The 57,671-nt window shown below is 48.1% G+C and carries 1 protein-coding gene (only partly in view); it reads right to left on the bottom strand.

The whole window is internal to a hypothetical protein gene (locus NTY76_05735) on the bottom strand: the coding sequence, 65,589 nt in all, runs 2,997 nt past the left edge and 4,921 nt past the right edge, and what appears here is coding positions 4,922–62,592 — codons 1,641 (partial) to 20,864 (complete); reading right to left, the first codon wholly in view occupies positions 57,667 to 57,669. Both codon boundaries (start and stop) fall beyond the window edges.

The raw sequence follows: 57,671 nt of genomic DNA, 5'->3' as shown, positions 1-57,671 counted from the left end.
ACCAGAGTCGGCCTCTGTCCGGCGCTCCTTGATCCTATCGCGTAAACGCGCGATTGCGCTCTTTATGTGTTCGATGTATTCGGGATTATTCTGGCCCATCTTCTCAAGATCTTGAATCTGTTTTTCTGATTCGGTTATCTGCCCAAGAGCAGGCTTTTCGTAAACTATCCTGGCAATTTCAAATGTCACCAGAGCCTCTTTGGCGTAAGCTTTCCTATCTTCAGGTAAGATTGGACTCGACAGATCTTTAGCCATATCCAGCCACCTATTAGCATCGTTGTAACAAACAATGGCCAAATACCCGCTCAAGGAGAAGGCCGACACCGGAATATCTTTCCTAAAAGGATCTGCAAGGAACGCTATGGTATTTATATCCCGTTCCAATTTATTCATATTAAGCTTTTTGACAAGGTCTGCGGACATGGGGCCCGCTACCTGCATACCTGCGGCAAGATCAACGAGCGGCCCTATATTCTGATCAGTGATATCGCCTCGACTGACCATAGCGAGGCTCGCGTTAATAAGATCATTAATGTTACCGTCTGTTTTGTCAGATATGTACTTACGAAATGCCGCGGCAGGATCATCCGATAACGCAATCTCCATCGCTTTATTAAATGAGATCTTTTCGGCAAGCGTCGTTTCGCAGCCTTTATCAACTTCATCGAACGCCTTTTTCAGAGATTCTATGGCGGCGAACTTCTCTTTCAGTTTTAATGCACTAATAGCGTTTTGCACCGGCGTGAGATTTCTGGCATCAGCGGAAAGCATCTTGCCCGTCTCTACTGCGGATTTTACTTCTAATGGAAGCTGGATACCAAGGAATATCGCAAGTTTTATCAACTCAGGAGGACCTCGTATACCGTTACTTTCGGCAAGCTGCATAAAGCGGCTTAAGCCCATATTTTCCGGAGCAACCCCGGAGAGAGAGCCCTGAATACTGATAAACGCTTCAATCTTCTCGATCGACATATCACCGGTACCAAAGGCCTTTGCGAATACATCTTCGGGTATACCGGTCTTCTCTGCGTAGAACTTAAATTTCCCTTTCCAGGCATTTTCAATTTTGTAAATATCGGATTCACTGTAGTTCGAATTGAGGGACCGGTATGCGATAAGTTTTGCTTGAGCCTTATCAATACCGAAGTCGATTACTAAGGTATCGGCAACTTGCTGAATGCTCGTGGCGTTCACCGATTTTATGCCTTTAAGGATGGATGGGACGATAAGGGATGCTGCCGCATCTCGGTCTGAAGCATAGGCTGCGAGCGACGCAAGTACTGCGGAAACGCTTATGCCATTCCTCACATCCTGTGCCTGGTCTACCGCGTTCGGAAGAATACTGTCAACAGCTGCCATGCGTTCGACATCCCTGGCAACCGCCGCTGGCGCCAGAAGGATAACTATCTGAAGTAAAAGTTCATTATCAACGCCCGCCTTGTCCATAATATTCTTCCAATCAAGCTTATCTGCCTTCTTTAGGTCACGCACAATATTCGACGCTTTTTGTGCCTTCGATGTCACTGCAGTCTTTGCCACCGGCTCTTTCACAAAGAGTGTATTGAGGATCGCATTGATGATAGGCGAAGAAGTAAGTTCGCCGAGCGACTGTTTCACGGACGAGAGAGCCGCGCTCACCAGGCTGTATCCACCGAACACCAAGCCGCCGAGCGAGTTGAAACCTGATCCGAGCATCAATACGTAAAGTGACGTTGATATAGCGCCTTGCATTACTTCCCGGATGAATATGCCGGCGGTCTTCATCATAATCGCGCCGCCCTCGGCAACTTTTAGGCTATAATGGTAATTAGCCGCTTCGGCCGCCGCGGTAATAATAGTTTTGAGGCTCATAATGATGATCGCGGGCATCACTATTCCACCGATCGCTAGTCCTGCGACTGCAACACTGATCACCGCGGTGACGCCCATGCCCGCGACACTCTTACCTGTAATAAGGTTATAGGCGCTTTCCAGGCTCATGGCGAACGTCTTCGATCCAAGCTTCGGAAGCATAACTGTTACGTACTTACGCGCATTAAGCTCCGGTATCACAGGAGCTTTCGCCTTAGACTTCTCGAGAGACTCGACCGTGCCGTTCGACTTCATCATATTGTAGAGGTCGATCATCGAGACCTGAGCAATGATTCCGGGGTTACGCGCCTCAAGGTTCTCGGCCATCTGCGTAAGCACCTTCATCTCCTCATCGGTAATGGAATTGCTAACGAAGAGCTTGATTGCCGAAAGACCGTATTGATCCTGATTCTTTAAGAACTCCCTGACCGAGATCGTGTACATGTTAAGGCTACTCTGGGCTTTTTCAACCTGGGTCTGCAAGCTCTTGACCTCGCGCGATTGCGGTCCGTAAATTTTGATAGCGGTCGCCAAATTTTCTTCAATAAAACGCAAATTTCTCTCTGCCTTTATATTATTCTTAAGGACATTAATCAATACTGTCTCTATACCGATCCGCCCACAATAATCCACAAAAGATTGCCTGATATCACTAGATTTTACCATCGAAGTTATCTCATCCTTCGTCATAGTATGCCCTGTGTTAGAAATAGCTTTGATACCGCCCCAGAAGTTTCCGATTGCAACCAGGTTATTTATCAGAACGCTGATGGGCATAATGCCGTCATAGATTCCATTTGTACGCAGTTCCTTTACAAGCCCTAACGTTGCATCTATATTAACACCAGTGGAACCGCCTTTTTCTACTTCTATATAATTACCCAAAGCTGTCGTAATACCATCTGTCATTACCCCCGCATCCTTTAGGGCAAATGCAATCGCTTGACGGGCATCCGCGGCGGCACTTAAGAGATTATTGGCGGCAATCACGTTCTTCACAAAGACCGCACCATCATAAGTAAGCCGCGTATTCGAATCAACCTTGCCGGTTACCGCATCGATGACAATATCATCGTAAGCGCCGTTTATGTTCCTGTTCCTGAAGACCAGATCTACACCTCCCGACTCTGTCATATCGACCATCATATTTGTCAATGCATTACTACCGCTTGGAGATATGCCCTGGATCATTCCTATACCGGCCACTGTGACCGGTATGCTCTTCGATACCACATCCTGCAATGTCAGCATTCCTTCCGAGCTCCTCCTGATATCAGCCATCTTCTCAGCTATATTTGCCCGCGAATTACCAGACTTCTCCATGAACTGCTGTAGCCTGCTCTCATCGATCTCCATGTTAATTTCCGACTGGATAGCTATAATGGCTAGCTTAAGGTATTCCTGGTCAACGGGGTCCTTGCTTTCGGCGAGATCGCTCAAAAGCGCTTTTTCGGAATCCTTAATATCTCTGTCAAACATATTCACTATCTGGATGAAATTCCCTCCTTGGGCACGCTTTCCGCCTTCATCGTTAATTCTACCGCTTATCTGGCGCAGGTTGTCGTAACTGGTAAGCCCAAGTTTTATAACGTCCGCTTTTCTCGAGACCCCTTCCCTCAGCCCGAATATGTTACTTCCTGTCGAGAGACCCTGAATAATAACGACCATCTTTTCGCCGTCATTAAATCTGGTCTTTATATCTTTAACGGCATCATTGAACGTCATATAACTACCATCCGCCATTCTGCAAGTAAGACCGCCATCTGTCTCTCCTCTGATCAGAATATAGACAGGCATATTTTTGTACGCGTCTTTCACGCGGCCATACATGTCATAGCAAACGTTCCTCGATTCACTTGTAATAGCTATTGCATCGGTACCTCGTTTAATGCTCTCACCTACCTGGACAGCTCCTTCATTTCTAGTCGCATCCTCACCATTTCTCAGTAAATGGTAATTATTGATGAGCGGCGTCTCTGTGGTGGCTTTGGCAAGATGGCCTGGCGCTTTATCATTGATATTCTCTATAGTCTTTCTTGTGCCTTCAGCAGTACCAGTGCCTCCCGTGGTATTCCATGCACCAAACGCCTTTATCACATCAGCGGTCGAAACATTCATGTAAGAGTGCTGTAACAATGAATCCGCTATCTTTTCAATCCCCCAGCCATGTTTAGCCGCCACGCAGGCAGCCCTAAGATTATCACCGAATATTGTATTAGGCATAGGCATTCCACTATCCCCATCAGTCATCACATAAGCCTGCCGCATATCGTCTTTATAATATTCTCTGTCATTCATGAGACAGGATGTCACCACTTCTCTGATAAAATCATGGAAACTTGAACTGAGCTCACCTTTTTCATTAATATATGCGCTGAATAGTGAGTCACTTTTTACCATATTCTCTAATTTCCCGGTCAAGGCCTCATTGAGTGTAAATGTCCTTCTGGCGGCACCCTTGACACTTTCAATAAGCCCTGCCTGTCTCAATACATCCGCGTCCCACGAGTCACCTTCTACATCGAGAACTCCTGCGACATATCTGACCATACTGTCAATGAGTTTCGAACGATACTCTATTTTGGCCGCAAGGTCAGGCGAAAGCACCTGCAACCTCTTATAGAGATCGTGTCCCGCGCTCTTAATGAGGTCATTTGCCGCAATCGTATTCTGGATCTCATCTATATGCAGACTATCGAGAAAACCTTCGGTCATGAGGCTTGACTGGCCATCTCTACTTCGCGCAATCTGTTCCTGGATATCCCTTGTCGTCGCGAAAAACATAGCCTGTTCAGAAATCTTGCTCTTATCAGTTATGCCATCCTCCGAAATAATTACCACATCTTTCCCGGCAGTATCCTTACCTAAGGTCGCCTGATGCGCCAGCACATTGCCGCCTGCGCCTTCATTGGAAGCCACCTTATATACTGCAAGATCTTCGTAGCTTCCCCTGCCAGCGAGTTTTAGGACAAGTTTCATGCTGTCAGCAACTGTAATATTCTGACTAACAAGATCCGTCCTGGATGCATCGACAATGATTACCATCTTCGCGCCCTTACCGGTCGCCTCTTTATACATGCCCAGAGCGATAAAACAACCAATGATATTTCCGTCCATCTTTCCTGCACCGACCCTTGCTACAAACGTCGGAAGGCCTATATTCTTCCCTTCCATCTGAGCTAATTTTGAACGAGCCATAAGATAGGTATATGCCAACTGAGATGGCTGTAAGGCAAATCCATCGCCCATAATTTCACTGCACTCAATCCACTCTTTGAGCGTTCTAGTCATGCAATTAAGGTCCTTATAGTTTTCTGACTTGGTGTCACCTGCGCTTCTCAGTATCTCCATCTGCTGTTGAAGCCTTCCAAGGGCATCCTTCATGATAATGCGCGCAGCATCACCTTTTATAGCATTCTTACCATTAACATCGGCATCTGATTTCCCGCCAACGATTTTTCCATTCACCAATTGCCCACCAGTAAGCTCTCTACCTTTTTGCTCGATGAAATCACCTGACAACTTGCCGCCAAAGACCTCGATAACATTAGCCTCGGTAAACTTCTTTTCCGTGAAATATTCCATCATCTTACCCCAACCACCCTTGAGTCCGTCCTTAATCAGAATAGTGAAATTCTCCCAATTTTTAGCAAAGCCTCTATTCGTCTCCGTCTCTTCCTTCTGCGGCTTCATGATATCATCCTGATTGAATCTGATAAGATTCTCGATAGCGCCTTCGAGGAGTATATAGTCCATATTGCCTTTACCGCTCGACGCTTCTTCGACGATCATATTCTTTTCTCTGAAATTGGCAATATTCTCCTTGCCAATGACAACGAAGGTTATATTCTCATATTCTCCTCTCATAACATCCAGCCTTGTCAGGAGATCTTTCATCTTCATAAGCTCAGCCCCATCAACTTTCTCTCCTCGCGCCTGAGCATCTTGGGCAAACTTTATTCTCTCCCTAAGGTTCTGCTCAACAGCTCTACCATCAAATTGCTCATTGGTAAATTCACCATCGCTCAGCTTTAACCCTGACTCACGCACCGCTTCATTATACTTAATTACATATTCCTCTCTGCGTTGCGCGTTTACCGCAAATGCGGTCTCGAGGCCCGCAAGTTTTGCTAATGCCATCTGGGCATCCATTCTCAGCGTAACGTCCTTGAGGGCTTCGGAAACAGCCGGCACGTCTTGCATCCTGTCCAATACAGTACCAAGCGTCTCCATCTTACCTGGATCGATCGATAGACATAGATCTCTCAGATTAATACCAGAATTCGCGATAGCTGTTATAAAGAGGGAGTCCCCTATCCCGGACATATACTTATCGATACTAATGTCAACACCTTCGATTTTGATATTCTGGTCAGGCTTAGTCACGTCACTCAAACAGAGATCTCTCAGGAATTCAAAATTCCTTTCACCATATCCCATCCTTATGAGCTCGTTCGTAGCAAGAGGAGTCATGCCTTCTTTAAGATAATATGAAACAAACCTGCCTGCATGATCCTTGAAAGTTGTCTCTCCGTATTTAGCAAGGCTTTCTAATATTTTCACCTGCTCCTTTCCCTGCAGTTCCCGTATACCGGCAACAAAGCTGTAGAACTCTGCCTTCTCTGCGGAAGAAACCTTCACGCTCCTGTCAAGGCTCCTGAGAGCGATATTTATTTGTGCCTCTACCGTATATTTAACCATCGGCAGTATAAATAGCGCGGCCCACGAGAGAATCTCTCTGGAGGCTAGCGAGAAACCGATGTGTCCCGTGGACTCAGGCTTGCCGGTGAGAGGATTGAGTCGTTGACCCGATACAAGATCCAGCGCGGCATCTATTCCCGTGACAAAACCGGATATCCACGCATACTGATCAAGCGCGACTATACCGGCACCTACACGCCCGCCCAGAGCAGCAATACCTCTCATCCATAGAGTATCTTCGGTAGCAGCAAATGCCTTTCCCCTCATCCATGATACCGCATATTCTCCTATCGCCATCGCCTTGCCTATAAGACCACTCTGCGTAAAGACTTGCCCAAAGCCTTCGGGACGGGTAAGCTCTATGGTAAATATACTGATCAGAGGCTGTAGATAGAACCCTGAGATCCATCCTTGCGGTATGCTTGCCGCAAACTGCTCCCAACTCCAGCCCGTCTTTTCACCCTTGATCAATGGATTCCACACAAGCGTATTAAAGGTATAGAACATTGGACTAATAAATGTGAATACCATGGCGCCTCTGATGCCTTCCGCAAGAAGACCTGCACCAGGGAAATTAATGGGTAGTGTCTTTCCAGGCCACCACGTGATATTTGCGCTGGTAGTATCTGTAATTTTGATGATCTTCTGGGCCACGCCATCTTTAACACCACCGATTTCCTTGCCTGCCAAATGGCCAATGCCGCGCGGACTTAAGATATATGAGATGAATAGGCCCGTAATAAGGCCATTCGCTGCCGCAAGCAGGAAGTTGGAGGAGTTGAAAACGTTATCTTCACCTACCCAAATCTTGTCACGGTAGTGGAAAATGCTTATCGCAATCGAGGATGTGGTCACCATAAGCGTCCTTGCGATAGCGCCATTCATGCTTCCCCAGAAACCGCCATTAACTCCGGCAAAATTTATAAATCTTGAAGCGCCTGCTGGCCCTGCACTGGCAAGCTTTAATCCAGCGGCGATACTCGCCCCAAAGCCAAAATCTAATAAGGTATTCCAGTTACCGAGGCCGCTCTTCCAGCCCTGGCTTCCGAAGTAAGCTCTATTGATAAGACCACCTATGGCACTTACAATGCCCATACTAACCACTGTAACCAACGTCTGGATAGTTGTATGGGCAGCCCCTCCTAAGTTCACGAAATTAACGCCCCAAGCTCCGAGGTATCCACCGATCGCGCCTAACCCGAATCCTATGGCAAAGTCTCGAGCCGCTTCCTTACTGAATATTGAGTAGTCATTTCCACTAGTAAGCCATTCTCTTCCGACGTTAATAACGCCACCCATCAAGCCGGAGGTAACTCCCTGCACAGCATATGCTTTCCATCCAGTTTCAGCAGCTGATGCGATTTTGCTGAAATTGCCCAGAAGCGCACCAGCGCCTTGGAACGCGAGAGCAAATGCAAATCCCTCGCCAAGACCACCAATGGCTCCGCCGATCGCGCCCCACGCTGAAGCCTGCTGTCCTGTATAAAGATCACGCCCCGTAATCATCCCGTATGCAGTATATGCGCCAAGGTTCAGTGCCATGGCCCCAGCGCCTACATAAGCCGCACCCAGCATGAAATTACCAAACGTCCCAAGCGCAACGCTAGCAGTACCGCCTGAAAGGACCAAAATGGTCGTAGCAGCAATTATAGCCAGGCTTCCTTTCGCCGCACCCTTCGCGATATCCCAGCTATCCGCTTTTTCATATTGCTTGCCCATCAGGGCGCTCGATGCCTGATACCACCACGTGGATCTCGACTCTGCCCAGAGCTCATTATTACTTCTTATCTCCTCCACCTTTGTTTTCGCGAGAAGGGCATTCTCTCCGCCTAACATGATCGCATTCGTAAGCTGATCTATCGTGGGCATCTTGGCACTCTTATCGTCCCCGAAAGCGATACGGCGCGCAGTATCCTGACCTATCTCATCACCCAATAGCGTTACCGCCTGCACTGCCGCATTGTATTTTTCGCTCGACAGGATGGCAAAAGCCCCAACAAGGTCACCACCGATCATAGCTCTTTCATAACTCCTTGCCATATCGAGAACTCCATCCGTACTCATACCCACTTTTGCGATACCAAGCTCATCTTCGACGCTTACCCGGCTTACTCCGCCGAATAGCGAAGAATGATAGACATAGCGCACTATATCCATCACTTCTGATAACGGCGCACCACTATCAAGTCTTGCAAGAGCGCCTCGATAAGTCGTCAGGGATCTTTCAGAATCATCGGTAGAGAGAGGTTTATACTTTTCTGCGGCCACGGCTTTTTCCGCCAAAGCGATTCCTTCAACAAGCATCTTTCTCATATCCGTTCTTAGGGTCTCCGCATTTTTTACCCCGAACATAGCCGATATATCGACGCATCTGGCATTAAATTCTTTGACAAGATCGTAGCTTGCGCCGCTATCCGTGACTAAACCCGCGAAGCCATCGGCGGCAGTACCAAATTCCGTTACCTTGAAGACCTTGCCCCATTCGGAAATCTTTTCCAATGCCTCCTTGTATCCGATATCATTATTCGCGATTCCTTTTGCGAGAGCTTCAATGGCTTTTGAATCTATGGGTGCATTATCTCCCAGGCCGCTACGTATAGCATCTGTGCCCATCCTTATCTCGAGAGCGCCAGCAAGGAGATTGTTTAGGAATTTTGCTATCTCCTGTTTAGCGGTCACACCATGAACCGCCCAGTCTAAACGCTGCAAATCGCCATTGACCATACAGATATCGACTTTATATTCTTTTGTGATGTCACCATTATGAACGGTAAGGGAAGCGCCGCTGTCTAACAGAAAGACCTGTTTCTCGGTTATCACCGCCCTGTCATCGGAAATAGTGATAGTGCCATTATATAGAATACCATCACCGGTAACATGGATCGTCTGCACTTCACCAGCCCCGCCTTTACCGGGGAGACCTTTCGCCACTGCAATACCACCCATTTCGACAGACGCATTTATATATGCGCTGCCTTCGAGGGTAAGCACGCCATTCGCGATATTCATGCCACCATCGGCATTGAGACGGATAACAGCATTTTTATTAAGGGTATATATGCCTGTCGATTTATCAGCCGAATTAAGCGCTTCATTAGTAACGGCGGCCATGCTATTGAGCGTCTGCCAGCTGCCGTTCCCAAGGAGCCGCAACGATAAGAATGGCGTAGAAGTCATCCCGTCAGGGCTCAGCATGCTCGAGAATAGGAGCTCTTTGCCGTTCACCATTGACGTAATCGGCTTCGCTGAACAATCGAGCACGGCTTTCAGGTAAGTACCGGTCGCATCCGTCACTATGCTCATCTCGGCGGATCTACCATAGAGCACTGCCTGAACTGCCTGGTCGGAAAACGCGGCGATGATCTTTTCATCAGACACCTCGGAACTTCGCATCACAGCAGCAATAGAGATCCCTGATACAATATTTTTGATGTCGGTCCCGAATTTCTGCACCAGGCATGTTTGGATCTCTGCTGAGAATTTGTATGCTACGGCGTCAAGCTGTATTACCTGGCCGACATATTTGAGCGAATCAACCAAAGCTCCAAAATCATCTCCTCCAAGATTAAATGACTTCCCGTCAGCCGCCGACCACTGAAGCGCCGCATCCGCTCTCGTACCTGGTAATAATGTTTGTGCCTTATTGGATTCGTTTGCCTGAAGGGCATATTCATCTAGCCTCATTGCTCGAAGAGTATATAACGCCTTTTCCACTCCGGGCTCAAGCGCGGGAGATTTTAACTCTTTGCTTAAGGTATCCGTCAGCGCAGCCACAAGCTGGGCCGTCGGATCCAACATCAATGAGGAACTAAGCGCCGTAGTTATGGCTGTTTCAAGCTTATCTTGATCAAGAAGTTTTTGGCCGATCATTTCTAAAGTGCCGTATTTTGAAAGTGCAGTGTCCCGCGGATTCTCTCCAGCCCTAATAGCGTATTGCATTGCCTGGGCCAGTGTAGCTTTTTTGCCAGTTACTTCAGTAAGAGCTTTCTGGTAGTTTTGTATCTTTTCCTGGTTATTCGTCAAGAACTCATATTTTTCCCTCATCCCAGCGAGATAACTCCCCACCGCAGATGGGCTCATCGACATCAGCATGAAGAAGGCCTGTTCTCTGGATATCCCCTTGCCCATAATCCCGCTCATCTTTACCACAAGGCCTATACTGCCGCTATTTATGGCTTTGTTGTCCAGGTTCGCGATGAAGTTATCGAGCTTCTTATCGTCCAGAGTCATCAGCATCATGAAGGCCTGCATCTTAGAAAGATCAACTCCTGCGGCGGATTGAGCTTTGTCAACCAAAGCATTTACATTTTCGGCGTTTATCCTCGCATCACCTATGTGCGATATGAAGTTATCGAGCTTTGTCTCGCTCATCCTCATCAGCATCATGAAGACCTGGGTACTGCTGAACTTTTCTCCTACCGCAGCATCGATCATTTTGATCGTGTCGGTTATATTCTTGGCGTTTATGTCCGGATTACCTATATTATTCCTGATATCCGCAAGCTCTTTATCATTCATCGTTATCAGCGCGATGTGTATCTCCTTATCCGTGAGCTTAATCTGATCTTTTTCAGATAACTTCTTGTTAATGGCTGCGGCGCCATTTTGTATTCCGTCTATATCTTGAGTGGTTACGTCGGCGCTCTCTATCCTGTTTTTGAGAGCATTAAAGACCTTCTTGTCGAGTCCTCCCGCTATGGTAAGGGCTTCGAGGATGGAATATTTGATCGGATTCTCTAGACCGGCACCCGAATTGATAATACCGTCTACGATAGCGCGGTTCATCTCGCCGCTTTCAATCCTGTCAATAAAGTCGTCGAAGGCATTGCCTTTCGCCGCGCTGTAGCGCCACATCAGGCTCAAGAGATCGGATTTCGAAACGGGGATATTCCTCTCTCCGTTAAGAGTATTATGGATATCTGTCAGGGTGACCTCGCGCCTCTCCATATTATCCACGAAATTCGCTGCGGCCGCTCTAAGCTCATCTATACTCTTAAAGCTGACTCTTGCCGTCCCCCCTTCCGTCTCGACCGTCGCCACATATCCGATAGACTCCCCCCTAAGAGTCATCTTATAGATATCCCTCATCTTCACGTCGCTACCGGCCAGATAATCCGCGAGGCCTGGTATTCCCCATGCTATCTGTCCATTATCATTCCTCACTATATCAATGCGCTGTCCAGTGAACTGCGTAACGCCGTCTGTGCCGCTAAGGATGCAGTTATTACCGGTCGCGGTGAGGATAGCTTTACCGAGAGCGAATGTGGTACCCGCGGGAGCGGACGTAAAGCTGCTGTCAATGACCATCTCCTGCCCTAATGAAAGCGCGAAATCACCGTTTACTACCGAGATGGATTTGAAGAGAATGTGCGTACCTTCCGCGTCGTGACCGAGCCTGACCGGTTCTGGAGCGGCTCCGCCCGACTCTCCGGCCTTCTGCTGGCCTGGGGCGACCTGCATACCATTAATATTTAAGCGTTCCACGCATCCCGAGACGATCGTGCCCTGCTGTATTACGAAGGACCCGTCCATGCCAATCGCCAACTGGGCGCCATTCTTCAGCACGCATTCGCGCAGCGTCGAGCCCTGTATCGCGACATCGTCAACAAGGTACGCGATCACCCTAGGGCCTCCCGCGGCGAGGCTCGCGGCATCGAAGATAAGCGATCGGGGTCCGATAGTAAGCTCTCCCACCCTGGTAGATGTCGAGGCGGATATCGCATTTGTATAATAGACCTTGATATTCTTAACACCGTTATCGTTTTCGACTACTTCTAAAGTCGCGCCCGGAATCGATATCTTCTGTCCGACAGCGTGATCGAGTTCGAAGCCGCCGGCCTTCACCGTTCTTCCGTTAATTTCAAATTCAAAATCACTGCCTGATATAAAGTTAAATTTATAGGTGCCTGGAACGCCGAAGAATGCACAGTCCCGGGTTATCCTTTGTCCGGCAAGGCAGAACTCTCCTGTCACCTTCTCGCCGGTCTCCGTCACTACCATGTCCTTAACGTACACATACTGCACCATCGTTCCGGCGACTTCCTTTTCATAGAAGCACTCCGACGCGTACATTCTGTTACCCTGGGCATCGATACCTGTTACAATCGCATCCGTACTATAAACCATGATCGTTTTGCCGTAAGCGTCCTTCTCCGTATATCCGGCTTTAATGGCTACATCCTGCGGGTTGGCAAACGGCATAAGCTGACCACCCACCACTACGAGAGCGCTCTGGGATGTCATCTCGATGTAATTCACACCGTCCGCGCCGGTGCTTACGGTCAGGCCAATGTTCTTAAGCTCTGGGGGAAGCGCCGGCATTCCAGAACCTGAGGCCGTCTTCACTGCATCCGCCGCGCTTCTCGCGCTGGACAGTATCTCCTGTACCCATGGTATAGTTATCGCTTCGGATGGGCTGAACCTGCCAAACGGAGTGTCACTAGCATCATAGCCCCATACTTCCATTTTGCCGGCCATTGAAACGGTATCACCGGCGGCATTCTTGACGTTCAGTTTGTAGTTGGAAATCGTCTCTATCGCTTTCCCGTCCACTGCCATGAGCCATCCGCTCAGGAACATCTTCACATCATGCGTAACACCGTCTTTGAGAAGCTGGCCGCTTAGCGTGCCGGTGGTCAGATCGAAGGAACAATTTATCATCCCGCGTTTCTCGCCGATCTCTTTGATCTCGGATGAGGTCTTATATGTGCCGCCATAGAAATAATTATCGCCGTAATGAGAGAGATACCACACACCCTCCCCGTTTCTCGATAGGGTAAAGGGCGAGTTACTGTCTCCCTCCTTATATGCAACATAGTCTGTCTTACCTCCCGATGTACGGGCAACAAAGTAAATATCCTCTGAGCCTGTGAGACCAGCGGCCTTCCTCATACCATCAGAAACGTAAGACATCAGTTCTCTGCTGGCATCCGCAGATAAACGATTTTCGGACAGGCCCAATGCGGCGGGGGCGTTATCTTTTGAAATGGCGGATGCCTTAGCAGCTTCGACAGCGGCGGCGGTAGCTGCAGGTGCCGCTCCAGTGGTAGGAGTAAGCGCGCCCAGCGTAAAATCGGTGCCATTCGTCGTTGTAAAGATTACGGGCCCAATATCCTTCCCAGCGAGGGAGCCGTTTAATGCCGACTTATCGACTGGGCTTAATTTAAGGAGGTCTGAGACCTGGTCGACCTTAAAGGTATCGATGATACCTCTCGCGTCACGGAAAGCGGCCGGCAGCACGCTTAAACTGGCGGTTACCATAAGCTCCATTCCATCACGGCCGCCAAGCGCGTAAGTCAGGGCTACCGTATAATTAGACTGGCCTATCATCATGTCGAGAGCGGTGGTCGTCTTGAGAAGCGGCGTCAGGATTTTGTTCATCTTCTCTAAGCCGTTCTTGAGTATGTCCAGATCTATAGTAGGCCCGAATACGGCATTCAGGAACGCGTCCGCTTCTTTGACCGCAGTGTCAGAGGCGCCGCCGACGGTCAGCATATAGCTCTTTAATATCTCCTTGAACGTCGCGGCAAACGCTTCGATCTTTGACCTGTCGAACGACTGTACGTTATTGATGGCTCCCTCGAGCATTAATGAGGCCGCCGCGACAACACGGCATTTACTTGAGTCATCGGTGAATTTCATCGACGCTTCCATCATATTTTCTACCGCGTCGAGACAGTGGTTCTCTTTAAGCATCGTCAGGGCATCGATACCTTTACCATTCAAGAGCGCGTTAGACAGTAAGGCGATATCTACCGCGGCTGTCGCTATCACAGCTTCGCCCTTCTTGACATCGCCGCCGGCCCTCGCTGAGTCAAGAATATTATTGATGGCCTCAAAAGACCCCAGCTTGACCAATGTGCCGAGCGCTTTCAGTACAAGCTTTAATGCCGCTTCCTTATTTTCACCGCCAAAGTTAGCTATGTTCTCTGCGAGCTTGGCAGTTATAGTAGTCAGTGATGCGAGTGCCGCGGTAATGACATTTACCGAATCTCCGCCTTTCTTAAGCATTTCGGTTATGACATCCGTCTGGAGAAGGTTCGAGACCGTAGTAACAGCAAGCTCTACCACATTCATGGCTTCTGCCGCGAAACCCTTACTGGCGAAGACACCGAAGTTCTCTATCATGGCTACGGCCATCATCGTGAGATTATTGACAGCCGCGATAAGGAATACCGCACCGCCGACCTTAGCCAGGATCTTCATCGCGTTATCCACGGCGAGAATTCCTATCTTCTGGTCACAGAGCGTATTAAACGAGGTTGTGATGATATCCATAGCTTCTTTGCCGAAACCATTCTTGGCAAATGTCGAGAAGTTCTCGATGAGCGCTTTGGTCATGCTGCCCAGAGCATTAACTGCTGTAGTGAGGAACATAGCGCCATCCCGCTTATCAAGGATATTCAGGACATTGTCGATCGCCAGGATGCCTGTCTTCTGGTCACAGAGCGTACTGAACGCACCTTTAATGATTCCCATGGCCTGCGCTTGTAGGGCCTTATCCTTTATATTACCAAAGTTAGCTATAAGGGCTGTGGTCATTTTGACCAGAGTTTCGACTGCGGCGCGAAGGACATCCACAAAACCCTTGTCGAGAAGAGAGACGACGTTATCGATCGTGAGGAATGCCTCTATGGTGTTAAACGCCTCAGCTATCTTGTTCATCGCCTTTTCGCCTAAACCATTCTTCTCAAGATTTGCAAAATTCTGAATAAGGTTGACGACCATATCGCCAAGCGCCTTGAATGCGGCAATTACGAAGTCCTTGCCGCCCTCGGCCAGCAGCTTATTGACGTTATCTACGGAAAGAAGGTTCATGACCACATCCAGAGACGCTTCTATCTGGCCCCAGGCAAAGAGATCGAAATCTTTGCTGAATCTTCCTATTTGAGCGACGAGATTGATATTGGCATTGACCAGCATCCCTAGCGCGAGGCCCGCAAACTCTTTATCGAACGGGATCGTGTCGGATGCGAGCAGTTCGCGCGCCTTATCGAGGCAGCCCTCAAGCAGATCCGCCATCTCTGATCTTTCAGGCATGGTCAGATTACCGTTCTTAAGGCCGTTCAGGATAGCGCTCGAGGCATCGCTCAGTTCTTTAATGGCGCCTATGGCGCTAGCGCGGTCTCCATAAAACGCATTCGTATCAACGGCCTCCCCGACTAACTCTTTTATCTTATCCATAGCGGCAGGCCTCTCGGTCTCCGGGACGGCAGCGTATGAATTGATAACCCTCGCGATCTCACTCACCGGCGCGGCCGCCATATTGACCTTGGTCTCAGCGGTAACTACGAAGAAGTCCTTGCCGTTCAGGGTCGCTATAGTCAGGCCATTCTCAATCGAGACCTTCGAGAGATCGACCTTGAACGCGATCTGGATATTCTTAATGTCTATCGTGGTAATAGAGCTGAATACGAAGCTGACAAGCGCCCTCACATCACCCGTCTTGTCGATGCCAAAGTCGGTCTTCACCACTATATTGTTCAGGTTGACAAGGTTCTGGTCCGATGCCTCTTTGAGTTTTGTGAGAGCTGGGGCCAGGACCTTCTGGAGATCCGGCATCTGGTTAAGCTTGAGAAGGATATCGTCAAGGTTTGCCGCGCCGAACGACAGAGAGTCAAGGGTCGGCCGCTGGGCGCCTTCCTCAACGGTCATCGTAGCGAGCACATTGCTTCCAAAGATACTCGCGAGATCGTTAAGGCCGGCCACGTCATTGCCCAGTGAGAATGAGGCCGTGCTCGACCCGGCGCGAATATTGATCTGGACCTTGCCGACAAAGTTGCCGTCCGCGTTCAGGCCTATCTGCCCACCGAGGATTTCACAGCCACCCAGGCCGCCAAGCTGCTGGGTGAATGTCTTGCATCCGTTATCATTGGCAAACGCGATAAGGCTATCTGCCTGGGTGGAAGTCAATTTTCCCATCGCAAGGAACATCTGTCCGGATCCGGCATCGATAACGACTTTGACGTTATTATTAGAGTCGACAATACCGAGAACGCCGGCGACAGTCTTCATTTCGTTGTTCAGATTATTGGCGTTCATATCAAAGGAGAAGCTGCCCTGGCCGTTTGCGGTAAGTCTAACGGTGACACTGCCTCCTGCGGCGGCTTTCTTGAAGTCGAGCTTGCCATCATCGCTAAATATATCTCCATTGCACATTTGCTCCGCGGAAGCTGTCATATTGGCGACCGCCACCTGGCTCAGGACATTGTTCTGGACCAGGTTAGCCAGGAGGACCGCCATACTGCCGGACTCGATCTTTGTCACGAATGAGACTTGTCCGGTAAGGATATCTATCTGTCCCTCGATCTTCGCGTTAGAGTCCGCCTTAAGGACGGATTCCATAAGGTTCTTTGCCTGGCCGGTCACGGTCTTGGCGTCCACGGCAAATGTTATAACGGTCTTACCGTTCTCGGTCGTCAGCTTTACATCGGTCACAACAGCGTTATCGCCAAGTGTCGCGCTTATCGTATCTTTAATCGTCTGGTCACCCGTGAGCTTGCCGAATGTCGCTGCGGTAACCCTATTACTCGCTGAATCACCAAATAATCCTAAAGACATCATGGCGTCTATCATGCTCATCTGCTGTACATTAAGTTGCGCGTTGCCCATTCCTGTGCCCTTAGCGTCCCAGACTCCCTTACCTTCCGACAACTGTTGCTGTTTTAGCGCTTCGCCTTTATACTGGTCTGCCGGCCCTACTCCCAACGACTCGAAATTAATGCCCCAGCTCTCAATCGTATCTGCGCCATAATTCTTTGCAGCAAACTGAATATATTGGTCGATATTACCCTGGAAGAGCTTTCCTGCCATCGCGGATGTCTTCATAGCTTCGAATGTCTTCGGTAATGCTATCCGTAGAAAATTTACCTGATCCAGGTTGCGGTCATATTTAACGGCTACATATATATTCTCGATCAACGGCATCAAATACTTAGAGGCGATAGCCCCGATAACTGCCGCAAACATATCTCCGATCGCGCCTATAGTGGTGCTTATACCCATCATTTCGACATTTTGCTGGTCTCCCAGGGCTTGCAGCTCCAGCCCGCGCGAATTTTCAAGGGCCTGGCTCTGCGAATCATACTGCCCTTGTGACATCGAGCCTTTACCGTCATTATATTCATTCTTCAGGCGGGCTAACAGCACATCATACTTCTTATTTATCGCCTCTCTCTTCTCCGTATAACGTTTCGCGATGTTCTCAGAAATTTTCTGTATGACATAAGTGCCAACCAGGCTAAAGAAGCTATTGGCCAAACTTGAAAGGACTGATTGGCTAGCGTTTATGAAATTACTTCCTATGGCACACGCCACGATGCCGCCAATAATGGCCCCTCCCACAGATGCAAGGAATTTAACGAATGGGCTCCAATTATTCCTCTCGCTTACCAACCCCATTATCTGCACGCCGGCCGATACTACAGCTGATGCTATGTTTGAGGCATTACTCGGACTGAACACTTTTGCCCATGAAAAGTCCGGTTTCTCAGTGGTCTGAGTACCAGCACTTCCAGTTGGCGTCTGATTAAAGGAACCCCAAATACCTCGCGCTAACTGCTGGATGCCGCTCATCGCGATGGAAAGGCCTGCACCTTGTAATAACGCGCCGAGCACCGGGCAAACATCTTTAAGGAGATAGCCGATTAAATACGCGGCCGCTCCGATACCCAGGCTGATGAGGCCGTTAAAAACTGCATTGATTCCGAGATTACCATTCTGAAGCCAGTCTATACCGTTGGGGAAATATATCGCTACAACGGCTCCCACGATCGCCATCGCGACCGCCATCCAGTTGCCCGTCGCAATGCCCTGAAAAGCGGAGAGAGCGGCGCTTGCCAGGATCAGATACCACTGCCCGCTTATGGCCGCCAAGACTGAGACGAATATCTTGAGTATCGAGAACCAGCCTGAGTTCATCCATCCGGTCTTCTCGATTGTTGTGTGTGTCCATGATCTGCTCTCGTCCTTTACAAATCCTGTTCCGGTTGCATTCGGAATGTATGTGGTAAAGGTCGTCTGCGTCTGCCTGGAGCCGCTGCAACCGTTACCGCTCCTGGTGACCGTCTGCGTCCAGACCGTGTAATACCCTGTAATGAAGCTGGACGTCGAGGTATCCTTATAGAGAGAGTTCTCCACAGTATTAAGTTCCGTCTTCGATAGCTCATTGCCATGGCCATCGCTTACCGTTCGCTGGGTCTGTGTCCATTGCGTTCCCTGACGCGTCGTAGAACTCCAGTGGATATCATAATTGTTATCTATAATGATATGAGTACGCCCCTGCCAATAGTCTTGCCTATCGTGGTGCCCTTCAACGCCTTCCTGTATCGCAACAATGTCGGTTCTGCCTTCTGTACGATAATCACTGGTGGTATTAACGGCATCGCCTGCGGCATTGTAGGTCGTAACGGAGATAATGTATATCCGGTACGTGGTATGCGATGTCATCGTGCCCTGGTCTATACTCTCAACCTTGTCCTCGGTATGTAGCGCGCTGACATAAGAACTGCTGGAGGAGAGGAGATGCCCGGTACTGCCATACAAATAGCTGGTATCGGATTTACCGCCGTCCGCGTAGTCGGTATGGGTATAGTATGTGTTACCGTAGCCGTTATAATAACTACGCGAAATATTGCCATCAGACGCGGAAAGCGAGCTTATCTTACTGCCCGAGGCGCTGTATTTTATCTCATAAGTCTCGTTTGTCGAGGTCCGCTTGCTCGGGTCATTTACATTGGCATCATAAACGGTGCTGGTGGAGTGTATCGTAAGGCCAAGGGCATTGGCGGTGCTCGTCGTATTAGTCCGAACGCCATTTTTGTTAGATACGCTGTCGGTGATCGTATTTGTGCCGTCCTTACGGCTGTTGATACTGATAGTCTCGATGGAGCCCGCGGTAACGGATGGGTCTATCAGCATATTGGTGTACGTAGCGCTCGTCATAAAATCGCCAGACCAGGTCATGTTGGACCAGACCTGGAGGCGGCTAAAATCATACGCTTGGCCAAAATCATGGATATTAAGCGTATAGCCTGCGATCTTGCCGAGAGTGTTGTATGAGACGTTCGAATATATCGTAAGCGTGGTTATGTTGGGCGTGGCAGACGACCAGGAGGTGTCGGTCCACCCCGTTATCTGGCCGTAGTTGTTATACTTGGCGTTAGTTACCGAGCTCTTTGAAGTTATCGTCGTTGTGCCATCCGTGCGTGAAGAGACGGTCGAATACCAGCCGGTATGGCCATTTTGATCGTAATCGCCGCCCTTCCATTTGGTACTGGTAATGACACCGTCTTTTTCGCTCACGGTAGAGCTTCCGGTAGCGTTACCATATTCGTCAACGTTCGTAATCAACGTCTGGCTGAAACTGGCGGATGAGACCGCAGACGACCCTTTAGTGACGTTATACGAGGTCTTGTCGGTCGCCGAGCCCACAAGCATGTTGCCGGCATATACGAAATAACCTTTCGATTCATCCAGTTTTCCGGTAAAATCACCGGCTCCAAAAAGGCTTGCGAACAGGCCGCCGTATGCCTGGAGAGCCGCTATCATAGAACTGGCCGCAGCTCCGCCAACGATTTTAGCTAAAAGCGCTTTGGAATCACCGTCATTGATATTATTCGAGATCTTTGTAAGAAGCGCCATAACGTCATTCTGATTCGCCGATCCGATACTCAAACGTAGGCTGGAGAAGAATTTGGAAAGGGTATCCAGTGATACATTGCCGTCAGTGTTTGAAAGGGATGAACCCAGCGTCCAGCTGGTCCCGGTGAACGAGACAAGCGTCCCGTTATAGAAAATCTCCTGCGACTGGCTGAAGACCGTCTTATTATCGCCTGTAGTGCTGAGCTCCATAATGTTGGCGGTAAGGATCTCGCCGGTCACCTCATCATAAACTATTTCGGCTTTATAGTCCGAATAACAGTTCTCGTTCTCGCCGACATCGGTACCCGTGAGAGCTATCAGAGTGCCGTGCGCATCATAATGAGCCTTGAATTTAAGCAATGAGGTATGGTGATCGCCGTCATATTTATCCCTGTATATATTGACGACAAGGTCGGGATCATATGAATAAGTTACGTGGGCGACTTTATCCGCAAGGAAAGAAGTATCCTTTGCATAAAGCGCTGACGGCCTCCCTTCGCTGTCAAACTCATACCTGTACCCTTTATGGTCGACTATATAGTCGATGCCTATTACCTTCCCACCCTCTTCCCCATTAACCGTCTCATACTTGATATTGTTATAGGCCATGTACGACGGTTTCTTGTCCCAGCCGCTTACCTCTCTCATGAAGTTAACGCTGTCCGCGCCCGCGTCCCTCTTCAGTTTTGACGGATCTGTGTCCGATGATCCCGTCTCAGCCCAGCTGTCGGAATACATCTTATTATTATTCCCATCCAGGACAGTAAAGGATGTGCTGTTACTGACCTCAATAATGGCGGCTTTATCAGTATCTATATATGTAAATTTGTAGAGCGAGCTCGCGCCGACGCCTCGAACGCGCTGAGAAAGAATAAGCCCGTTCTCATTGTACGACATGGCATCGACTTTGGTGGTCTGGTTGCTCAGATCGGTTATGCTTACGCTCGTATTCGATGGGGTGGAAGGCGTGATGCGCGAGTTATTGTTATAAGTATAGTCAGCGTCGGTCCTCCAGTCTTTAAATGACATGGCGCCGATAGATGCGTCCATGCTCCGGGCAGATACCCTCAGGATCGGAGCGCCGCAGTCCCAGTGCGAATCGGGATCTTTCAGCTCTATTACGGTATTGGTATATATCTCTTTAAACCTGACATAGCCTGACGATATCTCCACTCTGAATTTATAGAAACCGCCTTTTTTGAGCGGCTTGCAGCCATCCGCTTCCTTGCCGGTAACGCACAGGCCACTGTTAGTTTCACTCTGGCCCATAGTGTTTCCTTCCGCGTCCGTCTTGGCAAGCTGCCATGCCCAAGCGTCGGCTCCCAGGTCATCTGTCGCCCTTATAGTAAGTTGATAGCCAACCTTAGAGTCTCCGAAGTAGATAACAATATTATTATTCTTTTCGGTGTCGTCATACATATTTCCGATAAGCAGCGTGAACTCGGCTGTTCCTGATGTGACACCCCATGGATATACTGGTTCTGATGGCGAGGCGGTTACAGAGACAGTGGCATCCTTAGCGCCATTCATAGAGATGATCTTCGCGGTCGAACTGGAAGATTTGTCTTTATAAGACAGGAGCTGGCCTTGCGTATTGTACTTCATATCCCATTTCTGGGATGTTGTCACCTTGCCGGCGCTCGCAAGCGATATATCGCCCTTGGTCGCTTTCCACCGTTTTTTATCAAGGGCCACGCGCTGGACCTTGGTTTCTTTGCCCTGTATGTCAGTGTATTTAATGTTGCCGCAAGAGTCCGCTGTAGGACTTGCAGTGGTTAAAGCGGTAAATCTCAGGCTCCTGATCTGATACTTGCCGCCCCTGGTAACCATAGAGAGCGACCCTATCTTCTGCAGTCCGGTGCCGAACTGGTCGAGCAGGTCCTGATCGATATTTCTCACAACGGTCGTAAAACCATCCCCCACCTTTTCCGGAGTTGTTTCTGTTTTGGCTACATATTCGGTGTTGAATTTATTCTGGTAATCAACATCGCTCTTGCATGCTTCAGCCATGCCGAAATTTGCCCATCCGCCGCTTATGGTTTCATATTTTGAGACCGGAGAACCGATTTTATTAGTATAGTAATAGAGGGAGTAATTCTTGCCATTCTTGCCTGTAACATACAGGGCTATATAGAAGGTGTCGCGCGTATCCAGAACCTCTGTGTCATTTTTGTAATCAAATACCAGGTAGTTCTTGCCGGTGTAATTAAGGTTCTGGGTATTACCGGCCGCGTCAGTGGGGGAGATTGACGTATCCTGGCTCGAATCGGTGCTGATATCGAGTATGAGGGACTCCGGTGAAGAACCGCTTGCATCATCATTACTGATAATGGTGGCTTTGCTGGCATAGACCTGCCAGTCAGAGCTCGCCAGAGAGATCTTCTCCGCATTTGATTTGTACTTATCCGCCGCAACTACCATGTTGCGCAGCGTATAACTGCCGCCGCGTATGTAGAACCACTTAACGTGGTCGAAGACATATGGTGTGTTGTGGCTATCTGAAAGAATATTACCGGCACATATCGTTTCGAGATTGATACTTTCTATGCGGAACCATCTGTCTATGGCAAGGGTCCCATTTTCCTTGGCGAGAGCTATGCGCTTCACTTCATTGTTATCTTTGTCATTCTCTTTGGCATCAAAATCATAGATGCTGAGGCCGGTATCCTTTGCGTCGGTAATGACTCCATCGCTATTCACATGGTTTAAGAGATAATAGTCGTATACCTTTTTCACACCTATCGCTTCGTCTGTCTTCTCTTCGTTTAAAGGATCTCTCCACCCCTCTGTACCTTCGGTAATATGCACCGCTACAAGGACGTCTTCTGTCTTACCGTTTATTTCATCGACTTTTACCTTCGCCGCGACATAAATGACGAAATCCTCGGACGGGGCGTTGACATTAAAACTGTGGCTAGGATCGCGCAGGTCTTCCATCTTCTTGGCGTCTATCTCAAAAGAGAGGAACCCGAGCGGCACTCCCGCGGACATAGAATCCGCGTAATACTTCAGGTTCGCGTCTTTATATAAGATGTTGTCCTTCTTACTGACGATACCGTAAAGCGATGTGCCGGGAGAGCTCACCGTAAGCGAGTTCTGGCGCGTCTCGGTCTTCTCGTCAGAGCTTACGATCTGGCCGAGCCCATTATAGACGTTGGCGGAAATGGTCCTTACGGTCTCGATAGCCGGGTTATCGGAACTCCAGACCGTATCCTGGTAGCCGGTGGACTGCATCAGCTCATTATATTTGAAGTTTCTACGCTTGATATCCTTTATGGTAAGCTCGCTCTCGTAGGGCGCATTGAAGGTACCGAGATCAGTCTTAATAACATTATTCCATTGCGAGTTTTTGACTGAAACCGGTTTTATATCGGTGAGAAGGCTATCCGCCGAAAGCGATATATTTTTAAATTGGACATCTTCGCCTTTAAGCGTTATGGCTTTTACATGGTTAAGCTTATAGCGGGCGCCGGCAGGACTGCCATTTTTACTGGCTATCTGGTCAATTATCCTATAAAGGCTCAGATTTAAGGGAAGGGCCGAATGCCATTTACGGTCGCAGAGATCTGATTCGGCGCCGAGATTATAGGTAGCCTCGAATGGCGTATTGGAATCGTAGCTAATCTCGCCGGTATTTTCACCAAGAGCGAAATGGATAGTGTACTCTTCCTGAGTCAAGGATGTCCCTATATATTTATCAACTTCTATACTCACCCCCACTTCGAATGACTTTCCTGTGGCGGCGTTGAAATCAAAATTCAGGTACCCATTCCTTATATTGAGATCCGGCATAGTCCCATTCTCGGTCGTAATGGCATAATCGCTGTCTTTGCCGTTCAACTCGAGGAAGGTCGAACTATTATCCAGTTGATTATATCCTTCCATCTGGCCCTTCTCGTTATAATAGATGTCCGATACGATGCTCTCAGTCACCTGGTATGGGGTTGAAGGGGATGTAACAGTATCGCGGTATCCAAAGAGCCTGCCCGAAGTCTCATAGGTCACATGATCACGTTCCGTACGCGTCTCCGAATTAAGAGAATAGGTATCGAGATCAAAATGGTCTATTTTATGGTCGAGATTGATATCTGTAATTCCGGGATGAGTGGCAAGCAATACGCTATAAGCATCAGTGCTCACTTTCGGATCATCGACAAGCGCCGCGTTATTTATCATGTATTCGTTAAAACGAGCGACAAATCCGTGAGGAACAAATTCATCCAAAACAGCCTGTGTGGAACTGATGTTGTCCAGGAACTTCTGGCCGCCCCCTATTATACCGTTAAGGACCTGGTCCGCGGTCAGTGGCGTAAGCTGGTTACCATCCGATAATGTCTTGTTTGCTTCCACGATGTAGTTTTGAGACTTGGTTATATTCTCCTTCGTGACGAGATCTTTGATGTTATCGAGGAACTTCTGGCCGTCCATTATTATACCTTCACGAACCTGGTCCGCGGTCATGACCTGGTCTTCAGTAGCGCGTGTAAACTTGTTACCGTTCGGCAATGAATTGTTCACCTCATTGAGATGGGCCTGAGACGTGGTTATATTATCTACTGTGACGAGATTGATATTGGTGAAATACACCAGCCCGTTTGCTACTATCCCGCTAAGGATCTCGTCGGGGGTAAAGGACGTAAGTTGATTGCCTGAATCCAACCCATCGTTTATCGCCTTGGTCGAAGTCTGATAATCGACTATACGATCCTTTGTGACAAGCATAATATTGCTCAGGAACGTCTGGCCGTTCATTATTGTACCGTTAAGGACCTGATCCGCGGTCATGACCTGGCCCTCGGTGAGCGTAAACTTAACCCCCTTCAATTGACTGTTCACATCATTGAGATGCGCTTGAGAACTCTCTATACTATCCTTTGTGACAAGCAGGATATTGTCGAGGAATTTCTGGCCGCCTGATATTATCTGATCGAGGACCTGATTTGCGGTCATGACCTGGTTTTCAGTAGCGCGCGTAAACTTGCTACCATCCGCCAATAAATTGTTCACCTCATTGAGGTGGGCTTGAACCGTGGTGATATTAGCCGCCGTGACGAGCCTGACATTGGTGAAATAGCCCTGGCCATTCGCTTTTATGCCGTTAAGAACCTGGGACGTGGTCAGATCCGAAAGCTTGTTGTCGTCACTCAATGTCTTATTTGCTTCAGTGACAATATCCTGGGGCAGGGTTAGATTTCTTGCGAGTACTTCCAGGTCTGCTCCGCTTAATATGCCGTCATTATTGAGATCGTACCTAGAGTCCCATCCTGCATCGCCGGGCATTATGATATGCTCGTAATCTCCCTGGGGCACATCGCCGTTCAGCCATCCCTTCAAAATGTCGGACTTATTTTCCCGTGTCTCGTGGCCTTGGGCATCTTTCACAACGACCGTTATATCGGCATTATTTACAACACCGTTACCATCCATATCCGGAAGAATATGGCTGGAATAATAATCACTCTGCCAATAGAGAATACCCTGATCGCGCTTATTATTATTGGCAAGGTAATTTTTGATAGTCTTAGCCCATTCTTTTTTCGTCACACAGTCAACATCTTCTGTCGAAGTGTCTTTAAGTATATTAATATCCATCTGGTCGATATAATCAAACCCCTTATCCACAATGATCGTGCCGGGTATATGCATCGGCGTAAGGAGATAGCTGCGGATCATAGCGGCGTCCTTTTGAGCGGCCTCACTGGGAGCCGGATCCGCAATCCATAGTCTCTCATTGTCGTCAATTATACTGTTAACGTCGCTATTCTTATTGAGGATACCTAGAATAGCATTACCCCATGCTTTCAGGTTCTCATCACTAGATTGGATCAGATCGTTAACATCTGCCTGATCTATATAGCCGTCACTGTTCCGGTCAGCGTAGAATTTCGTAGGATTCGACCCTTGGGCCAGGGTGATATTGCATTGGTCGAGGAGACCGCTCAGCTTCGACGTCGTATCGGTCGTTGTCAGATATGGCGCGACCTCTATGAACCCGTCAGAATTCTTATCGAGATTTGCATTATACCCATTCTCAAGGTAAAAGATGCCTTGGCGCCACAGGCTCGACAATTTCAGCTCACCCGCAGGTTCGCCTGTGGGTACGAGAGGATCGTAGGAGCGGAGGAATCCATTCATAGCATATCTTGTCCTATTGGTATCGGTTGAAGTACGACTAATTGGTGTAGTAACGCGGGCATATGTTGCTACAATGACAGGATTACCTTCCAGGGATTTTGCCTTTAAGATCGCGGTGCCTGGTAAAGAATTGGTAAATACTATCAACGTCTTCCCGCCTTGCGCGGATGAGGCGGTATAGTCCGAGGCCTTTAGCTCTTTGCCGTCCTGATATATCACGTAGGTGTTGAGAGGATCATAAGCACAGTCTATAGTCGCGCTGCCTATAGTTCTGCCGAGCGTAAGTTGCTTGCCCAGGAACCCATACCACCAAGGATTATTACCGTCAGTGGTATACGTCGGAGTGATCGACCTGTCCATCATCTTTAAAACAACGGTCGTATACCCGGTCTTTGCGTCCCATGTGACCGTGTAGTTCTCGTATTTCGGGTCTGTCGTGGAAAAATGCGGGCGAACCACGCCGTCCACCTTTATCTCATATTCATTAGCAAGACCGGATAGAGGTATGAGCTGCCCGTCAAAAACGCATTTGGTCACCGGATCTACGCCGGATGTATCACTGTTTACATATGGAGACGCTTCGGTCTTTATCTCTTTTATCGTTACCAACTTGCCCTCGGGTACCGGTGAATTCAGGAATACAATAGTCTTGGCTCCTGTAGTTTCATCGGTATCAATTCTATATGTTTCGGGTTTTTGTTCTACATCGTCGATAAGTACTCTCTCGCCCTTACTATAATCGATGAGCACCCGGTCAGCTACGGACGAGATCTCTCTCACGTATGTCCATCCATCCGTTTCATCTATCATAAAGTCATTTACCGCGCCGTCTTTTGAGATATTAAATGTGATTGCGGGATCCGTCTCTTTTATAACGGGGCCGTTGATTATCTTAAAGTAGATCTTCTTATCTTTTGCGGTATCTTCGACTTTAAATACCGGCGCCGTAGAGCGGGAATATAAGAATTTACTGTCTCCAGCCAGGGCAGAATTTACCGTAGCGTCACTCAGCCTTACATCAGACTTTTCCCCGCGGGAAACAGAGCCTTTGGCGATAATATAGTCATTGAATATGCTATCAAGGACAGCTTGTCTTGCATAATCACCTGAGGAAGCATTACCATTTTTAATCCTCTTCACAATATCGTCATATTCGACAGTGTGCTTGTCCTGAAGGTTGACCTGACCGTTACCATCGACATCGTATTCATAGCCCTGCTCACCGCTCGCTATTATCCCGTCAAAGAGCTGGCTTACGGTCGGGGGTGTAAGGCCTAAATTAGCTTTGGTAATGGTGTTTTGCGCCGCTGTTATATTGTCCGCCGTTACGAGCGCAATGTTGCTCAGGAACCATTGGCCGCCCGATATTATCCTGCTATAAATCTGATCCGCTGTCAGGACCTGAATCTTGGCGGTTAATGTCAAATTAGCCGCCCTGATACAGTTTTGAGGCGTGGTTATATTGCCGGCTGTGACGAGACCTATATTATCGATGAACTTCTTACCGTACGATATTATACCGTTAAGGACATCATCCGGCTTAAGAGGCGTAAGCTGCTGGTCAGTCGCCGCCAATCCCTCATTTGCTTTGGCAATGCAAACTTGAGCTGCGGTTATTCGGGCTGCCGTAAAGAGTTTCTTACTCTCATCCGTGATATTGATATTGTCAATGAACTGCTTACCGCCGGTTAGTATATCGTTTAAGACCTGGTTCGCGCTCCGGGGGGTCGTAAGTTTATCTGTCCCTGTTGGCAATGCATTATTAATCGTGGTAATGAGGCCTTGAAACGCAGTTATATTAGTTGCTATGACAAGGTCTATGTTATCGAGGAACGGCTTGCCATCCGTCAATATCTTATTAAAGATATCTTTCACAGACATAACTAGATTAGCCTTGATTTGATTGGTCGCATCTAATACACCGTTTGCAGTGCCGATGCGGTCTTGGAGTTTATTTATATTAGCCGGCGTGGCAAGCGCGAGGTTCCCGAGGAACTTCCCGCCGTCCGTTAATATATTTTTAAGGACATCATCCGCGCTCATATTAAGTGTCGTAACGATGGTTTTGGCCGCGGAGATTGTACGCATAGATGTATCTATGCTATCCTTCGTGACGAGCGCAAGATTGTCGAGATAACTCTGGCCGCTCGCCATTATCCCGCTAAGGATATCGTTGGGTGTAAGGGGCGTAAGCCTGTTGATCGACCCGGCTGCCTCTAAATCTCTGTTTACTTGGGCGATGCGGTCTTGACACTTAGTTATATTGGCCGCCGTGACTAGATTAACATAGGAGAGGAATTTTCTCCCGGCATCTCCCTGCGAAACCGCCCCGTCCGCTTTCAAAAGGGCATCAATATAAGCATTGAACGCGGTATTAGCAGGATTCGAAGCAGGCTTTTTGTCCAGAATATCGATCTTGTTATCCCCATTAGTATCAAGGGCGTGATATGCCGCACTCAGCTCCGGGGTTAGCTTTGCCCCGGACCCGAAGAGGGTTTGGAAGGCAGCAACCATAGTGCCAATCTCCGCAAAACTGGTACCATCCGAGCCATTGATAACACCGTCTTTATTATAATCCAGGTCTTCGGGTTGCCATCCCAATCGAGGATTCGACCACGACTCTTCCCGCCACTGAACGATCATACTTTCCGGAACTGTGACATTTCCCCCTGTCCACCCGCTGATAAGATATGTCGAACCCGGCGTGACGGCATCGGCATGCGTCACGGTACCGTCTCTCGCAAGATTTATAGTTTCAGCCACTCCGACATCATTGATCAGGGCGTTCACCTGGGCCTCCGAAAGGCTGTTTATATTAAGGAAATTCTGTTTCGGGGCATTAAGGAACTCTTCGTAATATTTAAGATATTTCTGGTCCATATCCGTAAGGAGGGAATCATCGACAATATTATACTTGCTGTATTCGTCATAGTTATTTGCCACAACGATCGCCTGACGAGGAGAAGAATCAAGCAGCGACTGGGTGAGAGAATTCTTGAGTTTGATATAATCACTCATATCTATCTGCTTATCACCGTTAATATCGTATCCCTCCTGATACCCCGGATCATCCACCCCGATGACACCGCCATTGATGAGGGCTTTCTCTATGTCCGCCTTGTCGGGGTCACTGAGTTTGCAAATGGGCTTCTGGGATTTCGTCTCGATATAAGCAAGCATCCTTCCGGCTTCGTCATACATAATATGGTCCGTCTTCTTTATCGTGACTATGTTAGGAGTTGTCGAATCGGTGATCCAGTCGCTATAGCCGGAGATCTGGCCGAATTCATCATAGCTTATATTGGTCGCAGGCGAACCGTCCGGATATACCGAGCCGCCGCGCATAGTCGTGGTCTTTACATTATACGGCTCTGTATCTTCGACTGTGCCATTCGATGCGATAAAATCGTCGGACCGATTTACGCCGGTGTAGGTCATGGTAGAGGTTGCCTTGCTCGCTTTATCCGATTTCTTCCAGGCGATCTCATTCATGGTTGAGAAGAGCGATACGGTCGAGGCCGATCTATTGTCAAGGAGCGGATGGCCAAACATATCATTACCGCCGGCAACGATATCATTCCCGCGCTTCACATTGGCAACCTTCAAGGCGCCGCCGTAGAGGTTCACTTTATTTATGGTAAAGGAGCTGGTTCCGATTATCCCCACAAGATCGAAACAGAAACGGTTCCAGGCGCCGTTAGTATAGTAGTTTTCGATAAGATTATTACTATAGAGCTCCGACTTTAAATTATATTCGTATACGGTGGCGCCGCTGGAATCGGTATACGGTGTCGCGATTTTTTTGTCAGTGCCGGAATTGGAATTAACGAAATATATTTTCACTGCGTTTCCAGCTTTGTTGAGCCCTTCAAAGCAGATCTTGAAATCGGATGTCGCGGCCGCATCGAATGACAGATACCTTCTCATACTACCAGATAATGGATCGATGATACTGTTAGATGTTGAGTCGATACTATCTTTATCGGCATAGAGATAGTATTCGGACAGCGGGTCGGAAGCGCCGGAATTGGCAAAACCGGTTATATCCATAATATCGAAGTCTTTCACAACCGAGGCGGTATTTAAAGTTCCGTCGGAATTGATATAGTCGGACTTTGCGGCGGCATGCCATATATATGCTGGGTCATAATCCGGGTCTCCCGATTTCTTGTCTCCAAGCCCGATCTCCTGACGGTCCGTCTTTGTCGCCTCATCTTTACTGAACCCGAGGTTGGCGAGGCTGACCTGGCCGCTTGTATAGAGGCCTTTCACTTCAAAACTACTGATGCTGGTAACGGCAAGAGCTTTCATCAGGAGCTTGTCGATGTCACTCTCGAAATGGTACCATTCGTTCGCCTCGCATCCTCCCGAGCCGATCTCATTGACGCCGTCGATAAGGACGAGTTTGCGGCCGGGTATTGGAGCGCCGCTTACCGCGTTCTTATCGTTATAATCCTTATATTGCCAGATTTCGGCGCGGCCGTTCCATATATCGTATAGGACGAGGTAATCTCCATTGTAATTGTTGCCAGCGCCGTCATTAGCGGCGATCTGCACTTTAACGCCGAACTTTGCATTGGCGCGTGTAACGATGTCGATGGACATGAACGACCTTCCATCGGTCCTGGCGCTGTCCGCACCGGTAAGAACCTTCGACGCTACGTATACAGGAGAGCTCGCTTCTATATCGAGCTTCTTACGCACATCATCGACTGTCCACTCACTTGTAACGAATGTAAGAATAGATTCGTCGACATCGCACGCAACCGTAGGCCTGAATGAGAAGTCCTTGATAAAGACCTCTTTGGCAACAGCGTCCTTAACCGGAGAGCCTATAGAGCCAAGCTGGGGGTTTGTCAGGCTATAGGTATATCCGCCCAGCGTCGTGGCCGAAACGCCAAGCGCGGCCATTATGTCAGTATCAATATTGCCCCTATCGAACACATACGTATCGTTCGTCCCCGTTTTCAATGTCAAAGTGAGCGGCAGATAGATGGTGCCGCCGTCGAGGGACTTCGATGCCGTTGTGACATCCGCCCTGTAGACGACTTTGGGTGTCGTAGTCGTCAAACCAAGAGGATTCATTGCAAGAGTCGTTATCGCCTCACTATCTTTCTTCGTGAAATTCAGCTGTACTTCAAAAGATGAAAGATCTTTCGGGCCATTCTGTTTATAAACCTCGAAGTGAACGCTCTTACCGGTGATCGGCGTGAGGTTATATGATGCGGTAGAGGCCTTGACAGGAGTGGGCTTAAGGCCAAACGCCGGACTTGCCAGTGAATAGCTATAGTCGTCGAGCCCGGTATAGGCAATCACTTGTGCCATCAACCACTTATATCTATCTTCATCCCTCAGCGTCATACTGGGAGCATTGGCAAGATTGCCGGCCTCTGTCGCATATCCCTCGAATATTTTTTGGATCGCGGCCTTCACATCCTCATGGACATTGGTATCAAAAATATATGTATTTGTCGTTCCTTCTTTCAGTTTCAATTTGTTATCATCAAGCGGCAGATAGAGGGTACCGCCGTCAAGGAACTTTGATGCTTCCTTAACGTCAGCCCCATAGATCACGCGGAGTTTCGGATTTGTCAGGCCGATCCCGGCCAGCGTCTGGCCCTCTCTGAGCTTAAAGTTCATGTCTATTTCGAAAGATGAAAGGTCTTTGGGGTTACTCTGGTCAACCTCGAACCTGATGTACTCCTTGCCGGTCAAGTCTAAGCTATCACCGGAGTAGGCGGCGGTAACAGTAGCGGGCATCGGTATAATGCCAAAGGCGGATTCTGCCAGGCTATAGCTGTATTTATTGAGGCCATTAACGCCCAGATCGGTAAAAGCGGCCACTTTTGCGGTCAACAATTCATATCGTGCCTGTTGAGTCGTGCTTCTTTGGGTGAGGGCCTTAAGGGCCGCGAGTTCTGTGATATATAAGCCGCATAACCCGTTGATCGCGGCCTTTACATCCTCGTGGACACTGGTATCGAAGGTATATGTATTGGTCGTCCCTACTTGTGTCAGTCTGAGCGGCAGATAGAGGGTCGTACCATCTGAGGATAGTGATGCCATAGTATCGCCCTTCCTATAGACGACGCGGAGATTAGGGCTTGTCAAGCCCAGGCCATCCATCCTCTGGCCCTGCGTAAGCGCAAAGGCCATATTTATCTCGAATGATGAGAGAGTTCCATAGGCATCCTGATCAAAATCGAATCTGACGTTTCTGCCATCGGAATAGGTTATGGGAACTTCAGCGGATGTGAAATTGAATGTGGGGTCGCTTGCTATGCTACACGTATATCCCGCGAGGGGATTATTGAGCGCGTTTTGTACATCAGTTATAACATTCTTGTTAAATACATACATACTGGTGGCTGGATTCAACGTCAATACAAGCGGTAGATAGATAGTCTTACCATCGGATGATATTGAGTTTACGGTTCGGCCCGCCTCATAAATAACGTGAGGAGCAGTGGTTGTCAGGCCAGGCGCCGGCACATTAGTTGTGTCAGATACTTCTCTCCTCGTATGTAAACCGTAGTCACGAGAATAATAAGTGTAGGGTTGTCCCTCTTCTGGCGCGGGGGGATACCATCGATACCATTGCGTTCCATCAGACATATATAGTTCGAGAGAAGAATCATATACATAGCCTTCATATGCGTCATATTCATAATGGCTAGAGGACTGTACAAGATAAACATTAACGATTTGGTCAAATGACGAAAGCGTCCCCAGGCTATTCTGGTTCACATTAAAACTTACAACGTTGTCGACACTTGAGTAGGAGGAAATAACCTTGGTATTGGCCGTAAACTTACAGAAAACCGATCCCGCAGTAATGCTATAGTTACTATCATCAAGCCCGGCCAGGGAGCCAATTTTCGCAGTCAGAAGATCATATCTAGCTTGCTGGGTCGGGTTCCGGTTCGGAATGGCGGCAAGCGCCGTAAGTTCGGTTCGATAGTCGTTGTAAGATTTGCCGTCTGCGCCCTTTATACATTTGTCGAAAGCGTCCTTTATATCAGTGTAGATACTTCTATCGAAGACATATGTATTGGTCCCAGCCTTCTGTGACATCGTAAATGGCAGATAGAGGGTATTGTGGTCACCTGATAACGATGCCACGGCGGTGCCTGTCTTATCTATTTTATACACCACATGCAGTTTAGAATTCACCAGAGAAATCTCAGAAGGGATGGGAACCGAGCCAAAAGCTAGGTCTAATTCGAATGACGAAAGCTCTCCATACTCATCCTGATTAACTTCGAACTTGATATGCTTACCATTGGTAAGGATATCGTTCGTATCTTCAGCGTAGAAGGTCGTAGTATAGTCATACTGGGACGATGCCTTCAGGTGAAGGACGTTCGTCCCGTTGTCCTTGGCGATAACCGACTGCCTGATGTTCTTTGAATAATCCTCCGTATTTTGGACGAGGTTTATCATCTGGTTATGTTCGTCATAGGTTACATCCGTAACGGTCAAGACGCTCTCAAGATCGGGGGAGTCGGCGCTTAAGCTGGTATCCGTGTAAGAGACTACCTGGCCGAAATCATTGTAAACCATATCGGATCGGGTCGTGGTCGAATCCTTGGTAGGCTGTATAACCTTCGACTCCTGGAGTGCGTTCATAAAATCGCTGCTGAAAAGCCCCGAACCCGAGGGAGAGGCAAGTATCCCATACTGCGCCCAGTCGTTAATAGTGTATTTACGGTAGGCTTCCTCGATCTCGGGTTTCTTCACGAGCGAGAATACAGAGTTGGATGATGGTGCCAGCGTTATAATGTCAATGCCGCCAATAAGAGAAACTGGATTTTTAATATCAGGATCAACTATTTCAAAGGCTATGTGCTCACCGGGGAGATGCTTGCTATTATCAAGAGCATTCCGCAATATCCAATCAAGGCTGAATTCATAGTGTTGAGGGTCGGAGGATAACGAATTAGCCGTGCCAAGGTAACAGACTATATCCTTATTCGAGTCGGGCGCAAGAACGGTGCCGCGCACACCGCCGGTTCGGAATGTGACCGTGTAGGTCTCCGGCTTCAGAATAGCTCTCCCGTTCTGGTCTTTGATAATGTGTCCGTCCTGGTCTACAGACTCAACCTTTACCTTTACATTGTCCTTCCTTAATACACCCACATCATCCTTAAACATTGTTTGGGGATTGCGCGTCGCGTCAAAGGCGACTACCGTCTGCGCGTTCGAGGTAAACCGTATGTCCTTTATACTGAACTGAACTCCTTCGACCGAGAAGTTCATGATATGGTCTATCATCACATCATCCTTCAGCCCGGTTAACGGATCGGTTGGCAGGTTATCATTAAAGAGCTTTGCCAGATCACGATCGATGATCGTCCAATCCAGCTTCTTCTCTCTATCCAAGAGAGAGATCTTAATGTCATAGGTCTTGCCATCGGTGCCCATAACCTTGACATTCATAGCAAAGTTCTCATCAAGGGCATATGGCCTTCCGTCCGACCCGAGCGTGGTCGCGCCGATCGATTTAAGTTTGAAGGTTATATGATTTCTATCAGTCAGCCCGAGGTCGCCCGAGTCAGTACTAATGCCATCGACAAGGCGAATGGCCTCACCTTTTAAGCGGGAGCCGGAATTAAAGGCAAGCTCGGCATTCGAACTTATATTTGTGCCACGGGGCATAATGAAGGAGACTGACCAGTCCTGGCGGTTTAATAGACTGGGCAAAACTGAGGTATTCGCTGTCTCGTCATTCTCCCAAAGCCCGATGTTGCTAATATCATAGTATCCGCCTCTTAGAGAGATCTGCCTCAACCCATCGAATTTTTCAGGATCCATACCATCGGCAATGGAAGCGGCTTTAAGATCTATAGTGACCTTTGTCGCACCGGCAACGGAGGTATCGACTGCAAGCCACGGCTTTGAGCCTGGCTTAAGCTCGGACGAATTGACTACGATCGAATGGTTAACGCCGTCCTTATCCTGCACATTGAGCGAGCAAATGAACGGTTCGCCATCCGCAAATATATAATCTTTGCCGCTTTCAAGATTTCTGAGATAGAATGTCAGCTTGTTCTTGCTCTTAAGGATATCATTATAGATATCCGATGTATCAGCAGCGTCTCTGAGGTTCATAAAAAGTTCTGTATCGCTCAAGGCGGCCGAGCGGACCTTATAGTATGTTCTGTTTGTGGTTGTGTCTGTGGTTATGGTGTAATCCTGGGTATCGTCCCTGAACGGATTCAGAACCCATGCTTCCTTCTGAGTAGGAATGTCGATAATACGCGTGGGATCATCCCATTCCTTGAAACTGTCCGATAGTTTTATGCTGGTGAAGGTCCCGTCGGCGCATTCGAGGGAGATATACTTGACGTGGTCGAACGCCGCGGCGTTCTTATATTGCTTCGCCAGGTCTTCGGCGAGATTCCACATCTTCGTTACCTCCGGCGTTCCGGAAGCCGTCTCGAGCTTATTATAGGTAAGGTTATAGGAATTACCGGCTTTATCGACAACTTTTACATAGAGCGTCATTGCCGCAGAGGCTTTAGGTATATACGAAACCTTTAGCCACTGCTTATGCCACATCTCATCGCCATAGCCGCTCGGCCAAGTACTGTTGCCGGACCAATACAGGTACCTATTGATCCAACTGCCCTGAGCATCGGGGTCAATAGCGGCAGGATTGGTAAACATGGAGGCATCGCCCTCATCGCCGGAAGGCTTTGTAAGCTCATCGGAAGTGTATGTCTTATTAATAAAATCAACGTCCCCATGCGATACAACGGAATTTAAGGACAAGAGCTGGACGCTACTGTCTGTCAGCGCGGCGGCGTTATTGAGAATATTCTGCAAATCAACGCTGATAGTGTAGTAACCGCTTTCCTGCGGCTCATTGGTAAGATCCCCCATATTATATCTAAGGGTATATTTAACATCACTATCGCTCTCCGCATTGGGCACAAGAGTGAGAGTTCCTTTTACGCTATTGAGATCCGATACGAAGTCTATAAGATAAATACTCTCTACGCCTTCGCTATCTTTGACTCCAAGACGGGCTTTCACGCCATAATCGCCGGCTCCCGGCTTTATCTGGAAACAAAGTTCGCTTACCGCGGTCAGCACTTTTTGAACCTGGTAGATGTTAGTATCCGCCGCGGGGCCGTTATCTAACGAGATTGCGCCCGGCTTTGTCCAGAGCTTCGGATCGAGTGAAACTGTCGTAGGGTCCTTCCCATCTTCGTATTGCGAGACCTTAAGATTCTTCATCGAAACATTCGAAGCTGTAATATGGAATTCTCCCACGCTCAAATATTTCGGTGATAACGATATATATCTGGAGCAGATATCCTTCAAGTCGAAAGTGTAACTCTGCCATCCGCCATCGGTCGCGTTCGAGCCGAGGTAGATAAGGACATTCCGGTCGGCGCCGCCCCCGGACTCATTGGCGCCATCGCCTGATTTAAAGGTGACAAAATACCAGCTTGTGAAATCATTGACACCGTTATTGACATGTACCCAGGCTGAAAAACTAAAATCGTTAGTCGCTTTTACATCAAAGCTCAGGAATGACTTACCCTCTATGCGCGGCCCATAGCCCCAATCGGTGCCGGGCTCGATACTCCTGATCGAGGCGCTGTAACCTGCGGGGCTCGTGATTACAAGGGCATTCTCTATATCCTGATTCGACTCATCATATCCGAGCGCCTGGCCGAGGCCGTTGTAGGCCATGTTCGCGAGGGTCTTTACAGTCTTGAGATCGGGACTTGCGCTGGAGCGCGACTCTTCGGAATACGACAGGGTATTACCGTTTAATGGATCATATTTTACATCGGACTTTTCGATAGATGTGGTCTTCGAAAGTGTACCGGATCCTGAGCCAATAAGCGCCGGTTTGTCGGCAGGTACCGTATCCTTTAAATTGGCCTTCGTGGTGTTATCGGGCGCTATCCACTCTGAAGTAGCGAGCGAAACCGTCTCTATATTGGCAAGCTCTTGATTCTCGGCAAGGCTGAGGTTCCTTATCGTCACATCGGACCCTTTTATCTTGATATTCTTCAGATGGCCGAAATCGACATTGACCGTTTGCTTCATAAGCCACTTAAGGCCGGAACTAAGTGAATCGCTCTCTTTTACGTTAATGTTATGCCATTCTCCATTCGCAACATCGCCAAGGTAGTATGTAATAGTTTTTTCGGTGGAGTTATAATCATATATCTTCTTCGGATCCCCGACGTTGTAGCCGCTCACCAGACAGATCTTATATTCGATACCATTATTATCGGTGACGGTAGCAGCAATGGTGAACGCGGATGAGGCTTTAACGTCCGCAGAGAGATACCACTTTTCGATCTTAAGGTCATCCGCACCCGTTGTAATCCAATTGCTACCGGTCGGGTCGATCCATTCCATGGTCGAGGCTTCATTAGTCAGCGATTTGGAGCTCAGGACCATGCCGTGTGAATCGTAGAGGATATCGGACATAGTATTCACGGTTATAAGATTGGGTATATAGGTCTCATCTTTGGAATATGAGTAGTCTGTATAACCCTTGACCTGGCCCTTCAGGTTATAGTTAATATCTCTGCGATCAGTCTCGGAATTTGTCGTGTATACTATCGCGTCCCCATCCTTCACGATTTCCTGCGAGATATTATTATATCCTTCCATCTGGCCGCTAATGTTGTAAGTGATGCCGCTGAAAATCGCTGTTCTGGTCGAGCCAGTTATATCGGTACCTGTGCTTTCATCGGTATAAGCGCCGATCTGGCCCAGATTGTTGAATGAGGCGGATAGGCGTTTCGTGGTCTTGGTTATGTCAATAAGCGCGATCGCGCCATTAACCCCGTACTCCGCAAGCGCGCGGCGCAGGAGGCTCTGTGTATTGGTATCTGTAATAGCGGCGGCATTAGATTCATCCAGAATGCCGTCTTTGTCTTCTACTCTATTTGTAATACCATTTTCATCGACAACATTTTTAAACTCATCCAATGAAGCCAGATTACCTATTGTGTATGTTACCTTGACGTCATTGGCATCAGTATATGTGCCTGTAATCTTACTAAGAGCCTCATGTGACTCATCAATATAAGTGAGCATCCTGCCCTTTACATCATATTTCATCTCTTTCATCTTTGTGGTCGTTGTGATAGAATCGGTGCTGGAGGTAGAGGTTTCCTCGTAACCGATGAGCTGGCCGAGATCGTTATATTTCATATTTTGTCTGCCGGTATCTGTCTGGTAATCAAAGTAAGTAGAGATAAGCTCCTCGAGCTTGGTCAGGTCATTACCATCCACGATACCATCCTTATTAATATCATACTTGAGCCGGTAGGACCCGCCAGTCTTTGTCACCTTGCCATAAGTAGAGATATATGTTTTCAGTGTATTTATATCAGCCTGGGAAACGACATCCTCGCTTTGCCAGCGGTACTCCGGATCGCCCCAATTAACATCGTTAAGGTTTGCCTTCGACCAGAAAGCCGCTTCATCATCTACAGCGCTCAGAATTCCGTCGCCATTCGCGTCATAATGCTTATAAAGCTCGCTGAAAATATCTGAGCCGCTGGGATAAGTGAACGTGACATAGTTGGCTACAGAGCTCTCCATAACGCCTCTGAATTTTGTATCATCGATAGAGACGCAGCCATCCGCATTAAGGTCTAAATGCGCGACCGAACCCCAGCGAACATTGTCGATTAATCTGCCATTGATATCCCGCATCTTTTGGCTCACCATGAAAGTAGCGCCGGAGTTCGGAGCGATGAGTTTCGCATACGATGGGACAAGATCGAGGGCGCCGAGGAACGTGCCGACCGTATCGGTCGGTCCGGCGTATGTCTTATAGATAGCTATAATACCGTCACCATCTTTGTCGAACAGGAGCCTGTCTTTCTTCTGGTTCAGCGTGCAGAAGACATCTGTCTCAAACCCGCCGGCCGTGGTCGAACCTACGGCGATTGACCCGTCATTCCTATGCCCTGTCTGGTCACGAACAGAGCCGTCATCGAAAGAATAGTATGCCAGCATACTCGTATCCGTAACTGAGACAATACCTGTTGAAGGATCCGTCTTGCGCTTATTATCCATATGGCTCTTTATGTCCGCGGCAGTGAGCGCTCCTGAAGAGTATACGGCGAGCTCATCTATAGACCCTTTAAATCCGTTCGTCGCCACTCCGCCTACGATATCGGCGCCCACTATTATATTCTTATTGAGATAACCTCCATATTGGACCAGGGAGCCAACTTGGTAGCGGCTTGGCGCATAGACCTCACCATCTATAAAGAACGTGATCACGCCGGCCTCGCCGCTGGCCCTATTGACATTCGGGTTATATTGCGCGGCAATATGATGCCAATCGCCCTGGATAAATTTCATATCAAGCTCAGCGGTTACACCATGGAAAGAGAACTTCAGCTTGCTGGATGACGGCGTAGTTATATTATTGTTGTACCCTAGCCATATGGCACGGCCACTCCCGTTATCTGCCTGGCTCAATATGACCTGATCGCCGGCCGTATTAAGATTCGTGAATTCGACCCACGTTTCGATCGTGCAGGCGCTCGATTTATCAATTTCATTTAGACCGAAACCGGTCGATGGTGTCGGATACCCCAACGTAATGTAATCCTTGCCCAGGAACCGCATCGACTGGGCGTCGTCCTCCAGGATGATCCCCAGATGGAAGCGTCCCGTACCGGGCACCCTCACCTTCACTGCCGCATCGCTTGCCGGTGCGGCGGTGAAGGTTATGGTTACAGTGCTGGTGCCTACGGTTGCGGTATAATTTGTGACTTTGGTATCGTTTACGTATATCTCATAAGGATTATTCCCATCAGGAGCGTATCCAAGCAAAGATTTATCGAATTCAAATACACAATTCCCATCCTTGCCAACCCCTATTTTCGTATCTCCGTTTAAATAATTCTCAAGCGCTTCACCCCACGCCTTCTTTGATGAGTCCTTCTTCAGAAGATCTATGTCCTTCTGGGTGATGATCTTTGTGGTGCTTGTCCCGTACTGGTAAACATTAAGCTGGTTTATATCGGTCAGATTGACAAACGCGGGATTATTCCTGATAAATGAGTCGGGTATTTCACTCAGATATATATATTTCTCGATCCTATCGGCCTGGGTCGCGTCTCCGAAATGGGCCTGAGTGATCTTTGCCCAGGCGATATCATCGGCATAGGTAAATTCATAGTCAGTGCCAGGTATGCTGTAATATCTAGATGGATCCGATGGGTCCAATGAATTCTTTGGATCAATAAATATGACGCCGTCAGCGCCGATATCATACCCTTTACAATGAAGCTGTGAGAAGACGCCGGATGATGATGTAACCGGTCCCCAGGTAACAAATTTATCGTTTGTAACAGCGCCGCCATTCCACGTGAGAAGCTGATCAATGATCTTGTCATTCGCGCTGATATCGTACTTATCGATCACGCCGTCATTATTTCTATCGTAAGCGAGCAGATATCCGGTCTGACCGCTCGCCAAAGATCCTCTATTTTGCAGCGCCACCTTTATCGCGTCCTGGTATGTGGTTATATCACTCGGTTTAATTACCGCTCCATAATTGCTAAGAAGGGTAGTGATAGTCGCTTTATCATCGAAATCTATCGTGATGGTTGTTCCTGCGCCAGGCGCTGTAGCAAATGTTATGATCCTGCCTGTGCTGTCAAGCGTATAACCTGATTTTATCTCTGTCGATGTGCCGCCTATAGTGCTGAAGACTTTATAGGTTTTCCCTTTCAGTGAATATGTCGTCATGTAACTCGAGGGCAGCGCAAAACTCTTGCCGTCGCTTCCCACAGAAATAAGAGTAGCCGTTGCGTCTTCCGCAGTGATCTGGCCGTCCGTGGTCTTATTGTACTTGCCGATAAGGGTGCCAAAAACATCCCAGTCGGCTTTACTGATCACGTCGTCATTATTGACATTAAGATTAAGAAGCGGGTCATCGCTGGCGAGGCTACTTTTCTTTATTACTCCGCTCTTATACAGAAGATCCTGTATAAGATTACTAAACGCGGTCTCATCAGCTGTTTTTCCCGTAATAGTATCCCTTACTGCGCTGATCTGTTTATCGGAATTACTGTCATACACGGCAATATTGGTGAAGCCTTTGAACCTGCTCAATAATTCTAAATAGTCCGTCGCTGCCCATAAGCCAGAACTCAGAGAGAGCAATGCCATAAAGTCGGCGGTTCCCTGTTTAAAGCTGTAGGATGTATCGAGCACCCCGGAGATAGCGCCATTAGCTTGCCCGCCGCCGAGGAACTTTGCCAGCTCCAGGGCGTAAATACCACTAAATCCCGCACCCGTAGTATCAGTAGGGTCTCCAGGTAATACGAAATTTCCTTTCTTCCAGTCGTTCCATAGCTTATTAACATCGGCTATATCGAGGACTTTATTGCCATTGCTGTCAAAAGTCTGGATGATATCCAGGGCGGAAAGTGTGCCTACGGAGCTATTGATCTTGATCATGACATCCATGCCAGACGTAGAAATATTATTGTTAAAGGTAATGGTCTTGGCGGCGTCATCAACGGAACAGTCATAATTGTCCACTTTTATCCTGACTTTCGTATTGGCTGGCGGTGCCGGAGTACCTGTTTTGAAAGTAATGGTACCTAAAATCGGGTCAACGTCATAGGTGTTGTTAGCCATTAGCGCACTGCTCACTACCACGCCGTTCACCACGCTATCCACATAGACATTGACCGTCTTGCCTACGATCGGATAGCCGATATTAAACTTCTTGGTCGACCCATTACCGGGGCCTATATCTTTATTCTCCCTTACCTGTGTAATCGATATCTTGACCTCCTGGCCGGAGGCGGGAGCCGCAGTGAAAGTTACAGCGCCAGCGCTATCCACAGTGTAGCTGGTCGACTTACTGAGTTGACCATTAACAAAAATCTGATAGCTCTTATCTGCGAGCGTAAGGCCGGTCTCAAATCTCGTGGTCGATCCATCGCCGGTACCTATTACCTTATCAAGCGTGATGTTATATTTAGCATTAGCTAATGAATACAGGTAACTGGAGAAGTTAAACGTGCCAGGAGTGCCTTGTGCTGTCGCTTTAATGTTAAAACACTGCGCTATGACTTTATTAATCTGGGCAGCAAGGCTTTCAAGGTACGGGTTTTCAACCATTAATTCATCCGTCTTGCCATCCTTTACCGTGTTAACGTAGAGCGGTAGGAGATTTGACTTCAGGTTAGCCGTCGCGATATTGTCAGGCGTGGTCACCCATTGGGAGAGCTTCACTGTTTTGCCGATGGGTATCGCAGTAGTGAAGGTGATCGTGGTGGTAACAGCATGTGTAGTGCTGTCCGTCATTTCGCTCACCGTATATCCGCTGTTCAGAACCTGAGCTGTCCCATCGACAAAGACCGTGTAAAGCCTTCCCGCAAGAGAGCCGTCTAGGGTAAACTGCTTTCCGGTGGTATCTCCGGAAACGCTGGCAAGGGTAACGCTATTCTCAAGCTTACGCACGGAGAGCTCTACCTTCGCATTTGGATCAGTTATAGTTGCTTTTAAGGTAATTGTGCTGACGATATTATTTCCTGTCCCTGTCTCAAGCACTGTATATCCGTTAGATGCGATGGAATTCAGCACCTGAGCAACCCCGTTGACATAGACAGTGCAAAGCTTTCCTGAAAGAGAGCCGTTCGTGACGAATTGATTACCCGTCGTACCCCCGGAGGGATTTTTGAGAACAACGCTCCCCATCATATCCTGCAGCCATGCCTGGTAGAGCGGCATCTGTTGGCCATCAACAGTAACGGTCGCGAAGAATGTCTTAATATCATCAGCGCTTATATAACCATCGTTATTAAGGTCGTACCCGCCTCCGGAATAACTCAGGTCATATTTACCGCTCGTAGATAGAGCAAGGTAATCTATATCCTTGGACTTCTCTATAAGGAGTGTTTTAATTTCCAGTATCCTCTTTGACGCCTCTTCGAGGTCGGAGAGGTCGATCTTATTATCGCCATTCAAGTCAAAGCGCTTATCCCATCCGGGCTGCGCATCATGGATGAGCCGACTAAGAGCTACTGTACTGCTGGTATTTATTCGTGCATTAAAGGTGATGGTAGTTTTTTCATCTGCTTCACTCACCGTATATACACCGGTTTGGGCCTGCTCTATTCCATCGACATAGACCTTATAATTAGTTCCGGTAAGATAGCCATCACAGACGAACTGCCTCCCCGTAGTATCTTCGGGAACACGAGCGAGAGTGGTTTGGTCATAAATGGGACCCTGAATATTAGCGTGCTCGGAGATGATCGCCATCAGATTTTGACTGAATATCTGTTTATCCATATCGTCGATATAGCCGTTCCCATCCATATCAAAACCGCCCTCGCTAAAGGGTTTCAACGCACTCTTGATAATATCGATATCAATTGCATCGATCTTGTTATCGCCATTGATATCGATGCGGCAATATCCATACCCCGGATCTGCCTTCGCCTTATTGACCATATACTCTGTCAGGGCATCAAGATCGCCTTGATCAAGCACCCCGTCGCCGTTAAGGTCATATGTATTAGAGGCCCGTTCAACTGTACTCTGGTCATAGTCTATAATGCGGCCCGTCACGTCATACTTGATATTCTTCATGAATAGTGTAGTGGCACGCTCAGGGGCGGCATCGGCGATCGTCACATTGGTATATTTAGTAAGCTGCCCCAGTTTGTTATAAACAAGATCGGTCTGGGTGGTAGTCGTAGTAGAATCAAGCGCGTATGTATAGCCGTCCAACACGGTGGATCCGGTCTCACGCGTCTTTGTAACGCTTCCGGCCGACCGTCCGGTGCGCGAATACTTCATCCCGGAAATAGTCTTAGTTTCGATCTTTGTATCGCCGTCTGTCGTGATCTTATCCGTATATCCGGCGATCTGGTTTTGGGAATTATATATGACGCCGGATCGGTCTGTCGTCGTTGTAATGTCAAGCGCGTACGTAACGCTCCCATCATCCATTCGCACCATGCCGCCTTTATCATTGGAGTCTTCATGATATCCGCTCATGCCTCCGATCGAAGGGTCGTAAGTTATATCCTTTACGGTCTTAGTCGTAGTGATCATGGAAATATCGGCATCATTCGATCTCACCGGCGCGATCACATCCGTATACTCCGTCATCCGGCCCTGTTTATCATAAGTCTTTATGGTCCGCGTCGTGGTGGTCTCAGTGTCAAGGAGCATCTTCTCCGAAGCGGGAGCGGTACTGATATCGTGGCTCTTCTCCACATATTCCGTCATTTGACCGAGGGTATTGTATGTGATAGCGCTCATATTCTTAGTATTCTCAAGATATATAGCGCTGCCATATTCCTTGCTCGCCGTCGTCTCGATATATGAGGTGACCTGGCCGAGGGCATTGTATCTGGTCTCCGACCTATCGGTCGTCGTCTCAAGGTCAGGCGAGGCGGAGGAGCTCGATACATCGGTATATGTCATGAGACGGCCCAGGATATCATACTTGATATCCGTGCGGGAGGTATTCGAAGAGACGCTCATCTTGGGCGAAATTTCGGTATAGTATAGCTCCTTTTTGCCTTCATCCCACCCTACGAGCGCGAAACCGCCATCGGACAGTTTTGTCATGACAGGAAGCGTCCCGGACGAAGAACGCGCCTGGCCGATATACTGCACCTCGCCTACTGCATTACCCTTGTTATCGTAATTCTGGTATGCGGTTACGTAAAACGCGCCGTCTGCGTACGGCTGGTCCCAATACTTTATGGAAGCGCCGCCGTCGAGATTAAGGGTCTGAGTATCTGACGGAGCCAAGGCAGGTAAAGCTATCGATGTTTCGAAGATAGTGCCATCAGGATTCAGCACATAATCCTTTGTCGATAAGTCAAATTTTCGCTGCGTCTGCGTTGTGCCGCCCTTATCTCCCCAGGTGACAAGAAGGATACCGGGGGTGTTGGGATCTTCCTGCACCGAAGTAACTACCGGCGGCGGGTAAGAAGCAGTGCTCGCCTGCGGCGTAGTTACTGTCAGTCCAATCGGCCCGGTAGTTATCGGCGGTACAGGCGCAGGGGACGCAACAAAGGCGGTGTTCGACACAGGATTGGCATTGGCATATTTATCGGTCCCTGTAAAGAATTGAACTTCTCTGACATAATCGCCGCCGGAGGCTGCATTCAGCTTATATAATCTCCAATATCTATGGGCGCCTGCGGTACTTGCCCATCGCGCCTCCACCCAACCACCGTAATTGGTGCTAAGATCGATTTTATCTCCTGTTGTAGTCCACGATGAAGCGTTATCGGACCATTGGATTTCCCATTTGGAAACATTCGGCTGGATCGATCGTCCGGAACAGATCGTAACTCCGGTAAACGCTTTTGCGGAGCCTGCATCTAGTGTAAGCCATGAACCAACAGCAGCCGAGTCTGTATGAAAAGCGATGCTGCTGCCTCCATCGTTCACATTACCTGCAGAAAACGATTGCAAGCCTGACTGAGACCAGCATCCGCTAGGCCAAAGCGCAGCCGTAGCTATGGGGCAGCTCCCAAAAACAGGAAGATAGGACTTTATATATGTGCCATTCTTATCATACTGATCGGCAGTAAAGCTGGTTTTTACCCCAGGCCTGGCCCCCATGGCAAAAGACGGATCTCCGATAAATGAACCGTTATATTTATTGCCGGTCAGATCGGTCGCGGTGCCATCATTGAACGAATAGAATGCCATAAGCTTCTGGGTCATGCTCCTGGCAGATCCTTCGGAATACCTACCCATATCCATCTCTTGTTCTGAAAGCGCCGTATTATATATCGCAAGCTGATCGATCTGTCCCTTGAAACCGTTAAGGCCTAAAGCAACGTCTGTCGAGGATCTTCCTACCTGGAGCTGACAGACAGCCGGATTTTGTTGGGTAATGGCGAGGGCTTTTGTCGCGCCCGATAATTTATTACCATCAGCGTCGTAGATATAAGTCGTGGTCGATGTACTGGTAAATACCTGCGCAACGTAGTACCATTTATCGGCCGCCACCGCTACACCGGTCGACCATCTATTGGCACCCACAACACTACAGAAAAATCCATCCTTCACCTGCAGGCCGCCGCCTTTTCCTGATGCATCATCGCCATAGATATCCATGTCACCTGTGTTGCTCAGTTTCACCCACATCGCAATAGTGCCATTCTGTTTCAACTGTATGAGAGGAAGCTGGAGATAGTCGCTCCCGCCGAATGAGAGGTAGCCTGGGTCGAGATCAGTTTCGGTTATAGTATAAGTTTCATATGCCGAGGTGCTGGTCAGATTTACAGCTGCGACAAGATTTCTGGAAGCGTCATAATAGGAGTAGACCTGCCGTTTCTTAACGACGCTGCTATTCTTATCACAATCCTCGATCGAGTTTATTATCGAAGTATTCCCATAGTAGGTGTAAGTAGAAGTCATGCCATCCGCGTCAGTTATTATATTCAGCCTATCCAATGTGTCATACTGCCATGTGATCGTGGTGCCGTCAGGGTTAGCTATTTTCACAAGCCTGCCGTCTGCGTCATATTCTTTAGTGGTCTTTGTTTTGCCATCGGCAAGAGTGTAGATCTCTTTCCTGATAAGAGTGGTGTCGCCATCGTAGACGTACTCTGTTATGCTGCCGTCCGGATTCTGGATCTTCACGAGCCGGTCACGCGCGTCATATACCCAGGTTGTGACATCACCCTGAATATCCGATTTTGATATGACCGTGCCTCCGAGAGGGTATCCTGTGAGATTCCCTGCGTCATCTTTATCTTTTGACGTATGATAACCTATAACGGTATCCGTGGTATTGAATTTAATCCCAGAATTCGGATCGCCGTTAATATTATACGACTTCTGGGTTACCGCATCCTTATATGAAATCATCAGGCCAAGTGTGTCATATACTATATCCGACATGGTCCTGACCGTCGTGAGATCGGGGCCTGATGAAGCGGATGAAGCGCTGGTCATGCTGGCCATCTGACCCTGCCTATTGTATTGCACATCACTGGTATTGGAAGTGGTCACAACGCCTGTAGTCACGCCATCAGCGAGAAGCTCGGTTGATATGTCGCGATATTTCGTCGCCTGGCCAAGAGAGTTGTACTCATAAACCGTCTTCTCCTGGAAGGATGAATGATTAAGGGCCATCCCGGTTACGGAAGTTTCCGTAATCCTTGCCTTTGAATATGTGAGCTGGCCCGCTGAATCATAAGTTCTGTCAGCCGTATCAACCTCGGTCGTGACCTTGCCAGCGTTGATATCAATCGCGGTAGTAAGTTGGCCGTAGTCGATAGTCGTGCGGGTCATCCGAAGAACTTGGCCGAAATCGTCATACTTCGCTGCTTCCACTGACACAGTATATGTATGATCAAGCACGTTACCGGGCAAGGCCCCTCCCGATTCATTGATACTGGTAGCAGAGGTCTTGAGCTGGCCGCGCACGTTATAGGTTCTGGGCGAGGTGGAGATATCAGTCTCGGTTGTAGTCTTGCCTTCTACAAGCTTGCCATTAACAATCACGTAATCAACGGTCTTGCGGTCCATAAGGAGAAGCTGGCCAAGGTTGTTATAGCCGTTTTCCTTATTTATATTAGTCGTTAACGTATATGTGTGGTCGAGGAGGGCGCCTTCGGCGGCAGTTTCTGTGGCCTTATTCGTATCTCTGCACTTGATCATTGAATATATGAGCCTGCTATCAATATCATAGGCCCGATCCTTCGTATCGATTTCTATGGTTTTTTTGCCGCCGTCAATGCCGTCAATAGTAGTGCGCGTCGACTGAAGCACCCGACCCATCATGTCGTAAACTGTTATAGATGCCTCTACGGTGTAGGTATGATTAAGACTAAGTTTATCATCTGACTGTTCGGTGATGGCAATTTTCGTGTCAAGTACCCGGCCTAGAATGTCGTAAGTTCTATCTTTTTCGATGTCCAGCTCAACCGTGGTCTTCTTGCCATCAACCGTCGTGCGCGTCATCTGCAGGGTCTGGTCGAGATCGTTATACTTTGTGATCTCGGTAATCAAGTCGTATGCATGGTCCAGAACAACTGTTCCGTTAAGCCCGCCGACTTCATTGTTGCCCATATCCAACTTCGTCAAGCTGCCGACTTCATGGTTATTCACATTCGACTTTGAGAGCCTGCCACTTGTGTCATAGAGCCTGCCACTATTGTCGGTCTCAGTTACTACTCTGTATCCATCATTTGTAATACGGACCATCCGCTTAACCTGGCCGAGCAGATTATACTCCTTAACATCGGTCGTCAGCCTATAATCGTTTTCCAGAACCTGGACCCCGTCTACGGTGCCTTCTTCATGGATTTGGGTAACTGAGCTTTCTAACTTGCCATCGAGTTTATACTTCCTTTCACTAACATCCTCTTCCGTGGTTACCTTGCCATTGTCTGTCGTAATTTTCTTCATCTTTTTAACCTGCTCAAGCGCATTGCACTCCATCATTGTCTGGGTATCATAAGAATGGTTGAACACAAGGCCCTTAGTCCCTATATCCTGCTCAACGTAGTGGATGTTTGTGGCGCTGAGAAGCCCCTGGTCATCATATCTCCTATCTGCCGTATCCTCTTCTGTCGTGGTCTTACCGCCATCTTCTATGGTGCGAGACATGCGCTTTGCCTGGCCAATAGCGTTATATAATATTTCCCTTGTCTTCATTGTGTAAGTACGGTCAAGGCCCGGGCCATATTCGCGCACATCAGTTTCTGAAGTCAGAAGTTGCCCGAGTGAATTATAAGTCCTCTCCGCCTTATCCGTCTCAGTAGTGGTCTTGTCCTCTTCTATTGTGGTGCGTATCATCTCCAAGGTCTGACCCAGTGTATTGTATGATAGGATAGTCGTGCCCATATTATAGATATGGTACAGGCCTGTGCCTTTTTCCTCTATCAGGCTTGTGGAAGTCTTAAGCTGGCCCAATATATCGTATGTCCTGTCAGATGTATCTGTCTCGGTCGTGGTCTTTCCATTATCAACAGTGACATGAGACACCCTGAGGTTCTGTCCGAGAGGGTTATAGGTATTGACGGAAGTCTCGACCGTGTAGGTGTGGTTAAGGTTAAGCTCGCTGCCTTCTATTGATTGTTCAGTGATGGCGGTCTTCGAATGCTCAAGACGGCCCTGCGAGTCATAGGCTCTTGGTGCTATATCAGTCTCTACGGTAGTCTTTTCATCGTCGGTCGTGGTGCGGGTCATGCGCGCGACTTGACCAAGCAGATCGTAATCGTCAACTCTCATGCTTGTATAGTAAGTATGATCCAGGCCTGTGCCCTTCTCGTTTATCCGGCTGGCGGAAGTCTCAAGCTGGCCCTTCACATTATATGTTCTATCAGATACGTCAGTATCAGTCGTGGTCTTCCCAACTATAGTATTTCCATCCGCAGCCTTTAAATATTCAACGGTAACACGAGACATCCTGAGGGTCTGCCCGAGAGGGTTATAGGCATTAACGGAAGTCTCGACCGTGTAGGTGTGGTTAAGGTTAAGCTCGCTGCCTTCTATCGATTGTTCAGTGATGGCGGTCTTCGAATGTTCAAGACGGCCATGCGAGTCATAGGCCCTTACAACTTTGGCATCATCGGCCTCTACGGTTTGCTTTTCGTCATCGGTCGTGGTGCGGGTCATATTCTCTATCTGACCGATATCATTGTAAGAGTTAATAGTCATCTTTGTGTCATAGGTATGGTTTAAAACGCCTCCCGTTTCATTTATCCGAGTGGCGGAAGTCTCGAGCTGGCCCTTTACATTATATGTTCTATTAGCTGTATCGGTCTCTGTCGTAGTCTTGTTGTCATCCACAGTGATATGAGACATCCTGAGGGTCTGCCCGAGAGGGTTATAGGTATTAATGGAAGTCTCGACCGTGTAGGTGTGGTTAAGGTTAAGCTCGCTGCCTTCTATCGATTGTTCAGTGATGGCGGTCTTCGAATGCTTAAGACGGCCCTGCGAGTCATAGGTCCTTACGACAACGGCGTCATCAGCCTCTACGGTTTGCTTTTCGTCATCGGTCGTGGTGCGGGTCATGCGCGCAACCTGGCCGAGGCCGTCATATAATTGAATATCGGTATAAGTCCTATACATATGATCAAGCGCGCCGCCTTTCTCCGTGATTTCAACATCCGACGTTTTGAGTTGGCCAGCCTCTGTATAGGTCCTTTTCGCTCTATCGATCTCGGTAGTCGTCTTACCTTCATCAACGGTGGTACGGATCATAATGCTGATCTGGCCGAGCAAATTATACTCATTTGCCGACATCTCTTGTGTATAGGTATGGTCAAGGCTGACAAGATCTTTAGATTGTTCTCTAATTGCAGCCTTTGAATACTTAAACTGCCCTAGCGAATTGTATGTCCTGTTTTCTGTGTCAGTCTCGGTCGTAATCTTGCCGTCATCTATGGTAACCCGCTTCATTTTGAGGATCTGGCCAAGGTCATTGTAGTATTGTGTAACACCGGCAATGTCCTTCATGAAAGTTTCGACTGCATATTTGTGATTAAGGCTAATGCCATCCTTAGACTTCTCGGTTACGTCCGTCCTTGAATACTCAAGACGGCCCTGGCTATCATATTCTTTATCTTCCGTATCGCTCTCGATCGATATCTTATCGCCATCGGTCGTGGTCTTAGTCACACGCTTTACACTGCCTAGGCCGTCATAACCCGTTATCCCGCTTACTATGGTATATGTATGGTCAAGGCCAGGGCCATTTTCACTAATGTTGTCTGTCTTCTTCGCTGTCCGGCCAAGATCATCATATTCGACAACGACCTTTGTTGTGGTCACTTTATTGAGGGCGGGATCAAAGGCTGGATCTGATGACGATTTTTCGGTCCAGGATACTGCCTGGCCGAATGCATTGTAGACAAGCTCTGTCTTTTTTAGCGTATAAGCTTCGTTATATATAGCTTCATCAGTGAGACTCTTCTTATGGCCCTGCTCAGTATATGTAGCCATGTGTAGCAGCGAGTCATAAGTAACTTCAACGGTCGAATCTATCACAAGATCCGGTGACTGAGTGTCCGCATATGTGGTTTGTTGCCACTGCGAGGCCTGCCCCGTTGCTTGATCGTAACTGAAATTGTTCTTAAGGAAGCTGTAAGACCTCTCTAACTTGCCAAGCTCGCCGTTAATGCCCGTCTCTGTCATACGCGTACGATAGCTGAGCATCTGGCCTTTGTCGTTATAGGTCGCTTCGACATCGGCATTGGTTACTTTATCGGGTGAACTATCGCTCGTGGTATATTCATGCCATGTGGTCGCCAGGCCCGTCTGTATATTGGTATATTGGATATTGGTCTTCACGGTCGTTGTCTTTATGGTAGTGAATGGATTTATCTCTTCGACCGCGCTCTTTGTCGCCCGAATGGCTTTAATTTGTTCCTCATTATTCAGGATTTCGTCTGCGCGAAGCATATCCTCATTAGCGATAACTTTTCCCGTATACTGATACTGCTTTACAAATTCGCTTCGCTCGACCGTAACTACTTGTCCTGACTCTACGTAGCTGATAACGGTCTGCGTAATATAGATGATAGCTACATAGTGTGTCTCGGCGCCTTTCATAAATACACCTATTACGGGATTAACCGTATTCACAATCCCTATAAGGCTGTCGAGAGCCACAGCTCCACCGGCTAACTTAAGGCCATTCTTCTGGGCCGTCTTTATAATGGCGTACATTGATGTCTCGATCGCGCCGGTGAGATTTGCCGGATTGATACCGCCCGTAAGGAGATCAGTAAGGATCAGGCTCTTTATGGTCTCGTAGGCCGCTTGGACCTTACCGAACGCTCCCAGTATATAAGTGAGAGCGGCGGCGGCACAGTTCAGGACAAAAGCCCCGACAGACTTAAGTCTTGTTATAAAGTTTGCGACGCCCATGTCTATGAGAGCTTTGCGGGCTGTGATATCACCTTTTTTGAGGCCGAGAGCGCCGCCTATCTCATCGAGTTTCGCGTTCTTCTCTTCGAGAGTGAGAATGTCAAAGCCCTGGAGCGCGCTTTCGATACGGCTGATCGCCTCTCCGGCAACATTCCCGGTAGTCTCATCTGAAGTCGAGTCAATCATGCGTCCTAGCTGATTATAAGTCATACCAGTCGTCTTAACGGTGCTTACGCTATCTGTAGCCGCCGTCGACCAGGACTTAACCTGGAATTCCGTCATCTGGCCCACAGCATTGTAGGTCATGCCGCTTCTCTCGGTAATGGCTGTGATATCGACAATGACTGTAAGATCGGCTCTTATATCATGCTGATGGGCTTTTTCGGTGTCGGAGATGAGCTGATTCAGATAGGTATACTTCATGTCATAACGTAATGTCTCGGTCTTCATATCGATATTATCCGCAGAGGTTACTTCGCAGTATGATTTCATGCTATCGTTAAAATAGTACTCCACGCCGGTCGTATTCTTTGTGGCAAGGATGCCTCCATCGAGCTTTCCATTTATAAGAGAAGCTCCGGTAGTGGTGCTTCTCGAAAGTTCGTCATACTTTATTGCTCTGTCGAGCGAGTCATACTCGAGGATCTCCCGCTTCGTCCAGGATGTTTCGTCAAGGATCTCACCGGTAGCAACATCCTCGCCATGTTTGTGCGCGAGCGACTCGATCGCCGTGGTCCTATTCTTATAATCATAGCCGGTGATCGTATTTACAGACTCTGTGATAACTTTGCCGTTCGTCGCGCCGTCTATGGATGTTTCTTTATATGAAGTGACCCTGCCACGGTCGTCGAATTTAATATTTTCACGCTGAGTCGTATCGACCATCTGGAAACGCGCCTCTGCTATATCGCCCGTAATATTTAACTGGTTTGAGGTTGTAGTAATCTGGTATTTCGCGTTACCACGTGCGTCGAAATATTGCGCGAGGGGGGCACCTGTCACTATATCAGTGATACCATAGCGCATAGTGGATTCTATCTCGCGACTTATAATAAGTTTTTCCGTGGGTGGCTTTTCTTTATATACCTGGTCATACTGGTCGGCCGCCACGGTGATAGTGCTCTTATTATAGGTCACAAAATTGTGGACCTCATAATCATAAGCACTGGCCGTTTCAGAAATCCATCTGAAATCATTTATGAGAGAATCGTAAGTGAATTTATTCAACGTTTGTGTAGTAGCCTGGCTCATACGGCTCCAGGCGGTGTTATTAATAACCGACTTCTTCAGGCAAACTAGGTCATCCATGGTGACAGCCTTAATATTATCTACGTCTGAACCAGCGATCACTGTCTTCGCGGCATAACTCGTGATTATCGCATGGCTTAACGCGCTGCGTATCCCATCATATTCGTTTTCGCTGAAAGTGCGGTTATCGAAGAGATACTTGTTTGTCAAGGCATCGGCATCGTAGAGATAAGTATCCGCTTCGGATCTTGTTTCATTGCCCTTCATATTAAACCGACTGCTCCTTATCTCCTGGACACTTATAGGCGAGGCCATAGTGTCGTCAGTGTAGTCACGTACCTGCCGGAAGTGGATATTACCATCGGAATCGAACTCTTCATTAGTAGTTATGCTGTATGAGAGAAGCTTCAATTCAACACAGTCGCTGTCGGTTCCATAAGACCAGATCTCCTGATGCCCCACATTGCCGCGATTTGAGATATCGCTGTTATGTATTTTGCGCTCTGCTATGAGTTTCTCGGTATTATCACTGATATCTATGACATAGTTTGTTACTGTCTGGTCTATGACATTGCCGCGCCAGTTAAGCGTCTTTGTCGAGACTTCCTGGCGATCTATCTCTTTGGCCATGCCCTGGGCAAGATAGCGGACCGTCGTTGTGTGAGTGGCGACGCCCTGCTTCGCCGCAAATATACCATCACCGGCAGTGGTATTGCCATTGGCATCCAATATATCTACCGCACCACCGTAAGTATTCGAGATCTGCTTCCGCTCTACAAAATTACCACCTACCTCAGCATCATAGGTATCTATGGTCATCTTACTGATATTTCCGTATCGTTCCTCATATTCGTCATATGTGGTCACGTCTCTCTGTATGAATTGGTAGCCGGATGAATAACTGATTGTTGTCGATACTGTGGGCCTGTCATGAATTGTATATGGGGCCGTACAGGTCATCCATTCCTTACCGCCAATATCATCTATATTTAATCCTGTGCCGTTATAGAATTGGGCTTTAGCTGCGTCATCCTGAGCTGATCCGTTATAGACGATCATGGCGGCATTGATCTTCTCGACATTGTAATCCTTTAGATCTCCATTGGAATCCTTTATGACTCCGTAGAATAAGTAGACCGTCTGGTCTTCTGTATTTCTGCGCCGGTCAAATTTATCTGATATTACTACTCGCGTGCTCGAATACGAAGACTCGTTAGGCTTTATGGAACCGCCCTCAAAAGATGAATTCTGATATATGTAAATGGTAGTCTTAGGCGAATTTCCCGCTGTATCAAATTCTGGGTTAAGCACTCTCTTGCAATCGAGCTGTGTCGATTCGTCCACGTTCCCCGTAGCTGCGTCTATATCGGAGTAGGTAGCCACAAACTGCTCACGCACATTACCTGTGGTGTCAAATGATGTGTTGCGTACCTCCTGGATATCGGTCAATATCATCTTCTGACCCGCATCGTCGAGGAAGATATAGCTAAGCTTTTTCTGGTTCTTGGAATTATGATCACTGTCAAATGCCCTATTAAATACAACCTGGTACCCTGAAGCAAAAGTGATATTGGGATCACCGGTGGTATTTGTGGTCATAGTCATGGCTGTTTGAATTTTGGCATCTCCCCGGTAATCTATGTCAAAATTCTCTGAAACCCTGATCGTCGCCAGCTTTTCGCTCCCGTCGTCGCCAACATAAGTTTTAGCAGTCTGCCTTAGCACATTACCCTGGCGGTCGATCAAGTCTGTGGTGATCTCCTGTTTTTCTATAAGGTTCTCAGGTAACGGATCGGAAGTCGTATAGCGCTTTATCGTGGTGGATACGGCATTGCCGCGCCTCGCCGCTGTCTGGCCGTCCATGGGGCCTTCATTGACCCTTACTTCTATGGAAGCGCCCGCTATGGGGATGGACTGGGCGAGGAAAGTTATATCGCTTGTGGCTTCATTGTTCTTTATAGTGTAATCGGTACCTTCGATCTTAAGCTCGCCATTTACGTAGATCTCGTAGGTCTTGCCGGTGAAAGAATATTTATTAAAGATGTAGGTGGCCTGCCCTCCCGCCGCTGTAATGGTTACAACATCCGCACCCTCCACCTGGCCTGAATATTTGCTCACTATAGTCTTGTATTCGATCAGGTTAGCCGCTGTAAACTCGGTAGCGCTTTTATAGGTATAGACGATCTGGCTAAGGCAGTTATCGAACTTATCATATTCTTTGTAGGATATCTTCTGGGTATCCAGGAACTCTCTTTTGGAATTGTAGGAGATTACAGTAGATTCCACTACTCTGTCTAATTTGTCATAAGGATCGTTCGTGATCACGCGCTTTCTGCCTACATCATAAGGATTATCATTTACATTGCCGACTTCAAGCTTTGCTATGCTATATGATGTCTCCTTCAACAAATCAAAGTCTTTAAAGCATTCATAAGTCGTCTGCTTAAGCGCGTTACCGCGTTCGTCATAAGCGCCCTTACTATTTATCGCGCCGGTGGTGGCGTCAAAAGTCCCGGCGATTATAACCTGGGCATTTACAAAATCGGAAGGTTTAATATTGCCGCTGATGTCAATCTTTGCCGCGGAATATTTTCTTATGGTTGTAATACTCGCATTACCCCACTGGTCCCTGTCTTCATTAACTATCACCTTGCAGTCAAGGAAGCTGTCTATTACGGCGTTACCCAGTCCATCAGCCTGGCCATAGGACGCAATAATCTGCTCGTGAGCGTTACCATGGACATCGCTTGAGATAGTCCTGATCTCCTGGACATCGGAGAGATACTTATCGGTGCCGGCATCATTAGTGTAGATATAGTTAAGCACCTTCTGATTCCTAACGTTATGATCTCCGTCAAATAAACGATTGGTGATGACCTGGTAGCTGGAGGCCACAAGAGTGCCGGTACTATTGGTCTTCCACAACTGTACATGCTGGATGCCGGCATCGCCCCTACTATCGATGTCGAAGCTCTCGCTAATCGTCCGGCGGGCGAGAACAAGAGGTCTCTGATCCATAGGAAGATCTATAGTGTCATCGACAACCGACGTCTCGCTGGTCTGTTTAAGCACGTTACCGTGGCGGTCGATAAGATTGGTAGTGACTACCTGCTGTTCGATAAGGTTCGCATTAATTTCGAGAAGCTTCCAATCGGTGGTCTCTCCGGTACCTCTGTATCGAGTTACAGTAGTAGTGACGGCATTTCCTCTTCTTGCGGCGATCTGGCCTTCCATGAGGCCTTCATCAACACTCACTTCTATGGAAGAGCCCGCTATCGGGGCTGTTTCGAAGGTCATGATGCCGGTGACTTTGTTTATATCACAATTCACCTTATCCCCGTTTACATATACCTCATAGACCTTGTCACCGATCAAATATTTGCTAAAGGTATATATACCGTCTTTGGCGGTGACGGTTACGACATCTACACCCTCCACCTTGCTTGAATAATCGTTCACTATAGTCTTATGCTCGACAAGGGCCGCCTTCTTGGAATCAATAGAACTATCATTAGTGATAGAGATATCATTGTAGGTATCTATGGTCTGATTAAGACAGTTATCGAACCTGTCATAATTGATGTAGGTGATTATCTGGGTGTCAACGAATTCTCTCCTGGAATTGTAGGATATGATAGTGGATAACTTAGTGTGGTCCCATATGTCATAAGTATAGTTCTTGATCACACGTTTCTGGCCGACATCATAGGGGTTATTATCAGGATCCGCGGCGCCGGCATCAAGCTTTGCTATGCTATACGCGCCTGCGTCTTTAAAGCACTCATAAGTCGTCTGTTCAAGCGCGTTGCCGCGTTCGTCGAATTTCGTTGTGACGATTATCTGAGCGCTAGAGAAGTTTTCTGGGGTGATCGTGCCTTTGTCATTCAATGTGGCGCTAAGATACTTCCTGGAGGTGACTTTTCCAAAGTTATCATACTTGTCGGGTTCTTCATTGATTATCACCTTGCAGTCAAGGAAGCTGCCCATTACCGCATTTCCAAGTTCATCGGCCTTACTATAAGACGCGATAATCTGCTCGCGAGCGTTACCATGAACATCGCTTGAGATCGTCCTGATCTCCTGGACATCAGAGAGATACTTCTCGGAGCTAATATCGTTACCTCTGTAAAGATAGTTAAGGATCTTCTGGTTCTTTACATTATGATCTCCGTCAAATACGCGGTTGGTGATGACCTGGTAGCTGACGGCCATAA

This window comes from Candidatus Omnitrophota bacterium (assembly GCA_026387175.1).
Classification (GTDB): domain Bacteria; phylum Omnitrophota; class Gorgyraeia; order 2-01-FULL-45-10; family 2-01-FULL-45-10; genus CAIMPC01.
This window is presented reverse-complemented; position numbering and strand designations above follow the sequence as displayed.